A 56291-nucleotide genomic window follows, 5' to 3' on the forward strand; every position below is an offset into this window, starting at 1 on the left:
GAGCGGGATCGGGTGGCTGGTCGCCGGCACCTCGGGCGTGGCGACGGCCTGGACCGCGCGCACGGAGTCGACGATCTGGCCGAGCTCCCTGGTGAGGCTCCCGATCTCGTCGGAAGTGAGGTCGATCCTGGCCAGCTGGGCCAGATGGGCGACCGTGTCGGCCGTGATCTCGGACATGCGTCTCCGTCTGGTGGTTCGGGGGGATTTCCGGCCGCCAGTCTACTCGGCGCGCCCGCACCGCCTCCGCCCGTGCCGCCCGCCCGTCAGGAGCCGCCGAAGAGGCTGGAGCCGTGCTTCAGGAGTGCGTTGTACGCCCCCTCGTAGGTGGTCGGCAGGTCCTCGCCGGGCTCGCCGTACCGGGCCAGCAGCAGGCCCATCAGGCCGACGGCGGGCGGGCTCAGCGGCTTGTCGCGGTTCACGTGCGCCGGATGCGCCGGTGCCGCCTCGGGGTTCGGGGGCAGGTACTGCGGCACCGTGGTCGGCCAGTCGCCGATCTGCCGCGGCTCGTCGAGCGTCAGCACCCCGAAGAGGTCGGGGGCGGAGGCGTCGCGAGCGGTCAGCGGCTCGAGGCCGTGCAGGGCGCTGAGGGTCCGGATCACGGCGCCGTGGTGCAGCTCGTCGTGCACGATCGTGCCGGCCCTCGTGTACGCCGAGACCGCGATCGCCGGCACGCGGCAGCCGAGCCGGTCGAAGGCGAAGCCCATCTCGCCCTCGCGGCCGTCGCCCGGCGGAGTCGCCGACGGCGGGGGGACGTGGTCGTAGAGGCCGCCGTGCTCGTCGAAGGTCGCCAGCAGGAGCGTGTTCACCGCGTTCGAGCCGGTCGTGCTCGCGCTCTCCCGGATCGCCGAGTACACCTGGTGCAGCAGCAGCTCACCGGCGCGGACGTCGGACAGCGCGCTGTCGTAGACGGGCGTGCCGTCGACCTCGTCCTCGTGCAGGACCCCGGTCGGCGGGTGCATGTCGTTGTGGTCGAAGACGAGCCGCGGCTCGAGGAAGGCGTAGTCGGGCAGCTCGCCGTTCTCCACGTCGGCGTAGAAGCGGTCCATCGTCGAGAAGTGGGTCTTCCAGTACTTCTCGAGCACCGGCGCGTGCAGGAACCCGGTGTACGAGACCACCTGCAGCGCGTCGAAGTAGACGCGCCAGGTCCTCCCCGCCTCCTCGAGGCGGTTGAACACCGTCGGCGCGTCGGCCAGGTCGTCCGCGAGCCACTTCTCGTAGCCGCCGCCCTGCTTGTTGGTGACGAAGCCGTGCGAGGTCGACGCGTGCAGGAAGGACCGGTTGCAGAAGGTCTGGGAGGGGACGGCGCAGAACCACTGGTCGAAGACGGCGAACTCGCGGGCGAGGGTGGAGAAGACGGGCAGCATCTCCGGCGAGAAGCCGCCCATGATCGTCCGCGCCTCCTCCGCCGTGGGCTCCTGCCCCTTCTTCATCACCCTCAGGTGCTGGACGTAGTCCTCGAGGAAGCCGCTCATCGTCGGGGCGGAGGCGTCGGCGGGCGCGTTGAAGGGCGCGGTCATGGCGCCGACGGTGCGGCCGGCGTTCTCGGGCGGATCCACCGTGCCGAAGAGCTGAGTGTTGACGTGCGGGTACTCCTCGCCCGGGTCCGGGTCGGGCTGGCGCATCACGGAGTCGGTGGCGCCCTCGTAGACGTGCGTGCCGACGGTCAGTCCCCCGGCGCTGGTGTTCGTCCGCTCGTCGGGGAGGAGGCCCTCGAAGTTCTCGCCCGCGGGCAGGTCGTCCGGTTCGTAGAGGCGGCCGAGGACGTTGTCGAAGGAGCGGTTCTCGAACATGATCACGACGACGTGGTCGAATCCCGGCTCCGTGCGGGCGGGCAGTCGCGGCTCCTCCTCGCGGCGGGGGCCGGAGGCGACGGCCGCGCCGATCGCGCCACCGGCGAGGGCTCCGGCTCCGACTCCGGCGGCGGCGGTGCCGGCCAGGAAGCGGCGGCGCGAGCGGGAGCGGGGAGCTCCGTCGTCGTGCTCCGAGGGAGTCCGCTCGCTGGTCATCTCCGCCGCCTCTCCTGCGCCGCCTGCGCCTGCTCGGAGTGTAGCGACGCGCCCGGGACGGCGGCTCGAACGCGGGCGAGCAGTCCGGCCTCCGGCTCGGGGTCGACGTGCGCGCGGCGGGCCGCGTCGCGGAGGCGCCGCCCGACCGGCGCGGGCGGCGCGAACGCCGGCGCCGTGCGGGGCCAGCGCGCGAGGGACCGGTCGGGACCGCCGAGGAGTGCGGCCAGCTCTCGGACCTGCGGATCGACGAGGGCCCGGCGCCCGCCCGCCCGGGCTCGGACGAGCTGCGCGGGAGTCTCCGGACCGAGCGGCACGCCGATCCGTGCACCCGAGGGGACGGCCGAGGCGAGCACGAGCGCCGGCACCGTGCCGGGCCGCTCCGCGCTCCCCCGCGCGGTGACGAGGAGCAGCATCCGCCGCCCCGCCCGCTCCCCGTCGCGGACGGCGTCGAACACGACGTGCAGCAGCTGCTCCGCGAGGCGCGCATCGGCGGATCGATCGGTGCCGGCGGCTGCGGCGTCGGCGAAGTCGGCCGGATCGACGAGGGACCGCGGCTCGACCAGGACGAGCGGAGGCAGGGTGCCGGCTGCGGCCTCGGCGGCCAGCGCGTCGATGGGAAGGAGGCGCCCGCCGCGGGAGCCGGCGGCGCCCGGATCGCGGTGGGGCCACTCCGGATCGGCGAGGAGCGTGGTCGAGACGCCCTGCCGCTCGTCGACCGCGAGAGCCCAGCCGGTGCCGGTCTCCCGGGCCGCGCGCAGGGCCGCCGGCAGCGGATCGCGGCCGTCGGCGCGCCAGTGGTCGGCCCGGGCGAAGGCCGTGGCGAGGAGCGCGTGCACCGGCAGCATCTCGGGGGCGAAGCGCGCGCCCGGAGGATCGTCCGGGCCGGGCGCTGTCATCACGGCGTCCGTGCCGCCCGTGAACACCGGGCCGTCCGGATCGTCGAGCGCGCCGAGGACCTGGTCGCGGCTGCGGCCGGCGAAGGAGAGCACGACCACGTGGTCGATCCGCCCGAGCACCTCGGCGGTCCGACGCTCGGCGGTGGTGGGCCGAGCCGCGGCGTCGAGCGCGAGCGAGGCTGCGTCGGCGAGGGAGCGGCGCAGGAACGCACGCCGCTCCCCGCCGCCCGCGTCAGGCATCGGGCCCGGTCGGCTCCTCCGTGCTCGGGGCGGCCGCGTCCGGGACGGCGTCGGTCTCCGGCACGGCGTCGTCCTCCGGCGAGGCGTCGGAGCGCGATGCGCCGGCGACGTCCCCGTCCGGGCCGGCGGCGGCCTTCTCCGGAGCGTCGGCGGACGCCTCCTCCGGCAGCGCGATCGCGTCCGGTCCCTCCGTCACCAGGAGGTGGAACTCGGCCGCGGTGATGATCCGGAGCCCCAGGGCCTCGGCCTTGCCGAGCTTGCTGCCGGCGCCGGGACCGGCGGCGACGTAGTCGGTCTTCTTGGAGACGCTCGAGCCGGCCTTGCCGCCGGCCGCGAGGATGGCCTCCTGCGCCCCCTCGCGGGAGTACCCCTCCAGGCTGCCGGTCGCCACGACCGTGAGACCCGCGAGCACCCCGCCGGCGGCGTCCGCGGCACCGGGACCGTGGTGGCCGGGCGTGGCGAAGCGCACTCCGGCCGCGGTCCAGCGGTCGACGATCTCGACGTGCCAGTCGACCTCGAACCAGGCGATCAGGGCGTCGGCGATGATCCCGCCCACCCCGTCGACCGCGGCGAGCTCGTCGCGGCTCGCCCCGCGGATCGCGTCGAGCGAGCCGAAGTAGCCCGCCAGCGCGCGCGCGGCGACCGGGCCGACGTGCCGGATGCTGAGCGAGACCAGCAGGCGCCACAGCTCCTTGGTCTTCGCCCGCTCGATGTTCTCGATCAGCCGGAGGGCGTTGGTGGAGGGCACGGAGGCGGCGTCCCCCGCGAATGCTCCCGCCTCCGGGTCGAAGGCGCCGTCCTTGGCGAGCTGCCGCTTGCGCTTGAAGGGCGTGACGACCTTCGGATCGCCCTTCGCGTCGAGCTTCTGCAGACCCGTCTCGGAGTCGCGGACGACGACCTCGATCGGGAAGAGATCGGCCACCGTGAGCTCGAACAGGCCGGCCTCGGTCCGCAGCGGCGGCTCGGCGGGCACCAGGGGCTGGGTCAGGGCGGCGGCGCTGACCTCGCCGAGCGCCTCGATGTCGAGCGCGCCGCGGCTGCCGATGTGCTCGACGCGCCCGCGGACCTGCGCGGGGCAGGACTCCGCGTTGGGGCAGCGCAGGTCGACGTCGCCCTCCTTGGCCGGAGCGAGCGTGGTGCCGCACTCGGGGCACTGCGTCGGCATCACGAACTCGCGCTCGGAGCCGTCGCGGAGCTCCACCACCGGGCCGAGCACCTCGGGGATGACGTCCCCGGCCTTCCGCAGCACGACCGTGTCGCCGATGAGCACGCCCTTGGCCTTGACCACGTCGGCGTTGTGCAGCGTGGCCTGGCGCACCTCGGACCCCGCGACCTTCACCTTGGTCATCTGGGCGAACGGCGTCGCGCGGCCGGTGCGCCCGACGCTCACGACGATGTCGAGGAGCTTCGTGTGCACCTCCTCGGGCGGGTACTTGTAGGCGATCGCCCAGCGCGGCGCCCGGCTGGTGGCGCCGAGCTCGTCGTGCAGCTCGAGCTCGTCCACCTTCACGACCACGCCGTCGATCTCGTGCTCGACCGAGTGCCGCTCGCGGCCATAGCGCTCGACGAAGGCGAGCACCTCCTCCACCGAGGCCGAGACGCGGTTGTGGCCGCTCACCGGCAGTCCCCAGGAGGAGAGGAGCCCGTAGACCTCGGACTGGGTCGCGACCGGCGGGTCCGGCCAGGCGCCGATGCCGTGCACGTAGAGCGCGAGGGAGCCGACGCGCGCCTCGCCGGCGCGCAGGTCGAGACCCGACTTCTTGTCGAGCTGCTGGCGGAGGCCGCCGCTCGCCGCGTTCCGCGGGTTGGCGAAGGTCGGGAAGCGCCGCAGTGCGCTCGTGCGCGCCTTCTCCTCCTCGAAGACGCCTCGGGTGGCGGGCGGGCGGGACGACCAGCGGGTCCGCGCCTCCTCGACCGCCTCGTCGCGCAGCGTCTCCTGAAGGGCGTTCAGCTCGGCGAAGGCGGCCACGGGGATGAAGACCTCGCCGCGGACCTCGACGAGTGCCGGGTGGCCCTCACCGGAGAGGCGCTCGGGGATGCCCGCGACGCGGAGGGCGTTGACGGTGACGTCCTCGCCGGTGCGGCCGTCACCGCGGGTCGCCGCCGTGACGAGGCGGCCGTTCTCGTAGTGGAGGGAGATCGCGAGCCCGTCGATCTTGAGCTCCGTGAGCCAGGCGACGGGGCGGTCGGCCGAGGCCACCGTCTTCTCGCACCACTCGCGCAGCTCCTCGGCCGAGAACACGTTGTCGAGGGAGAGCATCCGCTCGGCGTGGTCGATCGGGGCGAGGCCCGCTCCGACGATCCCGCCGACGGTCCGCGTCGGCGAGTCCTCGGCGGCGAGCTCGGGGTGCTCGGCCTCGAGCGCGGCGAGCTCGCGCACCAGGGCGTCGTACTCGGCGTCGGACAGCGGCGAGGAGTCGGCCGCGTAGTAGTCGTCGCTCGCCGACCGGATCCGCGCCCGCAGCTCCTCGACGCGGGCGGCGGGCTCGACGGCGCTCACAGGAGCACCGCGGCGTCGGCCGCGACCGTGCGGTCGATCGTGCACTGGCCCAGCACGCGGGTGCCGAGGTAGACGACGGCCGTCTGGCCGGGGGCGACGCCGTCGAGCGGCGAGTCCGGAGTGATCACGAGCTCCACCCTGCCATCGACGTGCGACACCACCGCGGAGGCGGGGACCGGGTCGGCGTGCGCGCGGATCTGGACGTCGCAGCGGAAGGGCGCGTCCGCGTCCTCGGGAGCGGCGCCCGCCCAGGTGAACCGCTCGCCGGCGATCTCGCCGATGCGCAGAGCCTCGCGCGGACCGACCACGACCTCGTTGCTCACCGGCCGCACCTCCAGGACGAAGCGGGGCCGTCCGTCGGGCGCGGGGACGCCGAGGTGCAGGCCCCGGCGCTGGCCCACCGTGTACCCGTGGGTGCCCTCGTGGGAGCCGACCACCGCGCCGTCCCGATCGACGACCGCTCCGGTCTCGGGGGCGACGCGCTCGGCGAGCCAGCCGCGGGTGTCGCCGTCGGGGATGAAGCAGATGTCGTAGCTGTCGGGCTTGCTCGCGACGCTGAGGCCCCGCTCCGCCGCCTCCGCGCGCACGATCGCCTTGGACGGCGTGGAGCCGAGCGGGAACATCGAGTGCCGCAGCTGCTGCTCCGTCAGCACGCCGAGGACGTAGGACTGGTCCTTCGCCTCGTCACTCGCGCGGTGGAGCTCCGGGGAGCCGTCGGCGGCGGTGCGGAGGGAGGCGTAGTGGCCGGTGCAGACCGCGTCGAAGCCGAGGTCGAGAGCCTTCTCGAGCAGGGCGGCGAACTTGATCCGCTCGTTGCAGCGCATGCAGGGGTTCGGGGTGCGGCCCGCCGAGTACTCGGCGACGAAGTCGTCGACGACGTCCAGCTTGAACCGCTCGGAGAAGTCCCACACGTAGTACGGGATGCCGAGGACGTTCGCGGCGCGCTGCGCGTCCATCGAGTCCTCGATCGTGCAGCACCCCCGGCTGCCGGTACGCAGCGTGCCGGGCATCCTGCTCAGGGCGAGGTGCACGCCCACCACGTCGTGCCCCGCCTCCACCGCGCGGGCCGCGGCCACCGCCGAGTCCACTCCACCGCTCATCGCCGCCAGAACCTTCACCGTGCGAGTCTACGTTTCCCGCGGGCGCGGCCGGCAGGGGTTCAGGCGGGCAGCACCGCGCGGTTCGACAGTCCGGCTCGGGCGGCGCGGGCGTAGGCGCCGGGCAGCGCGGCCAGGAGGGCGTCGACGTCCGCATCGGTCGAGGTGTGGCCGAGCGTCATCCGGAGCACCCCGCGGGCCTCGTCCTCGCTCCGGCCGAGCGCGAGGACCACGTGCGAGGGCTCCGGGATCCCCGCCGTGCAGGCGGACCCGGTCGAGACGGAGACGCCCGCGGTGTCGAGGAGGAAGAGGAGGGAGTCGCCCTGCGCACCGGGGAAGGCGAGGTGCGCGTTGTTGGCGACCCGGCGTCCGGAGTCGAGGGCGGGCCCGGTCAGGGTCGCCCCCGGCACGGCGGCGAGGACGCCCGCGACGAGCCGATCGCGCAGGGCGGCCAGGCGCTGCGCCTCCGCCGACAGCTCGGCGTCCGCCTCGACCGCGGCGGCAGCGAAGGCCGCAGCGCCGGGCACGTCCTGGGTGCCGGAGCGGACGCCCCGCTGCTGTCCGCCTCCGTGCAGCACCGGGACCACGCGGGCGTCGCGGGCGAGCACGAGCGCACCGGTCGCGATCGGCCCGCCGACCTTGTGACCCGAGACGCTGACGGCGGCCAGTCCCGCGCCGCGCCCGGAGCCGGAGGCGCGGCGGATCTCGGCGATCCGCAGCGGCACGTGCCCGAGGGCGGCGACCGCGTCGACGTGGAGGGGGACGCCGGCGCGGGCGCACGCCGCCGCCAGCTCGGCGATCGGATTGATCGTCCCGATCTCGTTGTTGACCCAGAGCACCGTGACCAGGGCGACCGAGCCGGGGTCCTCCTCCAGCGCCGCGGCGAGCGCCTCCGGCCGCAGGGTGCCCTCGTCGTCGAGAGGCAGCCACTCGAGGACGGCGCCCTCGTGCTCGGCGAGCCAGGCGGCGGAGTCGAGCGTCGCGTGGTGCTCCCCCTCGGCGACCAGGACTCGGACGCGGGCCGGGTCCTCGCTCCGGCGCTGCCAGTAGAGGCCCTTGATCCCGAGGTTGACCGCCTCGGTGCCGCCGGCGGTGAGGATCACCTCGATCGGCTCGCAGTCGAGCACCCCGGCGAGCGCCGACCGGGCGTCCTCCAGCCGACGGCGCGCCTCCTGGCCGGAGCCGTGAACGGAGGAGGGATTGCCGCCGTGGGCGGACGCCTCCGCGAACGCGGCGAGCGCCGAGGCGCGCAGCGGGGTGGTCGCGGCGTGGTCGAGGTAGATCACAGCAGCCCTTCGTCCCGCGTCGGGGGCACGGAGGGAGCCGGTGCCCGTCACTACTGTAAGTCGCATGACCTCTCACGATCCCCTGGCCCGGCTCGGCGTGACCGTGGACGATCAGGGCGGTGAGCTTCGGGTCTGGTCCGAGAGCGCGAGCGCCGTCGATCTCCTGCTGTACGACGAGAAGGATCCGACCTGGGTGACCCGCACGGTCCCGCTGGCGCGCGACGACGCCGCGGTCTGGTCCGCGCGCTCCGATCTGCTGGCCCCCGGCCGCCGCTACGCCCTGCGCGTCGACGGGCCGACGGGCCCCCGACACCGGTTCGACCCCCGCCGGGCCCTGCTGGAGCCGTACTCCCGGGGCCTGCACCGGGTGGCGGAGAACGAGTGGCGCTCGGTCGTCGTGGACGACGCGTTCGACTGGGGCTCCTCCTCCCGGCCCGGCACCCCGATGGACCGCACCGTGATCTACGAGGCGCATGTGAAGGGGCTGACCCGGCTGAACCCGGCGCTGCCCGTGGAGCTGCGCGGCACCTACGCCGGCCTGGCGCACGAGTCGACGGTCTCGGCGCTGCTCGATCTGGGCGTGACGGCGGTCGAGCTGCTGCCCGTGCACGCGTTCGTGTCGGAGCAGCGCCTGCTGCGGCAGGGGCTGACCAACTACTGGGGCTACAACACGCTGAACTTCTTCGCCCCGCACGCCGCGTACGCCTCCTCCACCGCGCAGCGCGGCGGACCGACCGCGGTGCTCCGCGAGTTCAAGGGGATGGTGAAGCTCCTTCACGAGGCCGGCCTCGAGGTGATCCTGGACGTGGTCTACAACCACACCGCCGAGGAGGGGCCGGGCGGGCCGATGTCGAGCCTGCGCGGGATCGACGACGCCGGCTGGTACCGCCAGACGCCCGAGGGCCACTACGTGGACGTCACCGGCTGCGGGAACACGATCGACTTCGGCCGGCCCGCGGCGCAGCGCCTCGCGCTGGACTCGATGCGCTACTGGTCGGGCGAGGTCGGGATCGACGGCTTCCGGCTCGACCTGGCCGCGACCCTCGGCCGGGACGAGATCGCGCACTTCCGGAGCGACCACCCGCTGCTGCGGGCCGCGGTCGAGGATCCGGCGCTGGCCGGCGTGAAGATGATCGCCGAGCCCTGGGACGTCGGCATGGGCGGCTGGCAGACGGGGAACTTCCCGACCGGGTGGTCGGAGTGGAACGACCGCTACCGCGACCGCGCCCGCAACTTCTGGCTCTCGGACATCGACTACGCCCGCCGCGCCGGCACGGCCCCCGTCGGCATCGGCGGCTTCGCGACCCGGCTCTCGGGCTCCTCCAACACCTTCTCGGCGGAGCGGGGACCCCTCGCTTCGGTCAACTTCGTCACCGCGCACGACGGCTTCACGCTGGCGGACCTCGTCTCGTACAACGTCAAGCACAACATCGGCAACGGCGAGTCGAACCGCGACGGAGCCGACACCAACCGCTCCTTCAACCACGGCTTCGAGGGCCCCACCACCGACGAGCGGATCACGCTGGCGCGGCGCAAGGCGATGCGGAACCTCCTCGGCACCCTGCTGCTGTCGGCCGGCGTGCCGATGATCACGGCGGGCGACGAGACCGGGCGCAGCCAGCGCGGCAACAACAACGCCTACTGCCAGGACTCGGACCTGACCTGGGTGCGCTGGGAGGGCCTGGCCGACTGGCAGCTCGCGCTCCGCGCGCACACGCGCACCCTGCTGCGCCTGCGGCGCGAGCACCCGGCGCTGCGTCCCTCCCGCTACGGCAGCGGCGACGCGAGCGAGCCGGGCGCCACGACCATGACGTGGTTCGACGCCCACGGGCGCGGGATGAGCGAGCACGACTGGACCTCCGCCGCCAACCGGACGCTGCAGTACCTCGCGGCCTCGACGCCGGTCGAGGGCGAGCCGGACCGCGTCCTGCTGGTGGTGCACGGCGTCGAGCAGGACACCACGGTCGTGCTCGCCGACGGCGAGGGGGTCACCGGCTACACGCGCCTGTGGAACAGCGAGGAGCCGGAGCCGCTGGAGCACGGCGAGTCGTTCGAGCCGGGGCAGGTCATCCGCGTGGCCGGCACCTCGATGCAGCTCTTCGCCGCGCACGGGCCGGCGGCCGAGCAGGACGCCTGATGGCGCGGAGCGGGCCGGGGACCCCGGCGACCGTCGCGCTGACGGCGGCGGGCGTCCCCTTCACTCCCCGCCAGTACCGGCACGACCCGGCCACGACGCGCTACGGGCTCGAGGCGGCCGAGGCGCTCGGCGTCGAGCCGGAGCGCGTGTTCAAGACCCTGATGGTCGATGTGGACGGCGAGCTCGTGGTGGGCGTCGTGCCCGTCACCGGCTCGCTCGGGCTGAAGGAGCTCGCGGCCGCGGTCGGAGGCAGGCGGGCGGCGATGGCCGACCCCGCGCTGGCCCAGCGCCGGACCGGCTACGTGCTCGGCGGCATCTCGCCGCTCGGGCAGAGGACGCGGCACCGCACCGTGATCGACGAGACCGTCGAGCTCCACGACACGGTGCTCGTGTCGGGCGGGCGCCGGGGCTTCGACATCGAGCTCGCCCCCGCCGACCTCGTCGCCGCGACGGCCGCCCTCCTCGCCGACATCGCGCGCTGACCCCTGCTCCCCCGCCGTCCTCCTCCGGGCGCCGTCCTCCTCCCGCGAGACCCCGTCCCGGTCCGCGAGGCGCCGAGGAAGGCGCACCGGAGCGGCATCTCGCGGAGAGGGACCGGGCGGGGTCAGCCGGCGGCGGCGGCCAGGCCCAGCTCGGCGGAGCGGGCCAGGAGGGGGTGCCGCGGCACGACGCGGACGGTGTAGCCGAAGGAGCCGCTGCGGTCGAGGGTGACCACTCCGGCGTAGGGCACGCGCCCGACCGCGTCGGCCGGCACCACTGCACCCGACTCCTCGACCACCTCGAGCTCGTGGTGGCGGACCTCGGTGAGCGAGCCGTCAGCGGACGTCGTCCCGTACACGACCTCGACCGAGACGTCCGCCGGCGAGAGCTCGCCCAGGCGCACGCCCGCCCGCACGGCGAGCCGGTCCCCGCGCTGGGGCACCGCGTCGATCCCGCCGGACTCGACGGACGCGACCGCGACCCCGGGCCAGCCGGCGCGGACCCGCCGCTTCCAGGTCGCCAGCTCCTTGGCCGGCTCGAAGTGGTCGGCGGCGACGGCGCGCCCTGCCTCGGCGGCCGGCGAGTAGAGCGCCTCGACGTACTGGCGCACCATCCGCTCGGCGGAGAGCTCGGGCGAGAGGGTCGCGAGGGTGTGCCGGATCGAGCGCACCCACCGCCGGGGCACGCCGTCGTGGTCACGCTCGTAGTAGCGCGGCACGACCTCGGTCTCGAGCAGCTCGTAGAGCGCCTCGGCCTCGAGCGTGTCGCGGGCCTCCGGGTCGAGCGCGCGGTCGGAGGAGGGGATCGCCCAGCCGTTCTCGCCGTCGAAGTACTCGTTCCACCAGCCGTCGAGGATCGAGAGGTTGAGCGAGCCGTTGAGCGCCGCCTTCATCCCCGAGGTGCCGCACGCCTCGAGCGGGCGCAGCGGATTGTTGAGCCAGACGTCGGTGCCCGGGTAGAGCAGCTGCGCCATCGCGATGTCGTAGTCCGGCAGGAAGACGATCCTGCGGCGCACGTCCGGCTCCTGCGCGAAGCGGACGAGCCGCTGGATCAGGCGCTTCCCCTCCTCGTCGGCCGGGTGGGACTTGCCCGCGATGACGATCTGGATCGGGTGCTGCGGGTGGGTGAGCAGCGCCCGCAGACGCTCGGGGTCGTGGAGCATCAGGGTCAGCCGCTTGTAGGTCGGCACCCGCCGTGCGAAGCCGATGGTGAGCACGTCCGGGTCCAGCAGCTCGTCGAGCCAGGCCGGCGGGAGGCCGCCCGGGTTCTGCTCGCGCCAGGAGCGGGCGGCCCGGCGGCGGGCGTCCCGCACCAGCTGCTCCCGCATGGCCCGGCGCGCGGCCCACAGCTCGGTGTCGCCGAGCGCACCCGAGGCCCAGTCGGCCCGCGTCGTGTCGTCGGTGCCGAGCCGCTCCTCCGCGAGCCGCCGGAGGATCGGATCGGTCCAGGTGGCCGCGTGGACGCCGTTCGTCACCGAGCCGATCGGCACCTCCGCCGTCTCGAAGCCGGGCCAGAGGCTCGAGAACATCGATCGGCTGACCTCGCCGTGCAGCGTCGAGACGCCGTTGGAGCGCTGCGCGAGCCGCAGGCCCATGTACGCCATGTTGAACGCCGTCCCGGAGTCCCCCGGCTCGGCGCCCAGCGCGAGCACGTCCTCGACCTGCACGCCCGGGAGCAGCTCCGTGGAGAAGTACTCCTCGATCATCCCGCGGTCGAAGCGGTCGATGCCCGCCGGCACCGGAGTGTGCGTGGTGAAGACCGTGCTCGCCCGCACCACCTGGAGAGCCTGGTCGAAGTCGAGGCCCGCGCCGATCAGGCCGGAGATGCGCTCGAGCCCCTGGAAGCCGGCGTGCCCCTCGTTGGTGTGGAACACCTCCGGGAGGACGCCGCCCGAGACCTCGGCCCAGAGTTCGAGCGCGCGGACCCCGCCGATGCCCAGCAGCAGCTCCTGCAGCAGGCGGTGCTCGCCCCCGCCGCCGTAGAGGCGGTCGGTGACGGAACGGAGCGAGTCCTCGTTCTCGGGGATGTCGGTGTCGAGCAGGAGGAGGGTCACCCGGCCGACCTCCGCGCGCCAGACCCGGGCGTAGAGCGCGCGTCCCTCGGGGAGCGCCAGCACGATGCGGGCGGGCGAGCCGTCGGCGAGACGGACGACGCGCAGCGGCAGCCCGTCCGGATCGAGCGAGGGGTAGGACTCGAGCTGCCATCCGTCGGCGGAGAGCTTCTGCGAGAAGTAGCCCGACCGGTAGAAGAGGCCCACGCCGGTGAGCGGCACGCCCAGGTCCGAGGAGGCCTTCAGGTGGTCGCCGGCGAGGATGCCGAGTCCGCCGGAGTACTGGGGCAGCGCCGCCGCGATCCCGAACTCCGGCGAGAAGTAGGCGATCGAGCGCGGGGCGGACTCCGGCAGCGACTGGTACCACCGCGGCTCGGTGCGGTAGCGCTCCAGCTCGTCGCGGAGGCGCCACGCCTCGTCGACGAAGCCCTGGTCCCCCGCCAGCTCGGCGAGGCGCTCGGGGCTCACCGCTCCGAGCAGGGCGGTGGGGTCCGCTCCCCCGCTCCGCCACAGCTCCGGATCGACCCGCTCGAACAAGCGCCGGGCGGGCTCGTGCCAGGCCCAGCGCAGATTGCCCGCCAGATCGCCCAGAGCCGAGAGCTCGGGCGGGAGGACGGAGCGGACGATGAAGCGGCGGATCGCCTTCACGGCACCCCTCGACTCTCTGCGGACCCCGGAGCGCCCGGTCGCGGAGCACCGGGGCGGTCGCGCTCGGTCACCCTAGCGGACCCCGGCCACCGCGGATCGGCGGGACGCGGACCCGCCTCGACGCGCCGGCGCGCGCTCCCCGGGCTCGTTTGCACAGGCCCGAGCGCGGGCGCAAGCGTCGTGTGCGAGCCGCCGCCGGTCGCTACTGTCGTGACGTGGCTCAGATACCTTTCGGCAAGGCTCAGAACGGCAAGGACGCACGGCGAGCGGGTCGCGGACGCGCACCCCAGGAGGCGTCGGCGCCTCCCGAGACGGCCGCTCCGGCGCCCGCCGCCGCCCCCGAGGCGACTCCTGCTCCCCCCGCGGCCGACAGTGCTCCGGGCGCCCCGGTGACCGCGGACGCACCCGACGCGTCGCCGGCGCCCGCGACGACCGGGAGCGGCTACCGCGTCCGCGCCGAGCGCCTGCCGATCATCGACCCGCAGCCCCGGCTCGAGGACGACCGCTGGCCGGCGAAGGCGTTCGTCGGCGAGGTCGTCCCCTTCGCCGCCACGGCCTTCCGCGAGGGGCACGACCTCATCGGCGTCGACCTCCTGCTGCGCTCGCCGTCCGGGGCCGAGTCGGAGCACCGCATGTCGCTCCTCGCGACCGGCACCGACCGCTACGGCCGTCTCGTGGCCCTCGACGAGGAGGGCGACTGGAGCTACCGCATCCGCGCCTACGCCGACGACTGGGCGACCTGGCTCCACACGGCCGAGGTCAAGATCCCGGCCGGCCTGGACATCGACGTCACCTTCGCCATCGGCGAGGGTCTGCTGCGCAGCGGCGCCGACGACTCCGCGCGGCCCGAGGGCGAGCGCAGCCTGCTCTCCGACACCGCCGCCCGCGTCGGCGACACCACGCTGAGCGCCGAGGAACGCCTCGCCGCGGCGACCGGTCCCGCCGTCCACGGCGCGCTCGACGCCCGCCCGGTGATGAGCCTCACGAGCGTCTCGGAGCCGCGCACCGTCCACGTCGAGCGCACCCGCGCCGGCGTCGGCGCCTGGTACGAGTTCTTCCCCCGCTCCGAGGGCGCCGTGCGCCACGAGGACGGGACCGTGACCAGCGGATCCTTCCGCACCGCGATCGACCGCCTCCCCGCTGTGGCCGCAATGGGCTTCGACGTGCTCTACCTGCCGCCGATCCACCCCATCGGCCGCTCCTTCCGCAAGGGCCCGAACAACACCCTCGACGCCGGCGAGAACGATCCCGGCTCGCCGTGGGCGATCGGCTCGGCCGAGGGCGGGCACGACGCGATCCACCCGGACCTGGGTACCGAGGACGACTTCCGCGCCTTCCACGCCGCGGTCGAGGCCGCGGGCCTCGAGCTCGCCTTCGACTTCGCCCTGCAGGCCTCGCCCGACCACCCCTGGGTCACCAGCCACCCCGAGTGGTTCACGACGCTCCCCGACGGCTCGATCGCCTACGCCGAGAACCCGCCGAAGAAGTACCAGGACATCTACCCGATCAACTTCGACAACGACCCCGAGGGCATCCGTCAGGAGTCGCTGCGGGTCCTGCAGCACTGGATCGACCTGGGCGTGCGGATCTTCCGCGTCGACAACCCCCACACGAAGCCGCTCGACTTCTGGGAGTGGATCATCCACGAGGTCAACGCCGAGCACCCCGAGGTCGTCTTCCTCGCGGAGGCGTTCACCCGCCCCGCGATCATGCGCGCACTCGGCAAGGTCGGCTTCCAGCAGTCGTACTCGTACTTCACCTGGCGCAACACCAAGGAGGAGCTCGGCGAGTTCTTCACGAGCATCTCCCACGAGACGGCCGACTACATGCGGCCGAACCTCTTCGTGAACACTCCGGACATCCTCACCGAGTACCTCCAGTACGGCGGCCGCTCGGCGTACAAGGTACGGGCGGCCCTGGCCGCGACCGCGTCGCCGCTGTGGGGGGTCTACGCCGGCTACGAACTGGTCGAGAACGTCGCTCGCCCCGGCGCCGAGGAGAACATCGACAACGAGAAGTACGAGTACAAGACGCGCGACTGGGCCGGCGCCGAGGAGTCGGGCCGCTCGCTGGCGCCGTACATCACGCGACTCAACGAGATCCGGCGCTCGCACCCCGCGCTCGGGCAGCTGAGGAACCTGCACGTGCACGGCAGCGACGACGACGCGATCCTCGTCTACTCCAAGCACCTGCAGGCCGCGTTCACGGGTACCGGGACCGACGACACGATCATCGTCGTCGTCAACACCGACCCGCATTCGGCCCGCGAGACCACGGTCCACCTCGACCTGCCCGCGATCGGGCTCGACTGGAGCGCGACCTTCGAGGTCGAGGACCTGATCACCGGCGCCGTCTGGACCTGGGGCAGCGACGACTACGTGCGGCTCGACTCGTTCGTCGAGCCCGTGCACATCCTGAGCGTGAAGGCGGACGAGCGATGAGCGGAACCACCCCCGAGGGTACGAGCCCGGCCGAGGAGGCGGGCCTCGGCGCGCACGCCGAGACGGTCCCGACGACCGGCACCAGCTCGGCGACCACCTCCGGCCACGGCGCGCACGTCGCCGACGCGGCGCCCGACGTTCGACAGCACCCCGGAGCGGACGGCGAGAACGCGCGCAGCTACGCGGTCGGGACGGTCCCGGAGGCGCCTCAGCCGGTCGCGGCCGACGACGCCGTGACCGTCGAGCCCGACGCCGACGACGCGGAGTCCGCTCCGGTCGGCAGCGGGGCCGAGGGCGACCTGCCTGACGACACGGACGCCGCCGATTCCGTCGCAGCCGACAGTGCCGCGCGCTTTGAGACGACCGCCGGCCCCGCCGAGACGACCGCGGAACCCGCCTCCGCTTCGGGCCCCGTCGACGGCACCGCTGCGATCGCGCTGCCCGACATCCCCGAGTGGGTGCTGCAGCAGCTCGCCACCGGCAGCAACGCGCTCCCCCACGACGTCCTGGGCCAGCACCTCGTCGCGGCCCCCGGCGTCTCCGACCCGGTGACGGTCGTCCGCGTGCGCCGCCCGCTCGCCGAGAAGGTCGCCGTGGTGCTCGCCACCGGCGCCCGCGTCGAGCTGAGCCACCTCAGCGACGGGATCTGGCAGGGCTTCCACGTCCTCGGTCCGCAGGCGTACACGGTCGAGGCCCGCTACGGCGGTGGCGGCGAGTGGACCGCGGAGGACCCCTACCGGTTCTCGAAGACGGTCGGCGACTTCGACCTCTACCTCATCGGCGAGGGCCGCCACGAGCGCCTCTGGGAGGCGCTCGGTGCCCGCCACCGCGAGCACGAGGGGGTCTGGGGCACGAGCTTCGCCGTCTGGGCCCCGCACGCCCAGGCCGCTCGTGTCGTCGGCGACTTCAACGACTGGAACGGCGAGGGCCACTCCCTCCGCAACCTCGGGACGACCGGGGTCTGGGAGATCTTCGTCCCGGGCGTCGAGCCCGGAGCCTCCTACAAGTTCGACCTGCTCTCGCGCGACGGCCACTGGGTCCGCAAGGCCGACCCGATGGCCCGCGCCACGGAGGTGCCGCCTGCAACCGCCTCGAAGGTCCCCGTCTCGCACCACCAGTGGGGCGATTCCGGCTGGATGGAGAAGCGAGCCTCGGTCGATCCGCACACGCAGCCGCTCAGCGTCTACGAGATGCACCTCGGCTCCTGGCGTCCGGGACTGGGCTACCGCGACCTCGCGGACCCGCTGATCGAGTACGTCACCGAGCTGGGCTTCACGCACGTGGAGTTCATGCCGCTCGCCGAGCACCCGTTCGGCGGCTCCTGGGGCTACCAGGTCACCGGCTACTACGCCGCCTCGAGCCGCTTCGGCACGGCCGACGACCTCAAGTACCTGATCGACCGTCTGCACCAGGCCGGCATCGGCGTCATCGTCGACTGGGTGCCGGGGCACTTCCCCAAGGACGACTTCGCCCTCGCCCGCTTCGACGGCGAGCCGCTCTACGAGCACCCGGACTGGCGCCGCGGCGAGCAGATGGACTGGGGCACCTACGTCTTCGACTTCGGGCACACCCAGGTGCGCAACTTCCTCGTCGCGAACGCCCTGTTCTGGCTCGAGGAGTTCCACGTCGACGCCCTGCGGGTGGACGCCGTCGCCTCGATGCTCTACCTCGACTACTCCCGCAAGGAGGGCGAGTGGCTGCCGAATCAGTACGGCGGACGCGAGCACCTCGAGGCGATCAGCTTCCTCCAGGAGGTCAACGCCACGGCCTACAAGCTGCACCCCGGCATCATGATGATCGCCGAGGAGTCGACGAGCTGGCCCGGCGTCACCCAGCCCACCAGCTCCGGCGGCCTCGGCTTCGGGCTCAAGTGGAACATGGGCTGGATGCACGACTCGCTCGACTACATGGCGAACGACCCGCTCTGGCGCCAGTACCACCTGGGCGAGATCACCTTCTCGTTCGTCTACGCCTTCAGCGAGAAGTTCGTCCTGCCGATCAGCCACGACGAGGTCGTGCACGGCAAGGGCTCGCTGATCCAGAAGATGCCGGGCGACCACTGGCAGCAGCTCGCGAACGTGCGCGCCTACCTCGCCTTCATGTGGGCCCACCCCGGCAAGCAGCTGCTCTTCATGGGCCAGGAGTTCGGCCAGTACTCCGAGTGGAGCGAGGAGCGGGGCCTGGACTGGTGGATCCTCGATCAGCCGAGCCACCGCGGTCTCTGGAGCCTCGTCGGTCAGCTGAACCGCGTGTACCGCGACTCGCCGTCGCTCTGGGAGCTCGACCACGAGCAGTCGGGCTTCGAGTGGATCGACGGCGGCGCGGCGGCGGCCAACGTCGTCTCGTTCCTGCGCAAGGACAGCGAGGGTCGCCCGATCGCCGTCATCGCCAACTTCTCGGGTTCGCCCGTGCACGGCTACCGCGTGAGCCTGCCCACGGCCGGCCGCTGGGAGGAGCTCGTCAACACGGACGCCGAGATCTACGGCGGCAGCGGAGTCGGGAACTTCGGAGCGGTCGAGGCTCGCGAGGAGCCGTGGGCCGGCCGCCCGGCTTCCGCCGAGCTGGTCCTGCCCCCGCTGGCCGTGCTCTACCTGCGACCCGCCGACTGATCGGTCCCCGCACGGAAGAGGCCGCCCGCCGCGACGATCGTCGCGAGCGGGCGGCCTCTCGGCGTTCCGGCCGGCGTCAGTAGAGCAGGCCGGTGAGCCGGGCCCGAGCCTTGTTGACGCGCGGGTCGGTCTGACCGACGATCTCGAAGAGCTCCAGGAGGCGCGCCCGGACGGCGGCCTTCCCCTCGGCGTCGAGGCGCGGGAACATCGAGAGCAGCCGGTCGAAGGCGTCCTCGACGTGGCCGCCCGAGACGTCCAGGTCGGCGACGGCGAGCTGCGCGTCGAGGTTCGACGGCTCGGCTGCGGCGGTCGAGCGGATGTCGTCGAGCGTGCGGCCCTGGAGGCGGGCCAGCAGCCGCACCTGGGCGAGACCGGCGACGGCGAGGTCGTCGCGCGGGTTCTGCGCGATGGCGGTCTCGTACTCGGTGATCGCCGCGGCGTAGTCGCCCCGGTCGATCGCGTCGTAGGCCTCCTGGTGGTGCGGCGGCAGCGGCTCGGGCTCGGGCTCGCCGCCCTCGGCGGGAGCGGCTCCCTCCACCGGCACTGTGCCCGTCACACCGTTCTGAGCGGCGAGCTGGAGGACCTGCTCGAGCAGGTCGCGCAGCTGCTCCTCGGCGACGAGGCCGCTGAACAGGGGCACCGGGCGGCCGCCGATGATCGCGGCGACCGTCGGCACGGACTGCACCTGGAACGCCTGCGCCAGCTGCGGGCTCGACTCCACATCGACCCCGACGAGCACGAACGCGCCGGCGTACGAGACGACGGCCTTCTCGAGCAGCGCGGTCATGCTCTGGCTCTGGTCCGACCAGGAGCCGCGCAGGTCGACGATCACCGGCACGCGCGACGAGAGCTGGACCACCTGGTCGAACTCGGCGTCGCCGGCGGTCAGCAGCAGCGGATTCGCGCCGGGCGCGCCTCCGGGAGCGGCGGGCGCGGCCGGGGCGCCGGCGGAGGCGGCGGGCGGGGTGCGGCGGTTCACCAGCGACGAGAGGTCGACGGCGCCGCGGAGGTTTCCGGGCAGGGGCGGGACGGTGCTCACGGCAGCTGCACCACCGAGACGAGTCCCTGGCTCCATCCGAGCATCACGATCTTCTCCTCCGATCCGACGGGCGGTACGTAGAACAGCAGTTGGTATCCGTAGGTGGTCTCGATGCCGGTCGTCGACTTGTCCGTGCCCAGCAGGGTCTGCGAGGCGCCGGAGGTCGAGACGGTCGAGCCCTCGGCAGTGGGGCGGACGGTCGACGTCTCGGCGATGCTCGCGGCGACGAGGGCCCCCGAGTCGTTCGTCGCGAGCGCGATCGTCGGCGACGTGCCGGCGGCGTTCGAGAACTCGATCGAGGCGGTGTCCGGCAGCGCCTCGCGGTCGGCGTTCTTCTTGTCGACGCCGACCTGCCCCCGGAGGGTGTCGCCGTCGGCCGCGAAGAGCTCGGCGTACTGGCTCGAGTCGCCGTTGGCGAGCACGTCCGCGTACGCGGAGCCGACGGTCTGCGGGGCGAGCTTCATCAGGCGCGAGTCGGGCGCCACGATCGACGTGCCGACGGTGACGGGCGCGACGTCGGGGATGCGCGCGTTGGCCTCGAGCGAGATGGCGTAGTCGACCTTGTAGTCGACGCGCGGGCTCGCCTGGCTCATCATCAGCGCGATCGGGGCCTGGGTGGTGTCCGTCGAGTTCTGCACGACGGCGGTGACCAAACGCGGCCACGACTCCGTGTCCTGCGGGAGCACCAGGCTCACCGGGGAGGCCGGGATCGTCTGCGGGGGGTCGATCGTCCCGCCCTTGGCGACGACGTCGTAGTTGGTGGTGCGCTCGGTGAGCGCCTCGCCCTGGAAGCGCTCGGCCAGGATCCCTGCGTCCCGGGCGGCGTCGGCGCGCGATGCGACGTCGGCGACCTCGGCGACGACGGCCTCCGCCTGCTGCGTGGTGACCACGGGGGTCGGCTCGGCCGAGACCGGCTCTGCCCCCGCGGTCGCCGTGGCGGACGCGGTCGGCGCCTCGCTCGCGCCCGCGGCGAGATCAGGCCAGTAGTCGGAGCTGCAGCCGGAGAGGAGGACGGTCGTCCCGAGGACGACGGGCAGCACCAGGGCGGCACGGCGGCGCGAGGGCGCCGGCGACGCCGTGGAGGCCTGGACCCCGGCACGCGGCCGGGGGCGGCGGGCACCGCGGGGGATCCGGCCCTGCGGTCCCTTCCGGCGCGGGCCGTGCTGGTGGCGCAGGTGGACGAAGGCCCAGATGTAGAGGACGAGCCCGAGGAGGAGGAACACGGCTCCTCCGAGCAGCAGCGGGCCGGCGAGGGGCGTCGCGGTGTCCACGGGCCAGCTGACGCGCACGGAGTCGGCTGCCGGCGCGGTGCCGTCGCTCGCGATGAGGATGGAGACGTCCTCCGGCACGTCGAGCGCCAGGGTCACGCTGCCGCTCCCCTCGAACTCCTCGAGCCAGAGGTCGGAGCCGCGCGGATCGACGACCGCCGCGTCGGCGGTCTCGACGTCGGAGGAGAGCTGGACGCGCTCGCCCGTCTCCTCCGCGGAGGTGAGGGTGTCGTCGGCGCGCTCGTAGCCGATGGCGTCGTAGCTCGAGCCGCCCACCCAGCCCAGCACGTCGGAGGTCGGTGCGTAGGCGACGACGAGGTCGCCGCTGCCCTCGACCGTGATCGTCTGGCGTCCCGGGTTGGCGCCCAGGGTGCTGCCGTCGATCACCGCGTAGGGAGCGGAGGAGTCGAGCGCGGTCTCGGCGGTGAGGGACTCCGGAGGAGCCCAGACCGTCCGCTGACCGATGCCGAGCACGATCATCGCGGCAGCGATGACGGTGGCGATGATGGCGAAGACGAACCGCACGAAAGTACTCCTCCTGCGTTGCCGGATCGGGGTGACGGCCGGGGCCGGCTCGGGGTACGCAGCCGGACCGGGGCGCGACGGCAACAGACAAAGACAGTCCACGATAGCCGATGCCCTCGCTCCGATGCCCGGGAGAAGCCGAGAGTGCGGCCCGAGCGGCGCGCGGTGCGGGTGTCGCCCCGGCCGCGGCCTCCCTGCTGAATACACTTTCCCAGTGCCGCGAGCCCCACCGCGGTCCTGCTCTGAAGGAGACGACGTGGCGAACGACGAGGCCGAATTCACCCAGGTGTTCCGTGGCTACGACCGGGACGAGGTCGACAAGGCCGTCCAGGGCCTGCGCCGCGAGCTCATCCACTCGAACACCCAGGCGGCCGAGAGCGGCCGCGAGGTGAAGCGCCTGTCCTCCCGGATCGAGGGCCTCGAGAAGGAGCTGCAGCAGGTCGGCACTCCCACCTACGCCGGCCTGGGCGCCAAGCTCGAGCACACCCTGCGCGTGGCCGAGGAGCAGTCCGAGCGGATCATCGCCCAGGCCGAGAACGACGCCTCCGCTCTCCGTCGATCGACCCGCGACGACGGCGACCGCATCCTCCAGGAGGCGCGCGACGAGGCCGAGCGCCTGGTGACCGAGGCGCGCCGCCGTGCGGACCGGACCCGCGACGAGTCCGAGGCGCAGGCCGCGGCGACGCTCGGCAAGGCCGCCGACGACCGCGACGTGATGACCCAGGACGCCGTCCGCGAGGCCGCCGCGATCCGCGGCACCGTGGCGACCGAGGCCGCCGAGACCCGCGCCACCGCGAAGCGCGAGGCCGCCGCGATCCGCTCCGAGGCCGAGCGCGAGGCCGCGGAGATGCGCGCCGTCGCCGCCCGCGAGATCGAGGTCGCCCGCGCCGAGGCCGCTCGCCTCGCCCAGGCCAACGAGCTCCTGCGGGCCGAGGTCGCCTCCGAGGTCGACCGGCTCCGGGCGGCCGTCGAGGCCGAGGTCGCCCAGGCGCGCGCGGCGGTCGAGGCCGAGGTGCTCTCGACCCGCGCCGCGCTCGACGCCGAGGTCGCGGCCGCCCGCGCCGAGGGCGCGCGCGAGATCGCCGACCAGCGCACCCGGCTCACCCAGGAGCGCGCCGAGGCCGTCGCCGTGCTCGACGCCGAGCTGGCGGGCCTGCGTGCCGCGTCCGCCGACGAGGCCGCCGCGCTCTCGCGCGAGGTCGGGCAGGCCCGGATCGACCTGGTGGTCGAGCTCGCCGCGCGCCGCGAGGAGGCCGACCGCGACGACCTGCTCCGCCACCAGGAGGCCGTCGCGCAGACCCAGCGCTACCTCGACGAGTCGAACCTGCAGCTCGCCGACGCCATCCGACGCGCGAACGACAAGCGCCTCGAGGCGGACGCCCTCCGCAGCGACGCCCTCGACGACACGACGCGACTGCGCCGGAAGGCCCAGGACGACTCCGACGCCCTCCTCGACGACGCGCGCGACCAGGCGCAGAAGCTCGTCGCGGACGCGGAGCGCCGCAGCCGCGAGCTGATGGACACCGCCGAGCGGCGCCTCGACGAGATCCGCACCGAGCGCGACGCGATCGCCGGCTACGTGTCCGGACTGCGCGGGCTCATCGGCCACATCGACGGACTCGCGGACGACAGCGACGGCGACGACTCCGACTCCGACGGCAGCGGCTCCGACGGCGACTCGTCCGGCCGCTAGGCGGTCGCCGCACGGGCGGGCTCAGCCGAGCTCGCCCGTCCACTCCGTCGGCAGCGGGGACGAGGCGGGCGCGACCACGCGCACGATCTCGTCGAGGACCCGGCGGGTCTGCGCCTCGCCGACCCAGAGGTGCTTCCCGCCCTCCACGGCGACGAGGTCCAGCTGCGGCACGCTCGCGAAGCGCTCGGCGGCCGCCTCCGGCCGCAGGTAGTCGTCGAACTCCGGGACGAGCGCCACGAGCGGGCGGCCGTCCTCGCCCCAGGCGGCGACCTCCTCCGCGCTCGTGCGGTGCAGCGGCGGCGAGAGCAGGATCGCTCCCTCGACGGGGTGCTCCCTCCCCCACTTCAGCGCGAGCTCGGTGCCGAAGGACCAGCCGACCAGCCAGGGGTGCGGCAGTCCGCGGTCCGCGACGAGCGCCAGGGCTGCGGCGACGTCGGCGCGCTCCTCGGTGCCGTGTCCGAAGGCGCCCTCGCTCGTGCCGCGCGGCGACGCGGTGCCGCGGGTGTTGAAGCGGAGGACCGCCAGGTCGGCGAGCGCGGGCAGGCGGGCGGCGGCCTTCCGCAGGATGTGCGAGTCCATGAAGCCGCCGTGGGTGGGCAGCGGATGCAGGGTGACCAGGGTCGCGACCGGCTCGCGCTCCAGGGGCAGCGCGAGCTCCCCGACAAGGGTCAGCCCGTCAGCCGTGTGCAGCTCGATGTCCTCGCGACGGGCGGGGAGGACGACGCCTCCGCGGATCTCGTGGGTCATCGTGCTCCTCGGATTCTCCAGCAGTGCGTGTGCCAGTGGCGGCGGCCGGCCAGATCGGCCGCGTCGCCGAGCGCGCCGTCGGCCCGCCAGGTGACCAGGTGCGGCTGGCCGATGTCGATGGTGAGCCCGCAGCCCGGGCAGAGGTAGTTCTTCACGGCCCGCGCTGCGGAGACGGGCTGGACGTTCCACTCCCGACCGGCGTGGGACTCGGTGCGCCGGAAGCCGGCGAGCATCTGCGAGAGGTCGCGCTGCTCGTCGTCGTCGTCACGGCGGCCGCCCCGGGGTCTGTTGCTGCGCGGCATCCCCCCAGTCTAGGAGGCCGCCGCCGTGCCCCTTCCGTCAGTGGGAGCTGTCGTCCATCTCGAGCCGGGTCTCCTCGGCGTCGAGCATCAGTTGCGCCCGCCGCAGCGTCCGCGAGGAGTAGACCCCGCGCCCCCGTGCGTCCAGCAGCGCCTCCCGCTCGGCGAGCAGGACCGCTCGGCGCAGCCGCAGGTACTGCGCGTGCGGGCCGAGGGGCGCGTCCTCCGCGCGGCCGACCTGCTCCCACGCCACCTGCGAGCGGGTCAGAGTGTCGCGGCGCACGCGCTCGAGGACGCGCTCGCCCGCCTCGCCGTCGGGCAGCTCCGCCACCGCCTCGGGGAGGGCCTGGATGCCCGTGGCCGCGACCTCGTCGAGCAGCGTCGCGAGCTCGCGGCGGTCGGCCTCTCCGTCGGTGCCCTGGATGCCGGTGAGCCGGATCAGCGCGGGGAGCGTCGCACCCTGCAGGAGCAGCGTCACGACGGCGACGGTGAAGGCGATCAGGATCAGCTGGGAGCGGTAGGGAGTCTCGTCCGGCAGCGACTGGGCCGCGGCGAGCGTGACCACGCCGCGCATCCCGGACCAGGACAGGACGACTCCGCCGCGCCAGCCGAACGCCTCGCTCGTGGTCGCGGCCAGATCGGTCTCGCGCCGGAGGTAGAGCCGCTCCGCTCGCACCTGCCGCCGCCGGAAGCGCTCATCGCTGGTGGCGCTGTTGCGCAGTCGCATCAGGCCCACCGCCAGCCGCCGGTTGATCCGCTCCGCCCGCCGACCGGAGCTGCGCAGCCAGAGGAGCAGCGGCCACACGAAGAGGGCCCGCAGCACGATCAGGATGACCACGGTGGCCAGACCCAGCAGCACCGCGGTGCCCACTCCGAACTCGCCCGGGTCCACGACCCCGGAGACGATCGCCTTGATCTCGGCGCCCATGAGCAGGAAGACGCCGTTCTCGAGCAGGAACTGCGCCGTCCGCCAGTTCACCCGCTCGCTGATCCGCGATTGCGGCGAGAGGAAGCGCGCGCTGTTGTGCCCCGTGTAGATCCCGGTGACCACGACGGCGAGCACCCCGGACGCGCCCAGCTCCTCGGCCGGGATGTAGGCCAGGAACGGCACGGCGAAGGACACGGCGGTGTCGAGCACCGGGTCCCGCAGCTTCGAACGCACGAAGACGGTGAGCACGCCCATCACCAGTCCGAGGACGATCGCCATCAGGACGGAGTAGACGAAGAGGACCCCCACCTCGCCCACGTCGATCGCGTCGGTCGTGACGGAGGCGCCGACCACGGCCGCCGCAGCCGTCGCGGCGCGCAGCAGCACCAGCGCCGACGCGTCGTTCACGAGGCTCTCGCCCTCGAGCACCGTCACCAGGCGGGGCGGGAGTCCGAGCTTCTTGCCGATCGAGGTCGCGGCCACCGCGTCGGTCGGGCTCACGACGGCGCCCAGAGCGATCGCTGCGGGCAGGCTCAGATCGGGGAACACGAGGTAGAGGAAGCCGCCCACCACGAGGGCGGTCACGACGACCAGCAGCACCGAGAGCCCGAAGATCGAGCGCAGGTTCCGCCGGAAGTCGGTGAGGGGCACCTGGATCGCGGCCGAGTACAGCAGCGGCGGCAGCACGCCCGCGAGGATCAGCTCAGGCTCGACCTCGATGTCCGGGACCCCGGGGAGGTAGGACGCGCCGATACCGATGACGACCAGGAGCAGCGGTGCGGCGATCCCGAGGCGGCGCGAGAACCGCGCGACGGTGACGACCGTGATGATCCCGACGACCCCGAGCAGCGCGTAATCCACGGCACCAGGGTAGCGAGCGCCTCAGCCCGCCGGACGCGGTGCCGAGCGGAGGGGAACGATCAGTACCAGCCGACCGACTCGGAGTGGGCCCAGGCGCCGCAGGGCGAGCCGTAGCGGCCGGAGATGTAGCCGAGGCCCCAGGTGATCTGGGTGCTCGCGTTGGTCGCCCAATCGGAGCCGGCCGTCGCCATCTTGCTGCCGGGGAGTGCCTGCGGGATGCCGTAGGCACCGCTGGACTTGTTCTCGGCGTAGACGTTCCAGCCGGACTCGCGGTTCCAGAGGAGGACGAGGCAGTCGTACTCGCTGTCGGCCCAGCCGCGCTGCACGATCATGTCGTACGCGATGGCCTTCGCGGATCCGGGATCCGGAGCGGCGGCGCGCTGGACGGGAGCGGCGGTCTCGGCCTCGGCGGAGCCCGACTCCTCCTCGTCGGCGGTCGCGGAAGGGGTCTGAGTCTCGGTCGGGGTGGGCGTCGGGGTCGGAGTGGGCGTCGGCTTCGCCTCGGCGCCGAACGAGTCGCGCTGGACGGTCCGCTCGACGGCGTCCGCGACGACGAGTCGCTGCGCGGAGTCGCCGTTGAAGCGCGCCGGGGCCTGGTAGTAGGGGGAGGCGACCGCGCCGCTGGAGGGATCGACGACGTTCACCATGGCGAACGCGATGGACGCCGTGAAGGCCAGCACCGTCACCGGGATCCGAGCCCAGGAGCGCCGCACCGGGGTCTGGTGCGGGACCGCCGGGCGACCGCTGGTGCGGTTCGCGGGCGTGTGGGCGACGGAGGTCTGAGGATGCTGAGCCACGATTACGAAAGCATAACGGACGATGACCTGATCGGCCAGCAGATCCGGCTCCGGTCAGCGGACCGCCAGCATCACGTCGACGACCGTGTCGAGCAGCAGGTCGACCTGGGCCTCGGCGTACCCGCCGCGCTGCGGGGCGAAGGAGACGGTCCGCACGTCGTCCACGGTCAGCACCGATCCGTCGCGGAAGTAGCCGGAGATCCTGTCGGCGAAGGCGTCGACCTGGCGGATGTTGTAGCCCGTCGTGAGAGCGCCGGCCCGGGTGAACCGCTCGCGGGGAGCGCGGGCCAGCCGGTTCACGATCTCCTGGGCGGTCGACCGCGCGTCCGCGAGCCACGCCTCCTCGCCCCGGGCCGCGATCGCGTACTGGCGCTCCCGCAGGGCGAAGGCGTCCTCGAGGCGCTCGAGCGCCGCATCGACGTGGGGCGCGGAGTAGCCGCCCTTGCGCAGGGTGAACGCGGTGTGGCGCAGGTCGGCGGCGCGGAGGTCCGCCGGTCCCCCGGAGAGCTGCGAGTAGGCCTCGCGCGCCGACGCGAGGAAGGAGTCGACCTCGGCCGTGTCGTAGCCGGGACGGGACTCGCGGGCTCGGGGGAAGGGAGCGGTCATCCCGACATCATGCCAAGCCGCGCGCCGGGAGCGGAATCGGCACGCCCCGGTGAGGCGCCCGCTCAGTGGGCGAAGAGGAAGTACAGCACGTAGGCCGCTGCGGCCGACGGCAGGATCGAGTCCAGCCGGTCGAGGACTCCTCCGTGGCCGGGCAGCCAGGAGCTCATGTCCTTGATGCCGATGTCGCGCTTGATCAGCGACTCGGCGAGGTCGCCGAGCGTCGCGGTGAGCAGCACCACGGCCCCGAACACCGCACCGACCCACCAGGGCTGGCCGAGCATCAGCAGGGCGAGCAGGACGCCGACGACGATCCCCGCGACGGCCGCACCGGCGAACCCCTCCCAGGTCTTCTTCGGGCTGATCCGCGGTGCCATCGGGTGCTTGCCCCAGGTGAGTCCGCTCACGTAGGCGCCGGTGTCGACGACGATCACGAGCACCAGGAACGCGAACGCCCAGAGCTGGCCGCCGGGCTCGGCGACGAGACGGATCGCGAAGGCGCCGAGGAAGGTCGTGTAGCCCTGGACGAACGCGCCGAGGCCGATGTCGAGGGCGAGGTCCCTCCGGCTCGAGGCGGTGCGCCGGAAGAGCTGCTCCCCCAGCCGCCAGAGGCCGACGAGGACGGATCCGCCGAGGACCGTGGCCCACGCGGCGCCGAGGCCGCCGTAGTAGGCGGCCGGCACGGCGACGACCGCCACGATCCCGGTCGGGATGCGCGGGATGTCGCGACCGGCGTGGCGCAGGGCGTTCGAGAGCTCGAGCGCCGCGAGCAGCACCGCCACCCCCGCGAGCACCATGAAGAGCTCCTTGACCAGCAGCAGGCTGACGACCATCGCGCCGCCGCCGAGGAGTCCGATCGCGGTCGCCGACACGAGGTTCCGGCCCGAGCGCGCGGTGAGGCGGTCGTTCGTCGCCTCGAGCTGGGCGCGGGTCGCCTCGAGCTGGCGCTCGACGTCGGCCCGGCCCTGCTGGGCGCGCGCACGCAGCGCGTCGCGGGTGACCATCCGGGATCCCCGGGCACCCGGGACGTGCGGAGACGGTCTCTTCTCGCCGCCCTCGGGTCCTTCGGGGATCTCGGGCACCGCTACACCTCGAGCAGTTCGGATTCCTTGCGCTTGAGCGCCTCGTCGATCGCGTCGACGTGCTGCTTCGTGAGCGCCTCGAGCTCCTTCTCACCGCGGGAGAGCTCGTCGTCGCCGATGTCGCCCTTCAGCGCGTCGAGGTCGTCCTTGCCCTTGCGGCGGATGTTGCGCACCGCGATCTTGGCGTCCTCGGCCTTGGTGCGGACGATCTTGACGAACTCCTTGCGGCGCTCGGCGGTGAGCTCCGGCAGGGTCACGCGGATGATCGTGCCGTCGTTGGTCGGGTTCGCGCCGAGGTTCGGCATGTCCCGGATGGCCTGCTCGATGTCGCGCAGCGAGCCCTTGTCGTAGGGCGTCAGGACGAGCGTGCGGGCCTCCTGGTTCTGCATCGAGGCGAGCTGCGACAGCGGCGTCGGGGTGCCGTAGTAGCTCACCAGCACCTTCTGGAACATGCCGGGGTTCGCGCGTCCGGTGCGGACCGTGGAGAAGTCCTCCTTGGCGACCTCGACGGCCTTGCCCATCTTGGTCTTCGCGTCGGCCAGTACATCCGAGATCACAGGGAGCTCCTTAAGAGAGGGAAGTGGTCAGTCTAGTTCGAGACGAGCGTGCCGAGCTCGGCGCCGCGGATGGCCTTCGCGACGTTGCCCGAGGGCTCCATGCCGAAGACCTGCATCGGCATGCCGTTGTCCATGCAGAGGCTGAACGCGGTGGAGTCGACCACCTTGAGGCCCCGCTGGAGCGCCTCCTGGTAGGTCAGCGCGTCGAGCTTCTTCGCGTCGGGGTTCGTCCGCGGGTCGGCGTCGTACACGCCGTCCACGCCGTTCTTGGCGACGAGGACCACGTCGGCGTGCGTCTCGAGCGCGCGCTGCGCGGCGACCGTGTCGGTCGAGAAGTACGGGAGTCCGGCGCCGGCGCCGAAGATGACGACGCGGCCCTTCTCCATGTGCCGGATCGCCCGGCGGGGGATGTAGGGCTCCGCGACCTGCGTCATCGCGATCGCGGACTGCACACGCGTCTCGGCGCCCGCCTGCTCGAGGAAGTCCTGGAGGGCGAGGGCGTTCATCACTGTGCCCAGCATGCCCATGTAGTCGGCCCGGCCGCGGTCCATGCCGCGCTGCGAGAGCTCGGCTCCTCGGAAGAAGTTGCCGCCGCCGACGACCACCGAGATCTCCACCTCGGTCGCGGCATCGGCGATCTCGCGCGCCAGGGCGCTGATCACGTCCGGGTTCACGCCGAGCGTACCGGCTCCGAACGCCTCCCCCGACAGCTTGAGAAGCACCCTGCGGCGCTTGCCCGTCGTCATCGCATCCGTCTCCGTCATGGACGTTTCCTCCCGTAGACCCGTACAAACCTATCCCGCGCGGAGCGGGCCCCGCGACCACGCCCGGGACCGCCCCGGGCAGAGCGAAGGGAGCCCGGGTCGACTGAACGACCCGGACTCCCTCCTGCAGTGCTGTTAGGCGCCGACCTTGAAGCGGGCGAAGCCCGACACGGTCAGGCCCGCGTCGCTCAGGACCTTGCTGACGGACAACTTGTTGTCCTTCGCGTAGTCCTGGTCGAGCAGGGCGACCTGCTTGAAGTACGCGTTCACGCGTCCCTCGATGATCTTCGGCAGGGCGGCCTCGGGCTTGCCCTCGCCGCGCGAGATCTCCTCGACGATGCGGCGCTCGTTGTCGACCTCGGACTGCGGCACGTCCTCGCGCGAGAGGTAGGACGGGTTCGCGAACGAGATGTGCTGGGCGACGGAGCGCGCGGTCTCGGCGTCCTCACCCGCGTAGCCGACGACCACGCCGACCTGCGGGGGCAGGTCCTTGTTCGTCTTGTGGAGGTAGATCGCGAAGTGCTCGCCCGAGACGGAGGCCACGCGGCGCAGCTCCACCTTCTCGCCGAGGATCGCGGCCTCGTCGTTGATGAGGTCGGCGACGGTCTTGCCATCGGCGGGGGCCGCGAGGGCCTCCTCGACCGTGGTGGAGCCGGCGGCGACGACCGCGGCGAGCACGGCGTCGGCGAGGGCGATGAACTTCGTGCCCTTGGCGACGAAGTCGGTCTCGCACGCGAGCTCGATCATCGTGGCGACGCCGTCCTTCTCGGCGGCGGCGACGAGGCCCTCGCTCGTGGAGCGGTCGGCGCGCTTCGCGTTGCCCTTGGCGCCCTTGAGGCGGAGGATCTCGACCGCCTTGTCCAGGTCGCCGTCGGCCTCGACGAGCGCGTTCTTCGTGTCGACCATGCCGGTACCGAGCTGCTCGCGCAGCGTCTTGACGTCAGCGAGGCTGAAATTTGCCATGTTCTCGGAACTCCTCTTGGTTCGGAAACCCTGTGGCGCCGTCACTCGCGGCGGGCTCACGGGAGGAGCCCAGCACGCCGAGGTGACGGCGGTTCTTACTCGTGGTGAACGTGCACCGACCGAGCGGGGGCCGGACGACCGCGGGTGCGGCGTCCGACCCCCGTCACGGAACGGGGTGTCAGGCGGTGGCGGTCTCGTCGGTCGAGGTCTCGGCGGCGTCGGCCTCGGGGGCCTCCTCCGCGGCGGGGGTCTCGGCCTCGACGACGGCCTCGTCGGCGGTCTCGGCCTCGGCGTCGGCGACCTTCTCGGTCTCCGCGCCGGCCTGCTCGTTCGGCTCCTGCACGTCGGCGGCGGGCGCGCCGGTGGAGAGCAGCTCCTGCTCCCACTCGGCCAGCGGCTCGACGGCGGAGACGTTGCCCTCGGCCTCGGGCTTCTGGTGGCGCTGGATGAGGCCCTCGGCCGCGGCGTCGGCGACGATGCGGGTGAGCAGGCTCACCGAGCGGATCGCGTCGTCGTTGCCCGGGATCGGGTACTGGACCTCGTCCGGGTCGCAGTTCGTGTCGAGGATGCCGATGACCGGGATGCCCAGCTTCTTGGCCTCGTCGATCGCGAGGTGCTCCTTCTTGGTGTCGACGACCCAGAGGGCCGACGGCGTCTTCGAGAGGTTGCGGATGCCGCCGAGCGACTTGTGCAGCTTGTCGAGCTCGCGCTTCTTGATGAGGAGCTCCTTCTTGGTGAAGCCGCTCTTCGACGTGTCGTCGAAGTCGAGCTCCTCCAGCTCCTTCATGCGGGCGAGGCGCTTCGAGACCGTCTGGAAGTTGGTCAGGAGGCCGCCGAGCCAGCGCTGGTTCACGTAGGGCTGGCCGACGCGGGTCGCCTGCTCCGAGATCGCGTTCTGCGCCTGCTTCTTGGTGCCGACGAAGAGGATCGTGCCGCCGTGGGCGACCGTCTCCTTGACGAAGTCGTAGGTCTTGTCGATGTAGGCCAGCGACTGCTGGAGGTCGATGATGTAGCTGCCCGAGCGCTCGGTCAGGATGAAGCGCTTCATCTTCGGGTTCCAGCGACGGGTCTGGTGCCCGAAGTGGACGCCGCTGTCGAGCAGCTGGCGCATGGTGACGACTGCCATGAGTCGTTCTCCTTGTCTCGGGGCCCGGGCGCACGACGGCGCCGAACTCCCGTTCGGTTGTCTGCGACGGCCGGTCGGCACGTCGCCCTGGCGCCCGGCGCACTCCCGCCCCGGCCGCGTGAGCGGAGAGGGACCGTGGGGAGCGGAGGCCGAATGGGCGCGCGTAGTCACCCCGACGAGCGAGGTGCTCCGTGGAGTCTAGCACCAGGACGGCCGCCTCCCCCGCTGCTGCGGGAGGGCGGCCGTCGGGGCTCGGAAGACCGGTGCTACTTGCGCGCCGACTTCATCACGGTGCGGATGTGCAGGGTGTCCATCTCCTCCAGCGAGCGGCCCTTGGTCTCGGGCACGAACATGAAGACGAACACGAACGAGATCGCCGCGAAGGCGGCGTAGAGGCCGTAGGCCAGGGTGAGCGACACGTCCTGCGAGAGGATCGGGAACGTCACCGTGATGGCGAAGTTCGCGATCCACTGGGCCGAGGCCGCCAGGCCGAGCGCGGCCGCCCGGATCCGGTTCGGGAAGATCTCGCCGAGGAGGACCCACACCAGCGGGCCCCAGGTCGCACCGAAGAAGACGACGAACGCGTTCGCCGAGACGAGGGCGATCGGGCCCCACGCGCCGGGCAGCGAGACGTCCTCTCCGCTGATCGTGGACTGGCTGAAGGCGATGGCCATCAGCGCGAGCGAGACGGCCATGCCGGCCGAGCCGACCAGCAGCAGCGGCTTCCGGCCGACCTTGTCGACCAGGAAGATCGCCACGAAGGTGACGACGACGTTCACGACCGAGGTGAAGACCGAGATCGCGAAGGAGTTGGACTCGTCGAATCCGACCGCGCTCCAGAGCGAGGTGGAGTAGTAGAAGATCACGTTGATGCCCACGAACTGCTGGAACACCGACAGCAGGATGCCGACCCAGACCACCGGGAGCAGGCCGAGGGCGGGGCCGCGGAGGCTGGAGCGCTTCGCGTTCTCGGAGTCCTCGTCGATCTTCTTCTGGATGTCCGCGAGCGCCTCGTCGACCTCGTCGCGCGGCGTGACCGTCGCGAGCACCGCGCGGGCGTCCTCGGAGCGGCCGCGGGTCGCGAGGTAGCGGGGCGACTCCGGCAGGGTCAGGGCCAGGAGGCCGTAGATCACGGCCGGCACGGCGCAGGCGATGAACATCCAGCGCCAGGCGGCGACGCCGAACCAGAAGGGCTCGGAGGCGCCGTCCGCGCCGTTCGCGATGAGGGTGTCCGAGAGCAGGGCGGCGAAGATGCCGAGCGTGATCGCCAGCTGCTGCAGCGATGCGAGGGCTCCGCGGATGGCCTTGGGCGCGATCTCCGAGATGTAGGTCGGAGCGATCACGGAGGCGATGCCGATGCCGAGGCCACCGACCACGCGCCAGAGCACGAGGTCCCAGACCGCGAACGCCGCGCCGGCGCCGATGGAGGAGATGAAGAAGAGCCCGGCGCCGAGCAGCATGACCTTGATGCGGCCCCAGCGGTCGGCCAGGCGGCCCGCGAGGTACGCGCCGAGTGCGCAGCCGAGCAGCGCGGAGGCGACGGCGAAGCCGATCAGCGCGGCCGAGAGCTGGAACTCGCCCTGCACCGCCTCCACGGCACCGTTCACCACCGACGAGTCGAAGCCGAAGAGGAAGCCGCCGACCGCCGCCGCGATCGCGAGGCCGATCACCTTCCTCTTCAGCTTCGCCGCCGAGGGGTTCGGGATGTCCGCTCTCCCGCTGGTCGTGTCAGATCGTCCGCTGGTCATGGTCGTCTCCGATTCTCGCCGCCGGTGGGGGCGGGGTGCCGCTCCCGAGCCGGATCACCGGCACGTTACTCCTCGCCGCGGCACCGCCGGGACGGGTTGCGCTCTCCCCCGGCCGATGTCCTCCCTCCACAGCCGGGCCCGCCGCGCTCTCCTCCCCTGATCCGCTCGGCCGCCCACCGGTCCCGGACCGGCTCCAGGAGGGTGGCCGCATGCTCCGATCCCGACTCCTGCGCCCGGGCGTGTTCGCCCTCGCCGCTCTGCTCGTCGGGGCGCCTCTCGGCGCCTCGCCCTCCGGCACCTCGTCCCCCGGCCGGTCCGATCCACGGTGGACCTCCCCCGTCGCGGGCTTCTCCGTCGTGGAGCCGTGGGGCGCGCCGGCCCACCGCTACGCCCCCGGGCACCGCGGGATCGACCTCGCGGCAGCGGCCGGGCAGCCCGTGGTCGCCGTCGCGGCGGGCACCGTGTCGTTCTCGGGCAGGGTGGTCGACCGGTCCGTGGTGAGCATCGTGCACGCGGACGGTCTGGTCTCGACGGTCGAGCCGGTCGACGGATCGGTGACGGCGGGGCAGGTCCTCACCGCGGGCCAGCCCGTCGGAGCAGTGGGTGCGGGCGGCCACTGCGACGGGAGGTGCGTGCACCTCGGCGTCCGCGAGGGTGGCGACTACGTCTCGCCGATGCGGTTCTTCGGCGGGATCCCCCGGGCGGTGCTCCTGCCGATGGACGACATGGCGCAGGGTGTTCAGCGAGTGGCGCGGAAGGGTGCGTCCAGCGACTCGCGCGTCCGGTCAGGCGCGGGGGTGGGCGAGGCGGTAGGCGTCGCGGATCCGCTCGGTCGAGACGTGGGTGTAGATCTGCGTGGTGCCCAGGCTCGCGTGGCCGAGCAGCTCCTGGACGGCGCGGAGGTCGGCTCCGCCGTCGAGCAGATGGGTCGCCGCGGTGTGGCGGAGGGTGTGCGGACCGGACGGTCCGGAGCCCTGCCCGCCGTCGAGGAGCCTCGCCACCACGCCGTAGACCGTGCGCGGGGTGAGGCGCGCGCCCCGCCGTCCCAGCAGCAGGGCCCCGCTCCCGTCGCCGGTGGCGAGAGAGGGTCGGGCGCGCTCCAGGTAGTCGACGAGCGCCTCCTTCGCGGGGACGCCGAACGGGACGACCCGCTGCTTGGCGCCCTTGCCGGTGACGAGCACGGTGAGCCGGCCGAGATCGACGTCGCCCAGGTCGACGGCGACCAGCTCGGAGACGCGGATGCCGGAGGCGTAGAGCAGCTCGACGATCGCGAGGTCCCGCAGCGCCACCGGGTCCTCTGTCGCGCCGCGCGCCGCGACCGTGTCGAGCACCTGTTCCGCCTGCGGGAGCGTCAGGACCCGCGGCAGTGTCCGTCCCGACTTGGGCGTCTTGAGGCGCGCGGCGACGTCGAGGGGAAGCCGCTCGGACCGCTGCGCCCAGGAGGAGAAGGAGCGGACGGCCGCGGTGCGCCGGGCGAGGGTCGCGCGGGCGATGCCCGACTCCGACTCGCGCCAGAGCCAGTCGCGCAGCAGCTCGAGGTCGAGCTCAGCGGTGAGGACCCGCCCCTTCTCCTCGGTGTGGGCGATCAGGCGCGCGAGGTCGGAGCGGTAGCCCTTCGCGGTGGCGGGCGAGAGGGACCGCTCGTCGAGGACGTAGCGGAGGAAGTGCTCGACCGAGTCGGCGAGCGTCTCGCCGGTCATGATCCGTTCGGCATCCGCGACCAGAGGTCGATGCGCCCCTGCTCGTCGAGCCCCTCGAGCCGTTCGATCAGGTCGGAGCCGAACCGCGTCGCGATCGGGGCCGGCGCCGTCGGCACGAACGAGGCGGCCACCGTCTCCGGGTGGACGTGGACGAGCGAGAGGCTCTGCGCTCCGTCGATGCCGGCGAGCTCCCGCTCGGGCGCTCCGAGATCCATCGTGTAGCTGGTGGCGCCGGCCACGAGCACGGGCACGCCCGCGAAGGTCGCTGCCGTGGGGTAGTGCAGGTGGCCGCCGAGGATCGCGCGGACGTCGGTACCGCGCACCACCTCCTCGAGGCGGACGATCCCCCGCAGCTCGAGCACGGTCATCGCGCCGAGCGGCGTGGGCAGCGGAGGGTGGTGCAGGGCGAGGATCGTCCCCAGCGGGGCCGGTGCGGCGAGCTCGTCCTTCAGCCAGGCCAGCTGGGCGTCGGTGAGGTCGCCGTGGTGGAAGCCGGGCACCGCGCTGTCGAGCGCGATGAGCCGGAGCCCGCCGAGGTCGACGACCTGGTCCACAGGTCCTGCGCCCGCCGGGTCCTGCTCGAGGAGCACCCGCCGGAACGCTCCGCGCTCGTCGTGGTTGCCCATCACCCAGACGATCGGGCAGCCGAACCGCTCGCCCACGGGGTTGAGCTGCTCGCGCACGCGCCGGTAGGCGTCCTCCTCGCCGCGGTCCGCGACGTCCCCGGTCACCACGATCGCGTCCAGGCGTCCGCCGCGCTCGGCCAGCCGGCCGACCGCCTGCGCGAGACGGGCGGTCGTGTCGACCTTCCCGTAGAGCGGAGCGCCGTCGGCCAGCAGGTGCGTGTCGCTCAGATGCGCGATGACCCTGTCGGCGGCGCGGAAGTGCCCGAGCCGCGGGCGCTCCCCGCCGTGTCCTGCTGCCGTGGCGTCCATGCCGCTCCCCTCGCCGATGCCCCTTCAGCGTAGGGCGGACCGCCGACAGCGCCGCGGCGGCGGGGCCGCCCCGTGCACGGATTACCCGTGCAGCAGTTCGTGGACCGGCGGCCGCGCCTCGTACCGACGAAGCAACGTCGGCGTCGGCGTCGGCGTCGGCGTCGGCATCGGCGTCGGCATCGGCATCGGCATCGGCATCGGCGTCAGCATCGGCGTCAGCATCAGCATCAGCATCAGCATCAGCAACAGCAACAGCAACAGCAACAGCAACAGCAACAGCAACAGCAACAGCAACAGCATCAGCATCAGCATCAGCATCAGCATCAGCATCAGCATCAGCATCAGCATCAGCATCAGCATCGGTGTCGATGTCGGGCGGACCTTCCCGGACGGTGTCGGATCCTCGGCCGCGGCTCGGCCGTGGAAGACGTACTTCCGAAGTCCCCTTGTGACTGCTCGGAGGCGGCAGTACGGTTCGCTCACTTTCATTCGATGAGGAAGGAAAGACGATGACGACGTTCAGTTCCGCGGGCCTCGCCGCGAAGAGCCAGGTCGAGAGCCTGCCCGAGGAGGACGCCCGCGAACTCGCCGGGGTTCTGGCCGCGAAGTACGGCTACACGCTCACGAACGAGTCGAACAAGATGAAGATCTTGACCAGGATCGTCCCCGTCCTCGCTGCCGTCGTCCTGGTCGCCCTGGTCGGTGCCCTGGTTCTCAGCGGCCTCGGCCAGGACGCGTCGGCGGCCTACACGATCGCCTCGCTCGTCGCCGGGGGTCTTGTCGGCATCTTCGCCCCGACTCCCCAGACGTAGTCGACGGAGGGGGCGCAGCCCCGCTGACTGCCGGCCGGGATCACACTGATCCGTCCCTCTCCGGAGCCGGAGATCGCGCCTCTCGCGCTGCTCTCGCCCCCCGCCTCCACTGTCCGGTCTCCGTCTGCACGGCGAGGCCCTCCGAGAGAAGGGAGCCCAGGGCGGCGATCGTGTCGGCACTGGTCTGACCCGTCTCCGCGGCGATCGCAGCGGCGCCGCAGCCCTCCACCCGCTCAGTCAGATGCTGGAGTACTCGTGCTTCCGCCTCCGTCCGGCCGTCGGTCGGACCGTCCTCGTCACCGACCCCGAGCAGTTCGAGCACGTCCGGCGGCGAGGTGACGCAGGTCGCCGCGTACTCGCGGAAGAGCCGGTGGCAGCCGGCGGAGGAGGCGCTGGTGACCGGGCCCGGGACCGCGCCGAGGGGGCGGCCCAGGGCAGCGGCGTGGCCGGCGGTGTTGAGGGAGCCGGAGCGGGCACCGGCCTCGACGACGACGGTGGCGGAGGTGGAGGCGGCGATGAGGCGGTTGCGCTGCAGGAATCGCCAGCGGGTGGGCGTGGTGCCCGGCGGGACCTCCGTCGCGACGGCGCAGCCGGGGGTGGCGATGATGCGGTGGAGGAGGTCGGCGTGAGCCGTCGGGTAGAGGCGGTCCGCTCCCCCGGCGAGGAAGGCGACCGTGCGGCCTCCGGAGCCGAGGGCGGCGCGGTGGGCGACCGCGTCGATCCCGAAGGCACCGCCCGAGACGACGGAGACGCCTCGCGCCGCGACGCCCGCGGCGAGCTCGGCGGCCACGTGCTCGCCGTAACCGGTCGCAGCGCGGGCGCCGACGAGGGCGAGGCGGTGCGGCGGATCGAAGGCGGCGGGATCACCGCGCAGCCAGAGCAGGAGTGGCGCGTGCGGCCCGAGGTCGTCGAGCGACTCGGGCCACACGGGAGCCCCGGGCAGGAGCAGCCGGGCGCCGAGTCGCTCGGCGATCTCGAGACGTCGGAACAGGAGCCTGCGGTCCAGGCGCGGTCGCCAGCGCGCCAGCCCCGACTGGAGCGCGGCGACCTCGGAGTCGAGGGGCGCGAGCGCCGCGCCTCCTTCGTCGGAGGGAGCGCGATGCGGGGGCGCGAGGATCTCCTCCGCGGACGACGAGGACACGACGTGGGCGAAGGCCTCGGCCGCGCCGACCCTCTCGATGAGGAGGGCGGCGACGGAGTCGCCGGGCTCGGTCAGAGAGTTCCAGCCGCACCGGGCAGCAGCGTCGACGAGTGCGCTCCGAGCGCAGCCGGACTCACCCGAAGGCTCGCCATCGGCAGCGAAGTCCGGATCGGCTGCGCCGCTCGGCCGCAGTCGGCGAACGGCGTCGAGCTCCGCGCCGTCGAAGAGCGCGTCGGGCCGGATCACGCGGCACCTCCCCGGAGGACGAGCGCGCGCGAGAGGTGGGCGGCACTCGGCCGGTCGGCTGCGTCGAGGTCCGCGAGCGTCCAGGCCAGGCGCAGGACCCGGTCGTAGCCGCGCATGGTCACCAGACCTCGCTCCAGAGCCCGGTCGAGCGTGCGGGACTCGGCACTGGTCGGGCGCAGCGCGTCCGAGCGCAGCAAGGCGCCGGAGACCTCCGAGTTGAGCGTCCACGGGGTGGAGGCGAGGCGAGCCGCTGCGAGGGACCGTGCCGCGGCGACACGATCGCGGGCCTGTGCCGTCGACACGCCGGACGTGTCTCGGCGCGCGGCCAGCTGAGCCGCGCTGATGCGGCGGACCGTCAGGCGGATGTCGACGCGGTCGAGCAGCGGTCCGCTGAGCCGCGCGAGGTAGCGGCGGCGGACCGAGGGGGCGCAGGTGCACGTCTCGCCGGGGATGCCGAAGCGGCCGCACGGGCACGGGTTCGCCGCGAGGACGAGCTGCACCCGCGCGGGGAACTCGGCGACAGCGTTCGCCCGGTGGATGCGGATCACCCCGGACTCGAGCGGCTGGCGCAGCGCGTCCAGGGCCACCGAGGAGAACTCGGGGGCCTCGTCGAGGAACAGCACTCCGCGAGTGGCTCGGGCGACCGCGCCGGGACGGATGCGTCCGCCGCCCCCGCCGACGATCGCGGCGGACGAAGCGGAGTGGTGCGGACTCTCGAACGGCGGCCTGCGCACCAGAGCGCCACCGGTCGGCGCTCCGACGAGCGAGCGCATGCAGGTGGCCTCGAGCGCTGCATCGTCGTCGAGGTCGGGGAGGATGCCCGGCAAGCGCGAGGCGAGCATCGTCTTCCCGGCGCCGGGAGGCCCGAGCAGGAACACGTGGTGCCCGCCCGCCGCCGCGACGACCATCGCCTCGGCCGCCTCCTCGTTCCCCACCACGTCGGAGAGGTCGAGGCGGGCCTCCGGCTCGGACACCGTCTCAGACGGCGGCGCGGCCTCGGGGAGCACCGGCACTTCCCACTCGGCTCCGTGCCAGACGGCGGCCGCCGCCAGCGAGGAGACCGCGATCACCTCGACGCCGTCGACCAGCTCCGCCTCGAGCCGGTCCTCGACGGGGACCATCACGCGGCGCCTGCCCTCGCGGGCGGCCGCGAGCACCGCGGGCAGCACGCCCGGGACGGAGCGCAGTCGGCCGTCCAGGCCGAGCTCCCCGATGTGGACGACCGCGGCGACCGACTCCGCATCGACCTCGCGGAGCGATGCGAGCGCGGCCAGCCCGATGGCGAGATCGAAGGCGGAGCCGTGCTTGGGCATCGCGGCCGGCGAGAGGTTCACGGTGATCTTGTACTCGGCGATGGTGCTCCCGGAGTTGATCGCCGCCGAGCGCACCCGCTCCTTCGCCTGCGCGAGCGCGGCGTCGGGCAGCCCGATGATCACCATGCCCGGGGTGCCGTCGGCCGAGTGGGCCTCCACCCCGACCACGGCTCCCGCGAAGCCGACGAGACCGACCGCGGAGGTCCTCCCCAGGCCCATCAGGCCACCGCCCGCAGGTGCCGGATCTGCGACGGGACTCCCCCGGGAGCGACGATGCCGACCGCGTCGATCCGCAGATGCCGGGAGCGCTCGTGGTGCTCGTCGGCCCAGGCGTAGGCGAGTCGCCGCAGGCGCTGCGCCTTGGCCCGCGTGATGGCCTCGACTGGCAGTCCGAAGCGCGTCGACGAGCGCGTCTTCACCTCCACCACGACCAGTGCCGACCCGTCGCGGGCCACGATGTCGAGCTCGCCCTCGCGGACCCGCCAGTTGCGGTCGAGGATCTCGAATCCGTTGTCTCTCAGGTGCGCCGCCGCGATCTCCTCGCCGCGCCGCCCCAGTTCGTCCTTGTCCATGCGTCCTCCTGCCGGAAGCGTGCCGGAGCAAGAACGAGCGCTGTATGGCCGGGAGGGGATCCGGGGAGAAGAGGGCCGAGGTGGCGGGTGGGGAGGGACGTCGGCCGTGGTCTCGATACGCCGCCGGGTGCGGCTACGCGACCAGCGGATGTATCCGCGCCGCCTGAAGACGAGACCCGCGGAGGCGCGCATCCGAGAGAGCTCCGGAGCGGGGTGGGGCTCCGGGCACCGGATCTCGATGCGCCGCCGGAGGCGGCTACGCGACCAGCAAGGGGTCCGGAGCCTGCCGCGACAGAGGGCTACTCGTCGAGCGCGAGCTCCTTGGGGAGCTCGAACTCCTTGCGGGAGAGCTCCTCGACGTTGACATCCTTGAAGGTCAGCACGCGCACCGACTTCACGAAGCGGTCGGAGCGGTAGACGTCCCAGACCCACACGTCGCGCATGGTGAGCTCGAAGTAGAAGTCGTGCTCGGTGTCGCGGCGGACCAGGTCGACCTCGTTCGCCAGGTAGAACCGGCGCTCGGTCTCGACGACGTACGAGAACTGCGAGACGACGTCGCGGTACTCCCGGTACAGTGCCAGCTCGACCTCGCGGTCGTAGTCCTCGAATTCGTCCTCATCCATCGTTGGACAATCCTACGCCGAGCCGACGGGCCCGAGCGCCGGGAGCGGCTCCTCGACGCTCTCCCGCGACTTCGACAGCCAGGTCACCCGGTGGAGCGGGGACGGGCCGACCCGCTCGATCCCCGCCCAGTGTGCGGCGCTGCCGTAGCCCTTGTTGCTGTCCCAGGCGTAGTCGGCGAAGTCGTCGTGGTGGCGCACCATCTGACCGTCCCGGCCCACCTTCGCGAGCACGGAGGCGGCGGAGACGGCGGCGCAGTCGCGGTCGGCCTTCACGCGGGTGACGATCGTCAGCTCGGCCGCCCACTCGCCCAGCGCGGGCGTCAGCCAGTCGTGGGCGCCGTCGAGGAGGACGACGGCGGTGGCGAGGTCGACGCCCTGGTCGGCGAGGCGCTCGATGCCCCTCGACGCAGCGCGGCCGAGGCCCGCGATGATCCCGGTCTCGTCGATCTCGTCCGCCGAGGACTCGCCGATCGCCCAGGCCGAGACCCACTTCGCGACCCCCGGCAGGAGCGCCTCGCGGCGGGCGGGAGCGAGCATCTTGGAGTCGCGGAGCCCCTCGGGGAAGCGCCCGCAACGGCTGCCGATCGACACGACGCCGACCGACACCGGGCCGGCGATCGCGCCGCGGCCGACCTCGTCGCAGCCGATGACCGTCTCGTAGCCCTGCCGGAAGAGGCGCCGCTCCTGCGTCAGAGTCGGCTCGGCGACGACCACCTAGCCCTGCCCGCTCTGCGCGTCGTCCGAGCCCTCCTCGGACGCCTCGGTGTCGACTCCGCGGAACACCGACGGGTAGTCGTCGAGCCACGCCCACTGCTGCACGGGCCAGGTGACGAGGATCGCGCGGCCCACGACGTTGTCGATCGGCACGAAGCCGCCGCCCGGCTTGTCGGTGTTGTAGCGGGAGTCGGCGGAGTTGTAGCGGTTGTCGCCCATCACCCAGAGCGAGCCCTCGGGCACGACGACGTCGAAAGGGGTGGCCGAGACGGCCTGCACCCCGTCCGGCAGCTTCACGTAGGGCTCGTCGATCGGGTTGCCGTTGATCTCGACCTGGCCGAGCGGTGTGCAGCAGGTCACGTGGTCGCCCGGCAGGCCGATGACGCGCTTGATGAGGTGGTCGTTGCTGTCGGGAGCGGTGAGGCCGACGAGCGCGAGGGCGGAGTCGACCGCGGCCTGGAACGGCGGCACGGAGGGCTCGGAGCTCGGCGAGAGCCATCCGCCGGGATCGCGGAAGACGACGACGTCGCCGCGCGAGATCTTCACCACTCCGGGTACGAGCTCGTTCACGAGGATCCGGTCGTTCTCGACGAGCGTCTGCTCCATGGAGGAGGAGGGGATGTAGAAGGAGCGGATCAGGAAGGTCTTCACGAGGAAGGAGACGAGCACCGCGACCACGAAGATGATCAGCACGTCGCGGAGGAAGAGCAGGACTCCCCGGCGCTTGCGCGGGCGCTTCTCGGACGGATCCGCCGAGTGGCGGGCGTGGTCCTCGCCTCCGGGGAGGCGGACCGGGGCCGTGCTGTCTGTCATCGCTCGCCGTCGCCCCTACTGTGCATCACCGGGTGGACTCCCCGGACGGATCGCCCCCGAGAAAGGGAGGAACCCCGGTCCATCATAGGTGGACCGGGGTTCCCGAGAAGTCGTGCGGATGCCGCTCAGGCGTCGCGCTTCTCCTTGATCTTGGCCTTCTTGCCGCGGAGGTTGCGCAGGTAGTAGAGCTTCGCGCGACGGACGTCGCCGCGGGTGACGACCTCGATGTGGTCGATGACCGGCGAGTGCACGGGGAACGTGCGCTCGACGCCGACCTGGAAGCTCACCTTGCGGACGGTGAAGGTCTCGCGGACGCCCTCGTTGGAGCGGCCGATGACGACGCCCTGGAAGACCTGGATGCGCGAGCGGGAGCCCTCGACGATGTTGACGTGGACCTTGACGGTGTCGCCGGCGCGGAAGTCCGGGACATCGCTGCGGAGGGACGCCGCATCGACGGAATCGAGGATGTGCATGCTGTATCGCTCTCCGTGCCCGCCACAGGTCGAACACCGTTTCGTTGATGGAAGTCGGTCGTGCCCACGTCGTCGCGGCTCCCCTGTGGCAGAGCCTGCGCGAGGCACAAGCGCTCATTCTGCCATGCCGCGTCGATCGGAGTCAAAGCAGGGTCATGAGGAGGGCAGGGTCACCCGGAGGCAGAGCTGCGCAGAGGGCGGATCCGTCGAGAGTGCCGAGCCGTGGAGCAGGGCGGGGCCTCGCAGGGGACAGCGCCTCTCGGGACGCCCGACCTTCAGAGGACGATGGTCTGCCCGTCCTGCGGGCGCTCCGGGTCGAAGCCCTCGCCGGAAACGGGGCGGTGAGCGCCCTCGGCCTGCACGGACGCCGCCTCCGAGAAGGCGAGGAGAGTGGCCTTCGCGTCGGCGAGGAACCGCCACGCCGAGTGCCAGAAGGCCGCCACTCCGAGGACCACCGAGAGCAGGCCCAGCGCCCAGGCGCCGGGCGGGAAGAAGCCGAAGGCGATCAGGGAGAGGTGCCAGGCGCCGACCACGGCCACGTCGCCCCACGCGGGAGTGCGCGTGGGCCGAACGGTCACCCGGAATGCGACGATCGCGGCCACAGCCGCCAGCGCGACCGCCAGAATGGGGAGGGCGATCACCAGGCCGAGCACGGTCCAGCCGCTCGATCCTCCGAAGACCCCGTAGCCGAGGAGGATCCACAAGGGCAGCACGATCGCCGCCGGGAACTGCCAGGAACCGAATGCCCGTCGCGTGCGCATGCACCGACCGTACCCACCACCGCTGAGCGACGGCTCAGCGGACCCCGAGAGGATCAGGATGATCGAGCTACGCACCCCCGCCGAGATCGAGGAGATGCGTCCCGCCGGCCGCTTCGTCGGCGAGGTACTGAAGGCCACCTCCGCCGCTGCCGCGGTCGGCGTGAACCTGCTCGAGCTCGACCGGCTCGCCCACGACATGATCCGCACGGCCGGCGCCGAGTCCTGCTACATCGACTACCACCCCTCCTTCGGCGCCAGCCCCTTCGGCAAGGTCATCTGCACCTCCGTCAACGACGCGGTGCTGCACGGCCTGCCCTTCGACTACCGGCTGAAGGACGGCGACCTGCTCACCCTCGACTTCGCCGCCTCCGTGAACGGCTGGGTCGCCGACTCGGCCATCAGCGTCGTGGTCGGGACGCCGCGCGAGGAGGACCTCGCCCTCATCGACACCACCACCCGCGCGCTCGAGGCCGGCATCGCCGCCGCGCAGCCCGGGAAGAAGATCGGCGACATCTCCGCGGCCATCGCGGCCGTCGCACACGCCGAGGGCCTGTCCATCAACACCGACTTCGGCGGCCACGGCGTCGGCCGCACGATGCACGGCGATCCGCACATCCCCAACGACGGACGCGCCGGCCGCGGCTACCCGCTCCGCCCGGGTCTCGTCGTCGCGATCGAGCCGTGGTTCCTGCAGACGACCGACGAGATCTACACGGACAAGGACGGCTGGACCCTCCGCAGCCGTGACGGCTCTCGCGGCGCCCACATGGAGCACACGATCGCCATCACCGAGACGGGGAACGTCGTCCTCTCCGCGCGGGACTGACCGAATGGTGGACAGTACCGCTATCCGATAGCGATACTGTCCACGTGCGAATCTCGGAGCTCAGCCGCAGCAGCGGCGTCAGCCTGCCCACGATCAAGTACTACATCCGGGAGGGGCTGCTGCCGCCGGGCGACGCCGCCGGCCCCCAGCGGGCGGAGTACGGGGACGCCCATGTCGCGCGTCTGACGCTGCTCCGCGCTCTCATCGAGAGCGGCGGCGTCGGCATCGCCGGCGCGAAGCGGATCACGGCCGCGCTCGACGCCGGCGTCGGTCCGACAGCGGCGTTCGAGGTGGCGCAGGACGTGGTCTCCGTGAGCGCCGACTCGACGGCGTCCGCCACCGAGGTGTCGACGCGGCGGATCGCCGAGGCCGCGGGCTCCGACCACTGCGGCCACCCCGCCGTCGCGACGGCGGCACGGGCGCTCGACGCGCTCGAGCTCTCCACCGGACCGATGAGCGCCGCCTGGCTCGAGGCCTACGCCCGCGCCGCCGCCCTCGTCGCCTCCGCCGACCTCGACGAGCTGCAGGCCCGCGACAGCGTGAGCGAGCAGGCGGCCGTCGCCGCCGTCGGCACCGCGCTCGGAGACGTGGTGCTGCAGTCGCTCCGGCGCGTCGCCCAGGCGCGCGAGACGCAGAGCCGCTTCGGCTCGACGGAGGTGCCCCGATGAGCGCGGCGACCGAGACGCCCGCGCGCACGGCCTCCGCTGCTCCGCACCGGCCGCTCCTGGTGCTCGCTGCCGCGATGGCGGTCGGCGCCCTCCTCTGCGCGATCGCGCTGGTCGTCGATCCCCGCGAGCTCGGCGGGCAGCCGCTCTGGGGCAAGCCGCTGAAGTTCTGCCTCTCGATCGCGCTGTACGCCGTGACGCTCGCCTGGCTGATCGGGCTCGTGCCCCGCCGGCGCCGCCTCGCCCGAGCGCTGGGCACGGTCGCGGCGGTCGGTCTGGCGGTCGAGATGGTCGTGATCGGAGGCGCCGCCCTGGTCGGCGAGCGCAGCCACTTCGACGTCTCCACTCCCCTGCACGCCGCGCTCTGGGCCTCGATGGCCGTCTCGATCGTGGTGGTCTGGCTGGCGACGCTGGTCCTCGCCGCCCTCCTGGCGCGGGTGCCGCTCGGCGACCCGGCGCTGACGCTCGCCGTGCGCGCCGGACTCGTGATCGGGCTCGTCGGGATGGCCCTCGCATTCCTGATGACGGGGCCCTCGGCCGGCCAGATCAGCGATTACCAGGGCGTCGTCGGCGCGCACGCCGTCGGAGTCGCGGACGGCGGACCCGGCCTCCCACTCCTGGGCTGGAGCACCACGGGGGGCGATCTGCGCATCCCGCACTTCGTCGGGATGCACGCTCTGCAGGGGCTCCCGCTGCTCGCGCTGCTGCTCCGACGGCTGGCAGCCCGGATCCCCGTGCTGCGCCCCGCATCCACCCGGCTGCGGCTCGTCGCCCTGGCCTCGGCGGGCTGGGCGGCAGCGGTCGCCCTCACCTGCTGGCAGGCGCTGCGCGGACAGGCGCTGACCGCACCGGACGCGCTGACCCTCGCCGTCGCTACTGTGGCCGTGGTCGCCCTCGCCGGAGGGACGATCCTCACCCTCGCACGAACGGAGGCCCGCGCATGAGCCGGCTGCACCGCGGTTGGACGCCGCTCGGGATCGTCTACCTCGTCCTCGCCCTCGCCGGGCTGATCGGGACCTGGACCTGGAACGTGCGGGCGATGCAGGAGGGCGCGGACGTGCTCGCCGGCCTCGCCGCGGGCGGGCCGTGGGTGTCGTCGTTCTCGACCGACCTGCTGGTCGTCGCGATCGCAGCCGTCGCCTTCATGGTGGTGGAGGGCCGCCGGATCGGGATGCGCCGCGTGTGGATGCTGGTGCTGCTCGCGCCGCTGGTCGCCCTCGCGTTCGCGTTCCCCCTCTTCCTCGCCCTGCGCGACCGGCACCTGGCCCTCACGGCCCGGTGACCGTGCGGCGCGGGGCTAGGGAAGCAGTTCGGGGCGGACGCGGCGCGTGCGCTCGACGCTCTGCTCGTGGCGCCAGGCGGCGATCGCCCCGTGGTTGCCGCTGAGGAGCACCGGAGGGACGTCGAGGCCCCGCCAGGAGGCGGGCTTGGTGTAGCTCGGGTATTCGAGCAGCCCGTCGGAGTGGCTCTCCTCGACCAGGCTCGCCGGGTTGCCGACGACGCCCGGGACCAGGCGTCCGACGGCCTCGATCATCGCCATCACGGCGACCTCTCCTCCGTTGAGGACGTAGTCGCCGAGGCTGATCAGCCGGACTCGCGCGCGCTCGGCGGTGTGGTCCACGACGCGCTGGTCGATGCCCTCGTAGCGGCCGCAGCCGAAGACGAGGGTGGACTCCTCCGCGAGCTCGCGGGCGGTCGCCTGGGTGAACAGCTCGCCCGCGGGCGACGGGAAGATCACGACGGGGTCGTCCGAGCCGTCGAGGATCGTGTCGAGCGCCTCGCCCCACGGCTCCGGTCGCATCACCATGCCCGCGCCGCCGCCGTAGGGCGTGTCGTCGACGGTGCGGTGGCGGTCGTGGGTGAAGTCGCGCAGGTCGTGCACGCCGAGCTCGATCAGCCCGCTCTGCCGCGCACGGCCGAGCAGGCTGATGTCGAGCACGCCGAAGAACTCCGGGAAGATCGTGACGATGTCGATCCTCACGACCGGGGCTCCTCCTCGGAGGCGGCGTCGGAGGCGGCCGAGGGCTCGTCGTCGGCGGGCTCCTCGAGAGCGGCGTCCGCGTCAGCGGACGCGTCCGGCTCGTCGGCGTCCGCAGGCGCGCTCAGCGCCGGGTCCGCCAGGTCGACGCCGCTGAGGTCGACCGCGGCGGGCTCCTCCTCGGGAGCCTCCTCGAACAGGCCGATCGGAGGCGTGACCGTGACGATCCCGGCCGCGGCGTCGACGGAGGGGACGATCGCGTTCACGAACGGCACCATCACCTCGCCGGAGGAGGTGCCGACGATGAGCAGGTCCTGCGCGGGGAAGTGGTCGACGCGGCGGACGGTGCCGACCTCGACGCCGTCGCGGACGACCTTCATGCCGACCAGCTGGTAGTCGTACCAGGAGTCGTCCTCGCCCGGCTGGGTCTGCACCTCCTCATCGATCCAGAGGATCGCCTTCAGGAGGGTCTCAGCGGCGTTGCGATCGTCGACGCCTCGGAAGAACGCGACGGGGTGGCTGTTGTACCAGCGCAACTCGACGAGCTCGAGCTTCTTGCCGTGCCACTCGGAGGTGCGCGGGACCTGCAGCGTGAACGTGGATCCGGGGGTGAAGCGCTTGTCGGGCTCGTCCGTGTAGAGCTCGAGCTTGATGGCGCCCTTGAGCCCGTGTGCCTTGGTGAGTCGGGCGACGCGGAGCTGCGTCGTGCCCGGTCCGGTGACCGACACCTCTACTTGTCGGTGTCGACGACGTCGACACGCACGCGGCGCCCGTCGGCGAGCGCGGCGACGAGAGTGCGGACGGCCTTGGCGGTGCGACCGGAGCGTCCGATCACGCGGCCGAGGTCCTCGGGGTGCACGCGCACCTCGAGGACCTCTCCGCGCGGGGAGCTCGTGGCCACGACACTGACCTCATCGGGGTTCTCGACGATCCCCTTGACGAGGTGTTCGACGGCGGGAGCGAGCACTGACTACGCCTCGGTGGAGGTCTCGTCGGCGGTGTCCTCGACCGGGGCGGCCTTGGCCGGAGCCTCGGACTTCGGCTTGAGGACGGGCTTCTTCTTCGCGTCGACGACGAACGGAGCCTTGGGCTCCTTCACCTGGACGGTGCTGACGGCGTCGGCGTCGCCCTTGAAGCGGCCCCAGTCGCCGGTCAGCTTGAGGATCGCGGCGACCTGCTCGGTCGGCTGCGCGCCGACTCCGAGCCAGTACTGCGCGCGCTCCGAGTCGACCTGGATGAACGAGGGCTGCTCGGTCGGGTGGTACTTGCCGATCTCCTCGATCACGCGGCCGTCGCGCTTGGTGCGCGAGTCGGCGACGACGATGCGGTAGTAGGGCGCCCGGATCTTGCCGAGGCGCTTCAGACGAATCTTGACAGCCACAATTCTCCTGTGTGGTCGTTGACCGGTGTCCGGTCGATGATGGATGAACTGAGCCGTGAGCGTGGGGGCACACCCGGCGGAAGCTCGAGGGGGTTTCGTCGGCGGTGAGTAGAGGGTCGACCGCCTCGGACCCGACGGATCATTCTGCCAGAAAAACCGCCCCGGTGCGGGCCCGGCACGCCGCCGCCCAGCGGCACCCTCGCGGGAGCGGGCCGCGCAGGACCCGGAAGGCCTCCGCCGGGGCTCGGCGTCCGCCCCAGCCGCAGGTGGCAGGATGGCGAGGCGCGTCCCGATCGGCGGACGCCCGGATCCGATGAGGACCACGCCATGGAGATCAGCTTCGCCGCATCAGACCGCTCCACGCTCGGGATCGAGTGGGAGGTCGCGATCGTCGACCGGCAGACGGGCGATCTCGCCAACGTCGCCGATGTGGTGCTGGAGGCGCTCCGCAGCGACGACGGCGCCCCGCACCCGCACATCACCGGCGAGCTCCTGCGCAACACGGTCGAGCTGGTCTCCGGCGTGCACACCTCCGTCCGCGACGCGGTCGCCGATCTGCAGGATCAGCTCCGGCAGGTGCGCGAGATCACCGACCCCATGGGACTCGACCTCGTGTGCTCGGGCACGCATCCGTTCGCGCAGTGGTTCGACCAGGCCATCACGGACAAGGAGCGGTACCACCGCCTCATCGACCGGACCCAGTGGTGGGGCCGGAACATGATGATCTGGGGCATCCATGTGCACGTCGGCATCGAGCACCGCGACAAGGTGCTGCCGATCCTCAACTCCCTGCTCGACTACTACCCGCACCTGCAGGCGCTCTCGGCGTCGAGCCCGTTCTGGGGCGGAGTCGACACGGGCTACGCCTCGAACCGCGCGCTGATGTTCCAGCAGCTGCCCACGGCCGGCCTGCCGCAGCAGTTCGGCGCCTGGGCGGACTACGAGGAGTACGTCGACGACATGATGCGCACCGGCGTCATCGACGACCACACGGAGGTCCGCTGGGACATCCGCCCCTCGCCGCAGTGGGGCACTCTCGAGATGCGCGCGTGCGACGGCCTCTCCTCCGCGGAGGAGATCGGAGCGGTCGCCGCGCTGATCCAGTGCCTCGTCGAGCACCTCTCGTCGCGGCTGGACGCGGGCGAGGACCTGCCGACGATGCAGCCCTGGTACGTGCGCGAGAACAAGTGGCGCGCGGCCCGCTACGGACTCGACGCCGAGATCATCCTCGACGCCGCTGGAGCGGAGCGGCTGGTCACCGACGACATCCGCGACCTGCTCGTCACCCTCGCGCCGGTCGCCGAGCGCCTCGACTGCGTGAAGGAGCTCGGCGACGTCGAGCTGATCCTGGTCGCGGGAGCGAGCTACCAGCGCCAGCTGCGGACGGCCGCGGCGAACGACGGCGACCTGAAGGCGGTGGTCCGGGCTCTCGCGGGCGAGCTGCGCGACGGGCTCCGGGATCCCCGCTCATGACGCGTCCCGCCCTCCTCGCCGCAGCCGCGATCGGCGCACTGGCCCTCGGTCTCGCCGGCTGCTCGTCCTCGACGACGACCGGCCCGGCGACCGCGTCCCCCGCCGGCACCGCCACTCCCCTCCCGACCGTCACCGCCGATCCGCTGCCGCTCTCGATCGGCGGCTCTCTTCCCGCCGGCTCCCGGGTGACGATCGTCGGCGACAGCATCGTGCGCGGTCTGACGGTCGATCCGGAGCAGGCCTGGCCCGCACTCGTCGGCGACGACCTCGGCTGGGAGGTCACGAACCTGGGCTGCGACGGCGGCGGCTTCATCGAACCGGGTGACTGCGGCGTCGCGATCGGCGACCGCGCGGAGGAGATCGCCGACACCCGGCCCGACGCGATCGTGCTGATCGCCAGCAGCAACGACCTGGGCTGGGATCCGGAGGACGTGGACGCCGCGATCGGGCCGGCGGTGGATGCGATCGTGTCCGCCTCGCCCTCGGCCCGGCTCATCGCGCTCGACTCGGTCTGGGGCCCCGACCCGCGCCCCTCCGATCTCGACGAGTACGACGCGGCGCTGGTCGAGGCCGTGACGGCCGCCGGCGGCGGTGCGCTGGAGTACCCGGACCCCCTCCGCGAGGACGGGCTGCTCGGCGAGGACGGCGTGCATCCCACCGTCGAGGGCCAGCGCGCCCTGGCCGACGCCTTCGAGGTGGCGGCCGAGAAGTCCGGCCTCGCCCGGGCGGTGCCGACGGGACAGAAGGCGACGGACGCGCCGGCGGCCTGACTCCGACGCGGGGCGCCGCCGTGACGGCGCCCCGCCGGGTCAGCGCGCGGTGCTGTTCCGGCCGTCGCGCCAGCCGAGCAGGTCGCGCACGGGCGCGAGGTCGATGTCCGGACCGGTGATGCCGAGCGTGAACAGGCGGGCACCCAGGTCGTACTGCTGGTCGAGCACGTCGAAGGAGGCGTCGCCGACACCGCCGCGCACGCTCGCGCCGGTCGAGATCTCGATCGCGGCCGGGTCGCGGTCGACGCGGCCGCACCACTCCGAGAGCACGCCGAGCTTGCGCTCGAGCGTCGGGACGTCCGAGAAGCTGTGCCAGATGTCGGCGTGCTCGGCGACGATCCGCAGCGTCTTCTTCTCGCCGCCGCCGCCGATCATCACCGGGATGTCGCGGGTGGGCGCCGGGTTGAGCATCGACCACCGGCTGCGGATGCGCGGCATCGCCTCGGAGAGCTCGTCGAGGCGGGAGCCGGGAGTGCCGAACTCGTAGCCGTACTCCTCGTAGTCGCGCTCGAACCAGCCCGAGCCGATGCCGAAGATCAGACGGCCCTCGGCGCCCTTGGCGCTGATGTGATCGACCGTGCGCGCCATGTCGGCGAGGAGGTCGGGGTTCCGGTAGCTGTTGCAGGTGACCAGCGGGCCGAACTCGATGCGGCTGGTCTGCTCGGCCCAGGCCGCGAGCATGCTCCAGCCCTCGAAGTGCAGGCCGTTCGGCTCTCCCGAGAGCGGGAAGAAGTGGTCCCAGTTGAAGGCGATGTCGACGCCGAGGTCCTCGAGCTCGGCGAGCGTGTCGCGGATGACCTCGTAGGGGACGTGCTGCGGTGCGATCTGGACGCCGATGCGGACGGGGCGCGCGTGTGCGGTTGTCATGCCCTCACGCTAGCGAGCGGTGCGCCTCACGGGGATCCCCGCTGCGGCCCGCGGAGGGACGGCGCGCTACTCCCCCGCCGGGTCCGGCGACGCCGAGGGCGCCTCGTCGCTCGTGGAGCGGGCGAGCTTGACGACGGTGGCACCCTCGTCGTCGAACAGGCGGAGCCGTCCGCCGTCGAGCGAGGCCATCGCCGCCTCCGAGAAGATCATCGGCAGCGCGACGCCGTCGCAGGCGATCAGCGTGCTCGGCCCGGCCGAGACGGTGAGCGCGCCCGCCTGGTCGATCGACCACTCGCCCTGCGCGCCGTTGCAGCCGTCGGAGCCCGTCCAGGTCCCGTCCTCCGCGATCAGGAGGAACGGCACGTCGGGCGCGTCGTAGGAGACGCCCGTCACCCAGCGGCCGACCAGGTCCTCCGGGGAGGGCGCCGTCATCGCGTCGACCCCGGAGCCCTCGGCGCAGCCGGTGAGCCCGAGCACGGCCGCGAGGACGAGGATCCCGCCCGCGCGTCTGGCCGCGACCCGCCTCATCGCCCGAGGAGCTTCTGCAGCTGCTCGAGCTCCTCCGGCGTGGGCTGGGCGCCCTTGCCGGCGCCGCCGCCCAGGCCGAAGCCGGAGCCGCCCGCATCGCCCGGGCGGGGCCCGGAGGTGATCGCCGCGTTCTCGGCCGCGCGCTTGGCGGGGTTGCCGGACTTGCTGCTCTTCTTCTTCTGCGGCTTCGGGCGGCCCTGGTAGCCGGCGCCGGGCACGGGGCCCATGCCGGGGACCGAGGGCATGCCGCCCTTGGCGACCGTCTTCATCATCTTGGCGGCCTGCTCGAAGCGCTGGACGAGCTGGTTGACGTCCGTGACCGTCATGCCGGAGCCGCGGGCGATGCGCAGGCGCCGCGAGCCGTTGAGCAGCTTCGGGTTGACCCGCTCCGCCTTCGTCATCGACTGGATGATCGCCTCGGTGCGCACGATCTCGCGCTCGTCGAACTGGTCGAGCTGCTCTCGCATGCCCTTCGCGCCGGGCAGCATGCCGATCATCTTCTTGATCGAGCCCATGTTGCGCAGCTGCTGCATCTGGCCGAGGAAGTCGTCGAGGGTGAACGTGTCCCCCATGATCTTCTCGGCGATCTTGCGCGCCTCGTCCTCGTCGAACGCGGACTGGGCCTGCTCGATGAGGGTCAGCACGTCGCCGAGGTCGAGGATGCGGCTCGCCATGCGGTCGGGGTGGAACTGCTCGAAGTCGTCGAGCGACTCGCCCGTGGAGGCGAAGAGGATCGGGCGGCCGGTGAGCGAGGCGACCGAGAGCGCCGCGCCTCCGCGGGCGTCGCCGTCGAGCTTGGAGAGGACGACGCCGGTGAAGTCGACGCCCTCCTGGAAGGCCTTGGCGGTCGCCACCGCATCCTGGCCGATCATCGCGTCGATGACGAACAGGACCTCGTCGGGGTTCGTGACGCGGCGGATGTCCGCGGCCTGCTTCATCATGTCGGCGTCGACGCCGAGGCGTCCGGCCGTGTCGATGATGACCGTGTCGTACTGCTTGTCGGTCGCGAAGCGGATCGCGTTCTGAGCGACCTTGACCGGGTTGCCGACGCCGTTGCCCGGCTCCGGCGCGTAGACCGCGACTCCGGCCTGCTCGCCGACGACCTGCAGCTGCTGCACGGCGTTGGGGCGCTGGAGGTCGGCCGCGACGAGCAGCGGGGTGTGGCCGTCCTTGCCGAGGTACTTGCCGAGCTTGCCCGCGAGGGTCGTCTTGCCCGCGCCCTGGAGTCCGGCGAGCATGATGACGGTCGGCGGGCGCTTGGCGAACTCGAGGCGTCGCGACTGCCCGCCGAGGATCGCGACGAGCTCCTCGTTGACGATCTGGACGACCTGCTGGGCCGGGTTGAGCGCCTTGTTGACCTCGTCGCCGAGGGCTCGCTCGCGCACCTTGCCGGTGAACTCCTTCACGACCTCCAGCGCGACGTCGGCGTCGAGGAGGGCCCGCCGGATCTCGCGGACGGTGCCGTCGACGTCCGACGCGGAGAGCTTGCCCTTCGTGCGGAGGTTCTTGAAGGTCTCGACGAGTCGATCGGAGAGGGTGCCGAAAGTAGCCATGATGCCCGGAATTCTACCGGAGGCCCGGAGGGTCGGCGGGCGGGGCCGCCGATCGGCCCGCGATCGGCGCGATCACGGTGCAGCGGATTAACTGGTCCGAGTCCAAGAACGGAGCTAGGGTGGCCCGGTGATCGAGACACTGGTGGCGGGCGACTCCGCGGACCCCCTGGACTACACCGACGGCTGGGAGCTGCAGCGCCGCCTGCACGCCGAGGTGGTGGCGGGCTCGAGGCCGGACACCCTCGTGCTCTGCGAGCACTCCTCCGTCTACACCGCCGGCAAGCGCACCGAGGCGCACGAGCGCCCGGACGACGGCTCGCCCGTGGTCGACGTCGACCGCGGAGGCCGGATCACCTGGCACGGCCCGGGCCAGCTCGTCGGCTACCCGATCGTGCGGCTCGGCGAGCCCGTCGACGTGGTCGCCTACGTCCGCTCGCTGGAGGGCGTGCTGATCGCCGCTCTCGACGACCTGGGCGTGCAGGGGCGGCGCGTCGACGGGCGCTCGGGAGTGTGGATCCCGAGGGACGGCGGCGCCGACAAGATCGCCGCGATCGGCATCCGCGTCGCCTCGGGCGTGACGATGCACGGCTTCGCCCTCAACGTCTCGAACAGCCTCGAGCCCTACGCCCGCATCGTCGCCTGCGGCATCGCCGACGCCGGAGTGACCACGCTCGAGCGCGAGCGCGGCGAGGCTCCGCCCATGGAGGCGGTGCGGGCGCGGGTGGCGGCGCGCTTCTCGGAGGCGGCCCCCGCCTTCTCCGCCCGCATCGAGGAGGTCGCCGCGTGAGCGCCGAGGCCGGCGGCCGCAAGCTGCTGCGGCTGGAGATCCGCAACGCCGAGACGCCGATCGAGCGCAAGCCCGAGTGGATCCGAACGAAGGCCTCGATGGGCCCGGAGTACCGGCAGCTGCAGTCGCTGGTGAAGAGCGAGGAGCTGCACACCGTCTGCCAGGAGGCGGGCTGCCCCAACATCTTCGAGTGCTGGGAGGACCGCGAGGCGACCTTCCTCATCGGGGGCGCCCAGTGCACCCGCCGCTGCGACTTCTGCCAGATCGACACCGGGAAGCCCGCGGACTACGACGCGGACGAGCCCCGGCGCGTCGGCGAGTCCGTGGCGCGGATGAACCTCCGCTACGCGACCGTCACCGGAGTCGCCCGCGACGACCTGCCCGACGAGGGCTCCTGGCTCTACGCCGAGACCATCCGCCAGATCCACGCCCAGGCTCCGGGCACGGGGGTCGAGATCCTGGTCCCGGACTTCACCGGCCGCGCCGAGCACTTGCAGCGGGTGTTCGACGCGGAGCCGGAGGTGTTCGCCCACAACGTCGAGACAGTGCCGCGGATCTTCAAGCGCATCCGGCCGGCCTTCCGCTACGAGCGCTCGCTCGACGTGCTCACCCAGGGCCGGGAGGCGGGGCTGATCACGAAGTCGAACCTCATCCTCGGCATGGGCGAGGAGCGGGAGGAGATCTCGCAGGCGCTGCAGGACCTCTACGACGCCGGCACCGACATCGTGACCATCACGCAGTACCTCCGCCCGACGCCGCGGCATCTGCCGGTGGACCGCTGGGTGCACCCGGAGGAGTTCGTGGCGATCAAGGAGGAGGCCGAGGACATCGGCTTCCTCGGCGTCCTCGCCGGGCCCCTGGTCCGCTCCTCCTACCGCGCCGGCCGGCTCTGGGCGCGCTCGATGGAGTCGAAGGGCCTGCCGGTCCCGGACCATCTGCGCCACCTCGCCGACGCGGCGCTGGGCTTCTCGCAGGCCGTGTAGCCCGCCACCGGGACGGCGCAGGCGCGTCGTCCCGGGCGGGGCGGGGCCGCTCAGCTGACGAGCTGCTGGGCGAAGACGTGCGGGGTGAAGCCGGTGAGGTCGCCGATGCCCTCGCCCTGGCCGACGAGCTTGATCGGGATGCCGGTCTTCTCCTGCACGGCGAGGACGAAGCCGCCCTTTGCCGAGCCGTCGAGCTTGGTGATGACGAGGCCGGTGACGCCGGCGTGCTCGATGAACGCCTCCGCCTGGCTCAGGCCGTTCTGACCGGTCGTCGCGTCGAGCACGAGCAGGATCTCGGAGATCGGCGCCTGCTTCTCGATGACGCGCTTGATCTTCGTGAGCTCGTCCATCAGCCCGCCCTTGGTGTGCAGGCGGCCGGCCGTGTCGATGATGACCATCTCGACGCCGGTGTCCTTCGCGAACTGCACGGTCTGGAAGGCGACGGACGCCGGATCCTGGCGCTCCTGCTGCGGGCGGACGATCTGGGCGTCGGCGCGCTGCGCCCAGGTGGCGAGCTGGTCGACCGCCGCGGCGCGGAAGGTGTCGGCCGCGCCGACCACGACGCTCCGGCCGTAGTTGCGGAGGAACTTGGCGAACTTGCCGATGGTCGTGGTCTTGCCGACGCCGTTCACGCCGACCACGAGGATCACGGCGGGGCGCTCGCTGAGCTTGAGGGTGGTGTCGTACTTCGACAGGCGCTCCTCGAGGGACTCGCGGAGCATCCGCTGGAGGTCGCGCGGGTCGGTGGTGGAGTATCGGGCCACCTTGGCGCGGAGGTCGTCGACGATCTCCTCGGTGATGTCGGGGCCGAAGTCGGCGGTGATCAGCGCCGTCTCGAGGTCGTCCCAGGTCTGGTCGTCGATCGTGCGCTTCTCGAACAGGCCGCGCAGTGCGCGGCCGAGCGACCAGGAGGTGCGTTCTGCCATGGGTCCAGGCTACCGGCGGGCGCGCCTCCGAGCGGTCCGGGAGGCGGGTTCAGGCCGGGGG

Annotated in this window: 54 protein-coding genes and 1 pseudogene (2 of these 55 running past the window's edge); 15 read left to right on the top strand and 40 right to left on the bottom strand. The window is 72.6% G+C overall.

Features of this window, described 5'->3' with window-relative positions:
• The 6 genes from gatC to C5C59_RS06230 form a co-directional block, all read right to left on the bottom strand.
• On the bottom strand, positions 1-177 hold the 5' portion of the coding sequence (gatC, locus tag C5C59_RS06205) for an Asp-tRNA(Asn)/Glu-tRNA(Gln) amidotransferase subunit GatC (protein WP_104226848.1). 123 nt of this gene lie to the left of the window's left edge; the window shows 177 of its 300 coding nt (coding positions 1-177); it begins with the start codon at positions 175-177; the stop codon falls past the left edge of the window.
• Between the two features lie 86 nt (positions 178-263).
• The gene (locus C5C59_RS06210; protein ID WP_104239403.1) at positions 264-2006 is read right to left on the bottom strand and encodes an alkaline phosphatase family protein; all 1743 of its coding nucleotides are present in this window, start codon (positions 2004-2006) and stop codon (positions 264-266) included.
• Positions 2003-3142, bottom strand: a complete 1140-nt coding sequence (locus C5C59_RS06215) for a hypothetical protein (RefSeq protein WP_104239404.1) — start codon at positions 3140-3142, stop codon at positions 2003-2005. The genes C5C59_RS06210 and C5C59_RS06215 overlap by 4 nt, the downstream gene beginning before the upstream one ends.
• Positions 3135-5642: an NAD-dependent DNA ligase LigA gene (gene ligA, locus C5C59_RS06220; protein ID WP_219812492.1), complete on the bottom strand. Its 2508-nt coding sequence runs from the start codon at positions 5640-5642 to the stop codon at positions 3135-3137. The genes C5C59_RS06215 and ligA overlap by 8 nt, the downstream gene beginning before the upstream one ends.
• Positions 5639-6760, bottom strand: coding sequence for a tRNA 2-thiouridine(34) synthase MnmA (gene mnmA, locus C5C59_RS06225; RefSeq protein WP_181134841.1), 1122 nt, complete (start codon positions 6758-6760; stop codon positions 5639-5641). Before mnmA ends, ligA begins: the two co-directional genes overlap by 4 nt.
• Before the next feature lie 41 nt (positions 6761-6801).
• Positions 6802-8091: a cysteine desulfurase family protein gene (locus C5C59_RS06230; RefSeq protein ID WP_104239405.1), complete on the bottom strand. Its 1290-nt coding sequence runs from the start codon at positions 8089-8091 to the stop codon at positions 6802-6804.
• Here C5C59_RS06230 and glgX point away from each other — a divergent pair.
• Positions 8090-10162 (top strand): glycogen debranching protein GlgX, encoded by a 2073-nt coding sequence (gene glgX / locus C5C59_RS06235; protein WP_104239406.1) that lies wholly within the window; start codon positions 8090-8092, stop codon positions 10160-10162. The genes C5C59_RS06230 and glgX overlap by 2 nt on opposite strands.
• Positions 10162-10644 (top strand): Cys-tRNA(Pro) deacylase, encoded by a 483-nt coding sequence (gene ybaK / locus C5C59_RS06240; protein ID WP_104251245.1) that lies wholly within the window; start codon positions 10162-10164, stop codon positions 10642-10644. The genes glgX and ybaK overlap by 1 nt, the downstream gene beginning before the upstream one ends.
• Positions 10645-10766: 122 nt before the next feature.
• Here ybaK and glgP read toward each other — a convergent pair whose 3' ends face one another.
• Complete coding sequence (glgP, locus tag C5C59_RS06245; RefSeq protein ID WP_104238514.1) at positions 10767-13340, bottom strand: alpha-glucan family phosphorylase; 2574 nt, start codon at positions 13338-13340, stop codon at positions 10767-10769.
• 470 nt (positions 13341-13810) lie between these two features.
• Between glgP and C5C59_RS06250 the strand changes: the two genes are divergently transcribed.
• Together C5C59_RS06250 and glgB are read left to right on the top strand one after the other, a co-directional pair.
• Positions 13811-15781: an alpha-1,4-glucan--maltose-1-phosphate maltosyltransferase gene (locus C5C59_RS06250; protein WP_258062624.1), complete on the top strand. Its 1971-nt coding sequence runs from the start codon at positions 13811-13813 to the stop codon at positions 15779-15781.
• The gene (glgB, locus tag C5C59_RS06255) at positions 15778-18390 is read left to right on the top strand and encodes a 1,4-alpha-glucan branching protein GlgB (protein WP_104238515.1); all 2613 of its coding nucleotides are present in this window, start codon (positions 15778-15780) and stop codon (positions 18388-18390) included. Before C5C59_RS06250 ends, glgB begins: the two co-directional genes overlap by 4 nt.
• A gap of 76 nt (positions 18391-18466) precedes the next feature.
• Here glgB and C5C59_RS06260 read toward each other — a convergent pair whose 3' ends face one another.
• Both C5C59_RS06260 and C5C59_RS06265 read right to left on the bottom strand, forming a co-directional pair.
• Positions 18467-19429, bottom strand: a complete 963-nt coding sequence (locus tag C5C59_RS06260; protein ID WP_104238516.1) for a tetratricopeptide repeat protein — start codon at positions 19427-19429, stop codon at positions 18467-18469.
• Positions 19426-21222, bottom strand: a complete 1797-nt coding sequence (locus tag C5C59_RS06265) for a hypothetical protein (RefSeq protein WP_104238517.1) — start codon at positions 21220-21222, stop codon at positions 19426-19428. Before C5C59_RS06265 ends, C5C59_RS06260 begins: the two co-directional genes overlap by 4 nt.
• A 256-nt stretch (positions 21223-21478) precedes the next feature.
• On the opposite strand from C5C59_RS06265, the gene C5C59_RS06270 reads away from it, so the two are divergent.
• Positions 21479-22915, top strand: coding sequence for a DivIVA domain-containing protein (locus tag C5C59_RS06270; RefSeq protein WP_104238518.1), 1437 nt, complete (start codon positions 21479-21481; stop codon positions 22913-22915).
• A 21-nt stretch (positions 22916-22936) separates the two neighbouring features.
• Here C5C59_RS06270 and C5C59_RS06275 read toward each other — a convergent pair whose 3' ends face one another.
• The 11 genes from C5C59_RS06275 to C5C59_RS06325 all read right to left on the bottom strand — a co-directional run bounded on the left by C5C59_RS06275 (position 22937) and on the right by C5C59_RS06325 (position 33390).
• Positions 22937-23662 carry an alpha/beta hydrolase gene (locus C5C59_RS06275; protein WP_104238519.1) on the bottom strand — a complete coding sequence of 242 codons (726 nt, stop codon included), beginning with the start codon at positions 23660-23662 and terminating at the stop codon, positions 22937-22939.
• Positions 23659-23964, bottom strand: a complete 306-nt coding sequence (locus tag C5C59_RS06280) for a hypothetical protein (RefSeq protein ID WP_181027199.1) — start codon at positions 23962-23964, stop codon at positions 23659-23661. Before C5C59_RS06280 ends, C5C59_RS06275 begins: the two co-directional genes overlap by 4 nt.
• A gap of 37 nt (positions 23965-24001) precedes the next feature.
• The gene (locus tag C5C59_RS06285) at positions 24002-25750 is read right to left on the bottom strand and encodes a sodium:proton antiporter (RefSeq protein ID WP_104238520.1); all 1749 of its coding nucleotides are present in this window, start codon (positions 25748-25750) and stop codon (positions 24002-24004) included.
• 59 nt (positions 25751-25809) lie between these two features.
• On the bottom strand, positions 25810-26547 hold the full coding sequence (locus C5C59_RS06290; RefSeq protein WP_258062621.1) for a lytic transglycosylase domain-containing protein: 738 nt from the start codon (positions 26545-26547) through the stop codon (positions 25810-25812).
• Positions 26548-26601: 54 nt separating this feature from the next.
• Positions 26602-27153 (bottom strand): DivIVA domain-containing protein, encoded by a 552-nt coding sequence (locus tag C5C59_RS06295; RefSeq protein ID WP_104226865.1) that lies wholly within the window; start codon positions 27151-27153, stop codon positions 26602-26604.
• Positions 27154-27215: 62 nt separating this feature from the next.
• The gene (locus tag C5C59_RS06300; RefSeq protein WP_104238522.1) at positions 27216-28154 is read right to left on the bottom strand and encodes a phosphatidate cytidylyltransferase; all 939 of its coding nucleotides are present in this window, start codon (positions 28152-28154) and stop codon (positions 27216-27218) included.
• 80 nt (positions 28155-28234) lie between these two features.
• Positions 28235-28789, bottom strand: coding sequence for a ribosome recycling factor (gene frr, locus C5C59_RS06305; protein ID WP_104223893.1), 555 nt, complete (start codon positions 28787-28789; stop codon positions 28235-28237).
• A 32-nt stretch (positions 28790-28821) separates the two neighbouring features.
• Positions 28822-29535: a UMP kinase gene (gene pyrH, locus C5C59_RS06310; RefSeq protein ID WP_374952923.1), complete on the bottom strand. Its 714-nt coding sequence runs from the start codon at positions 29533-29535 to the stop codon at positions 28822-28824.
• 153 nt (positions 29536-29688) lie between these two features.
• Complete coding sequence (gene tsf / locus C5C59_RS06315; RefSeq protein ID WP_104223895.1) at positions 29689-30516, bottom strand: translation elongation factor Ts; 828 nt, start codon at positions 30514-30516, stop codon at positions 29689-29691.
• A 178-nt stretch (positions 30517-30694) separates the two neighbouring features.
• Positions 30695-31642: a 30S ribosomal protein S2 gene (gene rpsB / locus C5C59_RS06320; RefSeq protein ID WP_104238523.1), complete on the bottom strand. Its 948-nt coding sequence runs from the start codon at positions 31640-31642 to the stop codon at positions 30695-30697.
• 266 nt (positions 31643-31908) lie between these two features.
• The gene (locus C5C59_RS06325) at positions 31909-33390 is read right to left on the bottom strand and encodes a sugar porter family MFS transporter (RefSeq protein ID WP_104223897.1); all 1482 of its coding nucleotides are present in this window, start codon (positions 33388-33390) and stop codon (positions 31909-31911) included.
• A 209-nt stretch (positions 33391-33599) separates the two neighbouring features.
• Here C5C59_RS06325 and C5C59_RS17760 point away from each other — a divergent pair.
• Positions 33600-34052 (top strand): annotated as a pseudogene (locus C5C59_RS17760) (murein hydrolase activator EnvC family protein); the annotation flags it as partial.
• A 123-nt stretch (positions 34053-34175) separates the two neighbouring features.
• Here the strand turns inward: C5C59_RS17760 and C5C59_RS06335 are convergent.
• The 3 genes from C5C59_RS06335 to C5C59_RS06345 form a co-directional block, all read right to left on the bottom strand.
• On the bottom strand, positions 34176-35090 hold the full coding sequence (locus C5C59_RS06335; RefSeq protein ID WP_104238524.1) for a tyrosine recombinase XerC: 915 nt from the start codon (positions 35088-35090) through the stop codon (positions 34176-34178).
• Complete coding sequence (locus C5C59_RS06340; RefSeq protein WP_104238525.1) at positions 35087-36025, bottom strand: phosphodiesterase; 939 nt, start codon at positions 36023-36025, stop codon at positions 35087-35089. The genes C5C59_RS06335 and C5C59_RS06340 overlap by 4 nt, the downstream gene beginning before the upstream one ends.
• Positions 36026-36106: 81 nt before the next feature.
• Positions 36107-36373, bottom strand: a complete 267-nt coding sequence (locus tag C5C59_RS06345) for a hypothetical protein (RefSeq protein ID WP_181134842.1) — start codon at positions 36371-36373, stop codon at positions 36107-36109.
• 161 nt (positions 36374-36534) lie between these two features.
• Here C5C59_RS06345 and C5C59_RS06350 point away from each other — a divergent pair, with 161 nt between their 5' ends.
• Positions 36535-36837, top strand: coding sequence for a hypothetical protein (locus tag C5C59_RS06350; protein WP_104238527.1), 303 nt, complete (start codon positions 36535-36537; stop codon positions 36835-36837).
• A 40-nt stretch (positions 36838-36877) separates the two neighbouring features.
• Here C5C59_RS06350 and dprA read toward each other — a convergent pair whose 3' ends face one another.
• The 8 genes from dprA to C5C59_RS06390 form a co-directional block, all read right to left on the bottom strand.
• The gene (gene dprA / locus C5C59_RS06355) at positions 36878-38224 is read right to left on the bottom strand and encodes a DNA-processing protein DprA (protein ID WP_258062622.1); all 1347 of its coding nucleotides are present in this window, start codon (positions 38222-38224) and stop codon (positions 36878-36880) included.
• Positions 38221-39756, bottom strand: a complete 1536-nt coding sequence (locus C5C59_RS06360) for a YifB family Mg chelatase-like AAA ATPase (protein ID WP_104238528.1) — start codon at positions 39754-39756, stop codon at positions 38221-38223. The genes dprA and C5C59_RS06360 overlap by 4 nt, the downstream gene beginning before the upstream one ends.
• Positions 39756-40109 (bottom strand): YraN family protein, encoded by a 354-nt coding sequence (locus C5C59_RS06365; protein WP_104223901.1) that lies wholly within the window; start codon positions 40107-40109, stop codon positions 39756-39758. The genes C5C59_RS06360 and C5C59_RS06365 overlap by 1 nt, the downstream gene beginning before the upstream one ends.
• Positions 40110-40408: 299 nt before the next feature.
• Entirely contained in the window at positions 40409-40732 is a 324-nt protein-coding gene (locus C5C59_RS06370) for a DUF2469 domain-containing protein (protein WP_055792576.1), read from the bottom strand.
• Positions 40733-40744: 12 nt separating this feature from the next.
• Positions 40745-41446, bottom strand: a complete 702-nt coding sequence (locus C5C59_RS06375) for a ribonuclease HII (protein ID WP_104226870.1) — start codon at positions 41444-41446, stop codon at positions 40745-40747.
• Entirely contained in the window at positions 41447-42259 is an 813-nt protein-coding gene (gene lepB, locus C5C59_RS06380) for a signal peptidase I (protein ID WP_104226871.1), read from the bottom strand. It lies immediately after the preceding gene.
• Positions 42260-42384: 125 nt separating this feature from the next.
• Complete coding sequence (gene rplS / locus C5C59_RS06385; RefSeq protein ID WP_104223904.1) at positions 42385-42732, bottom strand: 50S ribosomal protein L19; 348 nt, start codon at positions 42730-42732, stop codon at positions 42385-42387.
• A gap of 275 nt (positions 42733-43007) precedes the next feature.
• Complete coding sequence (locus C5C59_RS06390) at positions 43008-43493, bottom strand: hypothetical protein (protein WP_104238529.1); 486 nt, start codon at positions 43491-43493, stop codon at positions 43008-43010.
• A 58-nt stretch (positions 43494-43551) separates the two neighbouring features.
• Between C5C59_RS06390 and map the strand changes: the two genes are divergently transcribed.
• From map to C5C59_RS06410, 4 genes are read left to right on the top strand one after another with little or no spacing between them, the layout of a single operon-like run.
• On the top strand, positions 43552-44319 hold the full coding sequence (map, locus tag C5C59_RS06395) for a type I methionyl aminopeptidase (RefSeq protein ID WP_104238530.1): 768 nt from the start codon (positions 43552-43554) through the stop codon (positions 44317-44319).
• A 44-nt stretch (positions 44320-44363) separates the two neighbouring features.
• On the top strand, positions 44364-44987 hold the full coding sequence (locus tag C5C59_RS06400; RefSeq protein WP_104238531.1) for a MerR family transcriptional regulator: 624 nt from the start codon (positions 44364-44366) through the stop codon (positions 44985-44987).
• A complete protein-coding gene (locus C5C59_RS06405) occupies positions 44984-45928 on the top strand; it encodes a hypothetical protein (protein WP_104238532.1) in 945 nt (314 codons plus the stop codon). The genes C5C59_RS06400 and C5C59_RS06405 overlap by 4 nt, the downstream gene beginning before the upstream one ends.
• Complete coding sequence (locus tag C5C59_RS06410) at positions 45925-46266, top strand: DUF2834 domain-containing protein (RefSeq protein WP_104238533.1); 342 nt, start codon at positions 45925-45927, stop codon at positions 46264-46266. The genes C5C59_RS06405 and C5C59_RS06410 overlap by 4 nt, the downstream gene beginning before the upstream one ends.
• Before the next feature lie 15 nt (positions 46267-46281).
• Here C5C59_RS06410 and trmD read toward each other — a convergent pair whose 3' ends face one another.
• Genes trmD through rpsP form a run of 4 tightly spaced genes read right to left on the bottom strand, consistent with a single transcriptional unit; the run spans position 46282 to position 48343 of the window.
• Positions 46282-46965 carry a tRNA (guanosine(37)-N1)-methyltransferase TrmD gene (trmD, locus tag C5C59_RS06415; RefSeq protein WP_104238534.1) on the bottom strand — a complete coding sequence of 228 codons (684 nt, stop codon included), beginning with the start codon at positions 46963-46965 and terminating at the stop codon, positions 46282-46284.
• The gene (gene rimM, locus C5C59_RS06420) at positions 46962-47690 is read right to left on the bottom strand and encodes a ribosome maturation factor RimM (RefSeq protein WP_104238535.1); all 729 of its coding nucleotides are present in this window, start codon (positions 47688-47690) and stop codon (positions 46962-46964) included. The genes trmD and rimM overlap by 4 nt, the downstream gene beginning before the upstream one ends.
• A 2-nt stretch (positions 47691-47692) precedes the next feature.
• Positions 47693-47929: an RNA-binding protein gene (locus C5C59_RS06425; protein WP_068210678.1), complete on the bottom strand. Its 237-nt coding sequence runs from the start codon at positions 47927-47929 to the stop codon at positions 47693-47695.
• A 3-nt stretch (positions 47930-47932) separates the two neighbouring features.
• Positions 47933-48343, bottom strand: a complete 411-nt coding sequence (rpsP, locus tag C5C59_RS06430; RefSeq protein ID WP_104223912.1) for a 30S ribosomal protein S16 — start codon at positions 48341-48343, stop codon at positions 47933-47935.
• Between the two features lie 327 nt (positions 48344-48670).
• Between rpsP and C5C59_RS06435 the strand changes: the two genes are divergently transcribed.
• Both C5C59_RS06435 and C5C59_RS06440 read left to right on the top strand, forming a co-directional pair.
• A complete protein-coding gene (locus tag C5C59_RS06435) occupies positions 48671-49816 on the top strand; it encodes a glutamate--cysteine ligase (protein ID WP_104238536.1) in 1146 nt (381 codons plus the stop codon).
• Complete coding sequence (locus tag C5C59_RS06440) at positions 49813-50586, top strand: SGNH/GDSL hydrolase family protein (RefSeq protein WP_104238537.1); 774 nt, start codon at positions 49813-49815, stop codon at positions 50584-50586. The genes C5C59_RS06435 and C5C59_RS06440 overlap by 4 nt, the downstream gene beginning before the upstream one ends.
• A 39-nt stretch (positions 50587-50625) precedes the next feature.
• On the opposite strand, the gene C5C59_RS06445 is transcribed toward C5C59_RS06440, so the two are convergent.
• The 3 genes from C5C59_RS06445 to ffh all read right to left on the bottom strand — a co-directional run bounded on the left by C5C59_RS06445 (position 50626) and on the right by ffh (position 53534).
• Entirely contained in the window at positions 50626-51453 is an 828-nt protein-coding gene (locus C5C59_RS06445) for an LLM class F420-dependent oxidoreductase (RefSeq protein ID WP_104223915.1), read from the bottom strand.
• 66 nt (positions 51454-51519) lie between these two features.
• Entirely contained in the window at positions 51520-51981 is a 462-nt protein-coding gene (locus tag C5C59_RS06450; protein ID WP_104238538.1) for an META domain-containing protein, read from the bottom strand.
• The gene (ffh, locus tag C5C59_RS06455) at positions 51978-53534 is read right to left on the bottom strand and encodes a signal recognition particle protein (protein WP_104226882.1); all 1557 of its coding nucleotides are present in this window, start codon (positions 53532-53534) and stop codon (positions 51978-51980) included. The genes C5C59_RS06450 and ffh overlap by 4 nt, the downstream gene beginning before the upstream one ends.
• A gap of 127 nt (positions 53535-53661) precedes the next feature.
• On the opposite strand from ffh, the gene lipB reads away from it, so the two are divergent.
• Together lipB and lipA are read left to right on the top strand one after the other, a co-directional pair.
• Positions 53662-54321, top strand: coding sequence for a lipoyl(octanoyl) transferase LipB (lipB, locus tag C5C59_RS06460; protein ID WP_104238539.1), 660 nt, complete (start codon positions 53662-53664; stop codon positions 54319-54321).
• Positions 54318-55304: a lipoyl synthase gene (gene lipA, locus C5C59_RS06465; RefSeq protein WP_181134843.1), complete on the top strand. Its 987-nt coding sequence runs from the start codon at positions 54318-54320 to the stop codon at positions 55302-55304. Before lipB ends, lipA begins: the two co-directional genes overlap by 4 nt.
• Positions 55305-55354: 50 nt before the next feature.
• Here lipA and ftsY read toward each other — a convergent pair whose 3' ends face one another.
• Both ftsY and smc read right to left on the bottom strand, forming a co-directional pair.
• Positions 55355-56230 (bottom strand): signal recognition particle-docking protein FtsY, encoded by an 876-nt coding sequence (gene ftsY, locus C5C59_RS06470; protein WP_068253475.1) that lies wholly within the window; start codon positions 56228-56230, stop codon positions 55355-55357.
• Between the two features lie 49 nt (positions 56231-56279).
• Positions 56280-56291 carry the 3' end of a chromosome segregation protein SMC gene (gene smc / locus C5C59_RS06475; protein ID WP_104251246.1) on the bottom strand. 3492 nt of this gene lie beyond the right edge of the window, so only the last 12 of its 3504 coding nucleotides appear in the window; its start codon lies off the right edge, out of view — the gene reads right to left on this strand; the stop codon is at positions 56280-56282.

It is taken from the genome of Rathayibacter sp. AY1F4 (assembly GCF_002931775.1).
Classification (GTDB): Bacteria; Actinomycetota; Actinomycetes; order Actinomycetales; family Microbacteriaceae; genus Rathayibacter.

Excerpts from the sequence above, each read along its gene's own strand:
- C5C59_RS06210 (WP_104239403.1), bottom strand. The coding sequence starts at position 2,006 with ATGACCAGCGAGCGGACTCCCTCGGAGCACGACGACGGAGCTCCCCGC.
- C5C59_RS06215 (WP_104239404.1), bottom strand. The coding sequence starts at position 3,142 with ATGCCTGACGCGGGCGGCGGGGAGCGGCGTGCGTTCCTGCGCCGCTCC.
- glgX (WP_104239406.1), top strand. The coding sequence starts at position 8,090 with ATGACCTCTCACGATCCCCTGGCCCGGCTCGGCGTGACCGTGGACGAT.
- C5C59_RS06230 (WP_104239405.1), bottom strand. The coding sequence starts at position 8,091 with ATGCGACTTACAGTAGTGACGGGCACCGGCTCCCTCCGTGCCCCCGAC.
- ybaK (WP_104251245.1), top strand. The coding sequence starts at position 10,162 with ATGGCGCGGAGCGGGCCGGGGACCCCGGCGACCGTCGCGCTGACGGCG.
- glgB (WP_104238515.1), top strand. The coding sequence starts at position 15,778 with ATGAGCGGAACCACCCCCGAGGGTACGAGCCCGGCCGAGGAGGCGGGC.
- C5C59_RS06275 (WP_104238519.1), bottom strand. The coding sequence starts at position 23,662 with ATGACCCACGAGATCCGCGGAGGCGTCGTCCTCCCCGCCCGTCGCGAG.
- C5C59_RS06280 (WP_181027199.1), bottom strand. The coding sequence starts at position 23,964 with ATGCCGCGCAGCAACAGACCCCGGGGCGGCCGCCGTGACGACGACGAC.
- C5C59_RS06295 (WP_104226865.1), bottom strand. The coding sequence starts at position 27,153 with ATGACCGCTCCCTTCCCCCGAGCCCGCGAGTCCCGTCCCGGCTACGAC.
- C5C59_RS06300 (WP_104238522.1), bottom strand. The coding sequence starts at position 28,154 with ATGGTCACCCGCGACGCGCTGCGTGCGCGCGCCCAGCAGGGCCGGGCC.
- pyrH (WP_374952923.1), bottom strand. The coding sequence starts at position 29,535 with ATGACGACGGGCAAGCGCCGCAGGGTGCTTCTCAAGCTGTCGGGGGAG.
- tsf (WP_104223895.1), bottom strand. The coding sequence starts at position 30,516 with ATGGCAAATTTCAGCCTCGCTGACGTCAAGACGCTGCGCGAGCAGCTC.
- rpsB (WP_104238523.1), bottom strand. The coding sequence starts at position 31,642 with ATGGCAGTCGTCACCATGCGCCAGCTGCTCGACAGCGGCGTCCACTTC.
- C5C59_RS06325 (WP_104223897.1), bottom strand. The coding sequence starts at position 33,390 with ATGACCAGCGGACGATCTGACACGACCAGCGGGAGAGCGGACATCCCG.
- C5C59_RS06335 (WP_104238524.1), bottom strand. The coding sequence starts at position 35,090 with ATGACCGGCGAGACGCTCGCCGACTCGGTCGAGCACTTCCTCCGCTAC.
- C5C59_RS06340 (WP_104238525.1), bottom strand. The coding sequence starts at position 36,025 with ATGGACGCCACGGCAGCAGGACACGGCGGGGAGCGCCCGCGGCTCGGG.
- C5C59_RS06345 (WP_181134842.1), bottom strand. The coding sequence starts at position 36,373 with ATGCTGATGCTGATGCTGATGCTGATGCTGATGCTGATGCTGATGCTG.
- C5C59_RS06350 (WP_104238527.1), top strand. The coding sequence starts at position 36,535 with ATGACGACGTTCAGTTCCGCGGGCCTCGCCGCGAAGAGCCAGGTCGAG.
- C5C59_RS06360 (WP_104238528.1), bottom strand. The coding sequence starts at position 39,756 with ATGGGCCTGGGGAGGACCTCCGCGGTCGGTCTCGTCGGCTTCGCGGGA.
- C5C59_RS06365 (WP_104223901.1), bottom strand. The coding sequence starts at position 40,109 with ATGGACAAGGACGAACTGGGGCGGCGCGGCGAGGAGATCGCGGCGGCG.
- C5C59_RS06370 (WP_055792576.1), bottom strand. The coding sequence starts at position 40,732 with ATGGATGAGGACGAATTCGAGGACTACGACCGCGAGGTCGAGCTGGCA.
- lepB (WP_104226871.1), bottom strand. The coding sequence starts at position 42,259 with ATGACAGACAGCACGGCCCCGGTCCGCCTCCCCGGAGGCGAGGACCAC.
- rplS (WP_104223904.1), bottom strand. The coding sequence starts at position 42,732 with ATGCACATCCTCGATTCCGTCGATGCGGCGTCCCTCCGCAGCGATGTC.
- C5C59_RS06390 (WP_104238529.1), bottom strand. The coding sequence starts at position 43,493 with ATGCGCACGCGACGGGCATTCGGTTCCTGGCAGTTCCCGGCGGCGATC.
- map (WP_104238530.1), top strand. The coding sequence starts at position 43,552 with ATGATCGAGCTACGCACCCCCGCCGAGATCGAGGAGATGCGTCCCGCC.
- C5C59_RS06405 (WP_104238532.1), top strand. The coding sequence starts at position 44,984 with ATGAGCGCGGCGACCGAGACGCCCGCGCGCACGGCCTCCGCTGCTCCG.
- C5C59_RS06410 (WP_104238533.1), top strand. The coding sequence starts at position 45,925 with ATGAGCCGGCTGCACCGCGGTTGGACGCCGCTCGGGATCGTCTACCTC.
- C5C59_RS06435 (WP_104238536.1), top strand. The coding sequence starts at position 48,671 with ATGGAGATCAGCTTCGCCGCATCAGACCGCTCCACGCTCGGGATCGAG.
- C5C59_RS06440 (WP_104238537.1), top strand. The coding sequence starts at position 49,813 with ATGACGCGTCCCGCCCTCCTCGCCGCAGCCGCGATCGGCGCACTGGCC.
- C5C59_RS06445 (WP_104223915.1), bottom strand. The coding sequence starts at position 51,453 with ATGACAACCGCACACGCGCGCCCCGTCCGCATCGGCGTCCAGATCGCA.
- C5C59_RS06450 (WP_104238538.1), bottom strand. The coding sequence starts at position 51,981 with ATGAGGCGGGTCGCGGCCAGACGCGCGGGCGGGATCCTCGTCCTCGCG.
- ffh (WP_104226882.1), bottom strand. The coding sequence starts at position 53,534 with ATGGCTACTTTCGGCACCCTCTCCGATCGACTCGTCGAGACCTTCAAG.
- ftsY (WP_068253475.1), bottom strand. The coding sequence starts at position 56,230 with ATGGCAGAACGCACCTCCTGGTCGCTCGGCCGCGCACTGCGCGGCCTG.